Source organism: Paenibacillus sp. 2KB_22, assembly GCF_052115745.1.
In the GTDB taxonomy this organism is placed as follows: domain Bacteria; phylum Bacillota; class Bacilli; order Paenibacillales; family Paenibacillaceae; genus Paenibacillus.
The window spans coordinates 1-57,671 of the sequence record NZ_JBFRHG010000011.1; the positions used below are offsets into that span (position 1 = coordinate 1).

Genomic DNA, 57,671 nt, shown 5'->3' on the forward strand with positions numbered 1-57,671 from the left:
GTCCCAGTGTGGCCGATCACCCTCTCAGGTCGGCTACGCATCGTCGCCTTGGTGAGCCGTTACCCCACCAACTAGCTAATGCGCCGCAGGCCCATCCCCAAGTGACAGATTGCTCCGTCTTTCCAGTTTCCTTCAGGCGAAGRAAACAAYTATTCGGTATTAGCTACCGTTTCCGGTAGTTGTCCCAAACTTGAGGGCAGGTTGCCTACGTGTTACTCACCCGTCCGCCGCTAAGTMTCAAGGAAGCAAGCTTCCTATCAACTCCGCTCGACTTGCATGTATTAGGCATGCCGCCAGCGTTCGTCCTGAGCCAGGATCAAACTCTCCAATAAAGTATTGAAAAGAGCGATAAGCTCATTTTGAATCTGACGAGATTAAAMATCTCAATTGTGCTCCAGTCGATTCAAGCCAAGGCTTGTCTCAAACTTTCGCGTTCATTCTGCAAGCAGAATGTTTACTCACTCGTTGTTCAGTTTTCAAAGATCAAACTTGTTTCGCTACCGAATGTCGTTCTCCTCAGCAACTTTTATATCTTATCACATCCGAACCAGATTTGCAAGCTCTTTTTTTAAGTTTCTTTCGAAGCTTAGTTGATTTGCTTGCCGCACCGTGTAAACTGTGTTTTCTTGGCCGGAATTAGAATATACCATGTACAGATTTTGATTGCAAGTCTTTTTTTCAAATATTATCAACCATTAAAACGATACGTTCAGAACGTATATAGGGTATTCTCCCTTTTTAGCAAATTCGTATGCACGTCCATTTGAATTTTATTGTTTAACATTCCTAGCAGGAACTTTTCTTGGCCATAAACTATAGCTAAAGCTTATCAGAAAATCGATTCCGATTATGATTCCCCACATTTTAATCAAGTTATAGAAGACCGCTGTACGTTCGGCATCCCCAATCCACCATATCATGGCGAATAGAAATGCACTACCTATAGCCCAGGCCAAAAGATGTCTAAACCATCCACTACGCTCACGACGTGCATGCTCTCTGCCATATAACTTGTTGCTACGAGGATTCTCTCCGCCTTTTAACCAATATAGGAAGTATCGATCCGCCCAAGCGATCATCTGATGACCATAGGCGATACTTACTCCGATATACACCGCAGCAATACCATGAATCATACTCGCTGTAGCTCCACGCTGAAGATCTATCACAGTGGCCACCAGCAACAACAGATCCACTATTGGTGTTGCCATCAACAAACCGATGCCAAACCTTTTCATGCCAAGAAGATACCGGACACTTAGACCCGCAAACACAAACACCCAAAAGGCAATCTCACATCCTATAATGAAATAACCAATCATCTGTTAACCCTCCTTTTTATAATACAAACGTATTAAATACAATTTAGCACATTTGTATCATAATAATCAACAATGATATAATGTTCATATGCCTAAAATTGTTGATCATGATAAGCAGCGTGTGCTCGTGGCCGAGGCAGCTTGGCGTATTATACGAAGAGATGGCATGGAACAAGCCTCTGTTCGAAATATCGCTGAAGAAGCAGGAATTTCGGTCGGTTCAATGCGTCACTACTTTTCCACTCAGTCAGAACTACTACTATATGCCATGAATCTGGTATCCGAACGGGTATCCAACCGAATCCGACAAATGTCCCTCACCGGATCTCCCGTGGATAATATGAAATGCTTATTACTCGAGTCATTACCAAACACAGATGAAAAACTGGCCGAAATGGAGGTGTGGTACGCTTTTACAGCCAGATCCAAAACCGATTCTACGCTCAAAGAACTTGCCGATACAGTGTATGATGAACTCAGACAGGCTGTAGGCTATGTTATCACTCACCTGATCGAACATGATCTTACCAGACCAGATCTTGATATTAAACTTGAGATTGAAAGATTGTACGCACTCGTGGATGGCTTGGGTATCCATACTGTGCTTAGACCTGATCAGATGAATGCTAAGCTCATGGAGGATGTTCTCACTCTACATCTTGCTTCCTTGTGCCGTTAAACCAAAAAAAAACCGCAGTACATTCGATATGACTAAACCCTGTTACGATAACAGGAGAGTTAGTTCTGAATGTCTGACGGTTTTTCTTTTTATCCGATAATGATCCGGCCCTCCGGATGACGATACAGTTTTTTCTCTTTGCGCGGACGAAGGGCGTACGCGATGGTTAGTGGCCCGATCCGGCCTACAAACATGGTAAAGGTAATAATGATTTTTCCCCAATTGGTCAACTCATCCGTCACTCCCACGGAAAGCCCCACGGTACCGATTGCAGATGCAGCTTCAAACATCAGTGAGAGGAATGGCGCATCCTCGGTCGTAAGTAGAAGCATTACCACCATCATGAATATGATCAGCGAAACCATAATAATGGTCAATGCTCTCATCAGCAGCTCCTTCGGAACACGTTGGCGGAAAAACACGATATCCTTATTCCCCCGAATCATCGCATACACTGCACCAATCATGATCAGGAATGTAGTCGTCTTGATCCCGCCCCCGGTCGATCCCGGGGATGCCCCGATAAACATCAGCAGGATGAAGAAGAATTGGGTAGCCTGCCTCATCTCCGTAATATCAATGGTACTCGTCCCAGACGAACGTGTAGAGACCGACTGGAAGAAGGACGCATAAATCTTCTCGCTCCAGGTGAGCGAAGCCAATGTATGTCCATTGGTAAATTCGAAAACAAACAACACAATCGCTCCTATACCAATCAGCGCTCCCGACACAGACAGCACCAGTTTCGACTGTAGGGATAGACGACGGCGTTTGCGATACTCAAACAGATCATTTAACACAACAAAACCTAGTCCACCAGAGATAACGAGCACGGAAGCAGTCAAGTTGAATATCCAGTCTCCGGTATAGTACTGAAAGCTGTTGCCGAACAGATCAAATCCGCCATTATTAAACAATGAAACGGAATGAAATATCCCATAGTATACAGCCTGACCCAATGGCATCTCTGTTGCCCAACGTAGCGCCAGTATGAAAGCAGCCACCCCTTCAATGGTAAAGGAGAAAATCAGCACCTTGCGGATAATACGTACGATCCCTTCCATACTGTCTGCATTAATGGCCTCTTTGAGTAATAGCCTGTCCTTAAGTGAGATTCGCTTGCCCAAAACTAGCGCAAAGAGAGTAGCCATGGTCATGAAGCCGAGTCCACCGAGCTGCATTAATACCATAATGACAATCTGACCAAACAAATTAAAGGTGGTCCCTACATCCACAACGACAAGTCCTGTCACACATGCGGCAGAGGTTGATGTAAAGAGCGCGTCAATAAACGCCAGATGCTCACCACTTTGGTTGGAGATTGGCAACATGAGAAGCACTGTTCCAATGGCAATGATAAGCAGAAAACCACCGACCAGGATTAACGGGGGAGATAAGAATTTGGCAAAGTGAAGCCTGAACTTCATGAAGGGCACCTCTTTTAACAAAATACGAACAGGTTAGTCTAACTTAAATCAAAGACGCAGTTCCACCATAATGGCGTGCTGAGAACACGGCGTGCTGACAAACTTTATATTAGCGCCTATGTAAACCTAAAGAGGAACTTGCCTCAGCATCATACTGAACGGCAGGTTCCTCTTCTATTATGTGAACGTATGATACGTTCCTTATTTAATCTTGCGTACGAGGACGCATGTGCGGGAAGAGCAGTACGTCACGAATCGAAGGGGAGTTGGTAAGCAGCATGATCAGGCGATCAACCCCGATTCCCAATCCGCCTGTCGGTGGCATACCATATTCAAGCGCACGGATGAAGTCGTCATCCATCTCATGAGCTTCGTCGTTCCCATGTTCTTTCTCCAGCATCTGTGCTTCAAAGCGCTGGCGTTGATCGATTGGATCATTCAGCTCTGTGAACGCATTGGCATGCTCGCGTCCAACGATGAACAATTCGAAGCGATCCGTGAAGCGCGGGTCTACATCGTTTTTCTTCGCCAGTGGTGAGATTTCAAGAGGGTGTCCCGTGATGAATGTCGGTTGAATCAATGTCTCTTCCACAAATTCCTCAAAGAATGCGTTCAGAATATGACCGAATGTCATATGTTTTTCAACCGGAACCTTATGTTCCTTCGCCAAGCTATGTGCTTCCTCATCCGTCATATGTACGGAGAAGTCTACGCCCACAACTTCCTTAACTGCATCCACCATCGTAACACGACGCCACTGCGGCGTAAGATCTACTTCATGGTCTCCATACTGGATCACTTGCGTACCCAGCACTTCCTGTGCAATATGAGCTACCAGGTTCTCCGTCAATTGCATAATATCCTTGTAGTCTGCATATGCCTCATACAATTCAATCATTGTAAATTCTGGATTGTGACGTGTGGACATACCTTCGTTCCGATATACACGGCCGATCTCATATACCTTCTCCAGTCCGCCAACAATCAGACGTTTCAGGTGAAGCTCAATCGCAATCCGCATGTACAATTCCATATCCAGCGCATTGTGATGCGTGATGAACGGACGTGCTGCAGCTCCTCCTGCGATGGTATGCAACGTAGGTGTTTCCACTTCCAAATACCCAAGGGAATCCAGGTAACGACGCATCGATTGAATGATTTTGGAACGTGCGATAAAGGTCTGTTGTACGTCCGGGCTCATAATCAGGTCAACATAACGTTGGCGGTAACGCAGCTCTACGTCGGTGAGACCATGGAATTTGTCCGGAAGCGGATAGAGCGATTTGGACAGCACTTCAAGGTCTTTAACTTTGACAGAAGTTTCACCTGTTTTGGTCTTAAAGATCACGCCAGTTACCCCAACGATATCGCCAAGGTCCAGCAGGCTGAATGCCGCATACTTGTCCTCAGGCACGGTATCCTGACGAACATAGATCTGGATTCTGCCGCTCAGGTCCTGAATATGTGCGAAGCTTGCTTTACCCATTCCCCGCTTCGCCATAATCCGTCCGGCAATACTGACTTCGATGTGCTTCTCTTCCAGCTCTTCCTTGGTCAGTTCTTCATACTTCTTCAGAATGGAGCCGGCTTCTTCGGTACGTACGTATTTTTGGCCAAAAGGGTCGATTCCCAATTTGCGGAGCTCGTCCAATTTGTCACGGCGAATTTGTAAAAGCTCGCTAAGTTCGGTTTCCTGATTCAAGACTTCATCCGTCATGATCTATATTCATCTCCTTATTTACATTGCAGGCATCGCGTGAGGACAATCTTCCTCAAATGTTGAAAAAGCTTCCCTAAGGAAGCTTTTGTTTACCGTGCCCAACTGCTTCGTTACTATAGCTTTTTAATATCTACAATTTTATATTGAATTACGCCAGCAGGCACACTTACATCAACAACTGTACCATTTTTCTTGCCCAAGATCGCTTTACCGACAGGGCTTTCGTTGGAAATCTTGTTCTGAAGCGGGTTTGATTCAGCAGAACCTACAATTGTATATTCTGTGATGTCGCCGAATTCCAAATCTTCCACAGTAACTGTTGCACCTACACTCACGACATCGGTGTCAATCTCATCACTGTTAATAATGCGTGCGTTCCGAAGCATTTTCTCCAAAGTAATAATACGACCTTCAATGAAAGCCTGTTCGTTCTTGGCATCTTCGTATTCAGAGTTCTCACTGATATCTCCATACCCGATGGCTACCTTAATCCGTTCAGCCACTTCGCGGCGCTTCACTGATTTCAATGTTTCCAGTTCTTCTTCCAGCTTCTTAAGTCCCTCTGGTGTAAGGATAACTTCCTTGTCGCTCATCTCAACCGATTCTCCTGTCATGGGAATAATTTGATTGTACGGCAACGGAATCAGTGGTAATTACATAGCTCCGCCCGCATACATCTTCAAAACTATATGAAGTTCTCCAGAGAAATAGAATATTCCTCCTGATGACTAGCCTTTAATTAACGCACATGGCGAATTTATACTGTGAAAGTATAGGGGAACGATCTCGAAAAGTCAATGTTACGTCATCTGTAGCTGTAAACGTTTTAAGCCAGCCTTAATTACGATGCACTTCCGGCAACTACCGGTTCTGACTCCAGATTACCTTCGCTTTTCAGCTGACTCACAAAGTTCTCCAGAATCTGTACCATCTCATCCCGCTTGGTGCCTTCCATAATAACATCCTTGATACGGGCAGATCCTTTCAAGCCTTTCAGATACCAAGCCAGATGTTTACGCATCTCGCGTACGGCAACCGTCTCATTCTTCAATGCAATCAGGCGATCCATATGCAGGATGGCAACACGGATCTTCTCTTCGCCATTCGGGTCTGGAAGCAATTCACCCGTGCTTAAGTATTGAATGGTACGATACAGCATCCATGGGTTACCCAGAGCGGCACGACCAATCATAACTCCGTCACAACCCGTTTCATCCAGCATACGGCGTGCATCCTCTGGTGTATGGACATCACCGTTTCCGATCACTGGAATAGAGACAGCTTCTTTTACATCTTTGATGTGTGACCAATCAGCTGTGCCTGTATAGAGTTGCTCACGCGTACGGCCGTGCACACTTACCGCCTGTCCGCCCGCACGTTCAACCGCGAGCGCATTCTCAACCGCGAAGATATGCTCGTTATCCCAGCCAATACGCATCTTGACCGTCACAGGCTTCTCAACCGCATCGACTACAGCGGATACCATCTCATAGATCTTGTTCGGATCTAGCAACCAACGTGCACCTGCATCACATTTCGTTACCTTTGGCACAGGGCATCCCATGTTAATGTCGATGATGTCTGCATTGGTTTCTTTGTCTACAATTTTGGCTGCTTCTACGAGTGAGTCACGATCACCACCGAAGATCTGAAGGCTCAGCGGTTTCTCACGCTCATCTACAAACAACATCTCCCGTGTACGCTGGTTGCCATGGACAATGGCTTTGCCACTTACCATCTCCGCACATACGAGGCCTGTTCCGAATTCTTTTGCGATTAATCGAAAAGCCGGATTACATACGCCAGCCATCGGCGCAAGTACGACCTGATTTTTCATTTCAATGCCACCAATGTTAAGCACGGTAGTCGTTTCACTCCTTTTACAATTCTATATAAATCAACGATTATGGTTCGATCGATATCTCTATTGTTATAGCATGACAAAACCGAAACGGTCCTAGTTACCCTGCAACTCCTCGATACTGATTGCCAGCACACCAGCAATTCGATCCAGCTCTTGCTGTGATACCTTACGGTTCCCCCGCTCAATAGTTCCCAGAATGGCCAGCGAGATGCCGGTCTCGGCAGCAAGTTCATGTTGTGTTAAACCTTTCAGCTTCCGGAATGCCCGGATTCGATTGGCCAATTGCATGTTTTCCAAAGCTGTATTCCATCCTTTCCATCCAGTACAGACAACGATGAGTGTACAAAGGTATACAAACCTGAAACCTCGTCCTCCGGTACGATATCCGACAGTGGCACCAGTACAAAAGCCCGCTCTCCCATACGGGGATGAGGCAATTGAAGCAATTCGGTATCTCGCGTCTCACCCTGCATCCAGAGCAGATCCAGATCAACGGTGCGCGGTCCCCAGCGAATATCACGAACACGGCCAAGCCGGTTCTCGATATCCAATAATTCCGTAAGCAACTGCTCCGGTGTCAGCATCACCTGTACGGCGACTGCCATATTCAGAAACGCAGGCTGATCTACATACCCTACAGGTTCCGTCTCATATAGCGAAGAACAACGCAGAACGGATATATGAGGGTGTTCATCGAGCAAAGACAACGCCTCAAGCAACGTCTCTTCCCGGTCACCCAAATTGGCCCCTAAAGCAATATAAGCCTCTGAAGATTCAGAGGTCGAATGTGCAATCATGATCGGTTCTCACTTTCTTGTGCGGCGAAGCTCTACCGTTACGCCCTCAAAATGAATATCGAATGGCGGATGTGGCTTCGTCACCTTGACTGTCAATGCATTGATAATAGTATAAGTGTCTAGTAAAGAAGATGCAATATGTTCGCCCAAAGCTTCAATTAACTGGAATGATTTATTCTCTACAATCTGTTTGACCAGCTCATGGATCTCCGCATAATTGATCGTTTTGGTCAGATCATCGTTACGTCCAGCCTCACCGAGGTCCATGTCAATCTCCAGATCAATATAATAACGTGCCCCTAGCTTCCGCTCCTCGGCAAATACACCGTGATATCCGTAATACTCCATTCGATGCATGACCATTCTATCCATACGATCCGCCTGCCCTCTATATATATTGAAATCCTAATCTATTTGAAGTTATCCCTTAGCTTCGCCTTTTGAAAAACGCTGCGCTTCCACTGGACGGGTCACTCTGACCCGCCAGAATTATTTCCTCCGTATACCCGGAGAAGCATATAACATGGCATCACACATGTCTGCCGTCCGCCGAATCGACTTCACATCATGAACCCGAACCATCTGGCATCCTTGGGCGATGCCGAAGGCAACGGTCGCTGCCGTTCCTTCCAGCGCATCATCGGCACCAACATCCAGGGTGTTCTGGATGAATCTTTTGCGTGAAGTGGCTAGCAGAACCGGATAACCCATTTCATTGAGTAAACCGAGCGATGACATGAGAGTCAGATTTTCTGCGAGATCCTTCACAAATCCAATGCCTGGGTCCAGGATAATCTGATTTGCTTTCACACCGGCTCCCAGCGCAATCTGTATGCTCTCCAGCAAATCGCTCACCACATCACCAAGATAATCGGTATAGTTTCGCTCCTGCCGATTATGCATCAGAATAAGGGGACACCCCAGCTCTGCTGCCGTGCGTGCCATATCTGGATCTGCCTTGGCACCCCACACATCATTAATGATATGGGCACCGGCTAGAATAGCTTGACGCGCAACATCGGCCTTATACGTGTCTACCGATATCGGAATGTGCGGGGCTTGCTGATGCAATGCTTCGATAACCGGAATGATCCGGCTCAGCTCTTCATCGGCGCCCACTACCTTTGAACCTGGCCGTGTGGACTCCCCGCCGATATCAATCAGGTCCGCCCCGTCCTCCATCATCTGCATGGCATGAGCAACCGCCCGCTCCACATTCGTATACCGTCCACCATCCGAGAATGAGTCAGGCGTGACGTTGAGAATGCCCATGATCTGTGTTCTTGCACCCAGCTTCAACCCAGCTGGCCCCCATGCATAGTTCCGTTCATAGATGACAGGTGTAAGTGTCATGAAGTATACCCCGCTTTCTGCCGGTACATACCCAGAAGGACTGTTGTAACCGGGCCTATATGTCCGTTGCTGATTATCGTTTCGACTCCGTCCTGATCCCGCAGAGTCGTAACCGGAACCAGTTCGGCAACTGAGCCTGTTAGAAATATTTCATCTGCTTGCAGGAGGTCCTGCCAAGTAGCTAACGTTTCTATGCAAGGAATTCCTTGCTGCGTGGCGATCTCAAGTACCACGGCTCTCGTGATGCCCGGCAGAATGCCGGTTGAGAGTGCTGACGTGTAGAGCACATTTTCCCGTATCCAAAATACATTGCTGACAATACCTTCAGCGACATGCCCATCACGGGTTAATTGTAGACCTTCTGCACCCTGCACATCCTGCCCATACCCGTTCAGCTCCCGTTTCGCCAGAATGCTGTTCATGTAATGCAGTGACTTGAACCGGATTTCACCTTCGGGCGTGTTGCGTGGCGTAGACAACCGTTGAAGCTTTTTGCCACTTTCATATAAAGAGGGAGTGGGTTCAGGTAATGCTTTTGCCAGTAAAATATGATTTGGCTTCGAATAATCACCAGAAGGTAAACCTAGCGGCGCTTCACCTGCGGATACCGTATATCGCACGTACGCATCTTGAAGTCCGTTCGCCTGTATCAAACGTTGAATCCAATCTGTCACCTCTGCCGCGGTCGTTGTAAAAGGGATGCCAAGTTCCTTACACCCCGAGGCCATGCGCTCCAGATGCCGTTCCAAAAGAAATGGGACACCCTGATAGGTGCGAAACGTCTCGAACAATCCAAGTCCGTACAAAAAGCCGTGATCCGTTACAGGAACCACGGCTGCCGCCATATTGACCAACTCTCCATTTATCGCGGCATATTGCATATTATACCTTCACCTGTTGGGACAGGAAGTTGCGAAGCATCTGATGCCCGTGGTCTGTAATAATGGATTCCGGGTGGAATTGAACCCCTTCAATCGCATATTCTTTGTGGCGCAAACCCATAATTTCACCTTCTGCTGTCTCCGCTGTAATCTCCAGGCAGTCAGGCAGGCTGCTGCGCTCTACAATGAGGGAGTGATAACGGGTAGCTGTAAATGGGGATGGCAATCCGGCAAATACGGATGTTCCATTATGGTGCATCTCGGATGTTTTGCCGTGCATCATGCGCTCCGCACGAATGACATTGCCACCAAACGCTTGTCCAATAGACTGATGCCCCAGACAAACACCAAAGATCGGAATGCTTCCCTTGAAATGCTCGATGACTGCCAGGCTAATGCCCGCTTCATTTGGTGTACAAGGACCCGGAGAGATCAGAATATGATCAGGTGCCAGTGCCTCTATGCCTGCCAAATCAATCTCGTCGTTGCGGCGAACTTCCACCGTCTCGCCCAGTTCACCAAGATATTGAACCAGGTTGTACGTGAAGGAATCGTAATTATCGATAACCAGTATCATATGCCTGCTCCTCCTCATCTTCCGTCAATGCAAATGACGGTTGCTTCGTTTTATTTTTTAATCGCTTCTGTTCGCTCCACTTGTTCTTGTTCAATAGCTCTGCTTGCTTCCGCCTCTTCGCTGTAATTCACAGCTCTCATCATCGCTCTTGCCTTGTTGCGGCATTCCTTGTATTCCCGATATGGATCGGAATCAATGACAATCCCTGCACCGGCCTGTACATAACCAATACCATCCTTAATGGCAAGTGTACGAATGACGATGTTCAATTCCATATTTCCACTGTAATCCATCCACCCGATGGAACCCGTATAAGGTCCACGACGCACAGGCTCAAGCTCCTCGATAATCTCCATGGTGCGGACTTTGGGCGCTCCTGTAATCGTTCCACCCGGGAATGTCGCAGCAATCACATCAAATACGGATAACCCTTCTGCCAGTCTGCCTTCCACCTGGGAAACGAGGTGCATGACATGGGAATACTTCTCGATGGTCATCAATTCAGGCACATGAACCGAACCGTAGGCTGCAATCCGTCCGATATCATTACGTTCCAGATCGACGAGCATAATATGCTCCGCCCGTTCCTTCTCACTACCCAGCAGTTCATCCGCCATAGCCTTATCCTCTGCCTCATCACGGCCCCTTCTTCGGGTCCCCGCGATGGGACGTGCACTGACTTTACCGTTCTCCACTTTGACCAGAAGTTCGGGAGATCCGCTTACCAGTTGAAAGTCTGGACTACGAAGCATACCCATATACGGTGATGGATTCACGAGGCGCAACCATTCATAAATATGCTCAGCGCTCGAATGAAGCTGCTTTTCCTGTCTCAAGGACAGATTCACCTGGAACACATCGCCCTGTCTGATATATTCCTGTACTGTGCGTACAGCCTGTTCAAAGTCCTCCTGTGGGAAGGAGGTCGCCCACCCTTCAGATTCCCTTGCCGCATCTTCAGGCTGCGGTGTACGATTGACCTGCTTGTTGCGGCGTTCCAGTGCCTGCATTTGTTCCTCGGCCTGTGCAACCCCCATAATATGAAGCCATCGTTGCTGCATCGCTATCGCCCGCGCCTCGGCTACTGCATATAGACCACGGACATCGGTTTCTTTCAGATTAGGTTCTATATCCAGGTGAACTATGCAGAAAAGTGCCTCTTGCTGATGGTCATATGCCCATATTTCTTCAAAACGCATCCACCAATAATCCGGCAGAGCCGGGTTATCTTCAGCTAAGGCTGGAAGCTTCTCCAACGATCTCGCTACATCATAGCTGAGATAACCTGCGTATCCACCCCCAAAGTCTGGAGCTCCAGTAACTTTAGGCGCACGATAAGGGGCTGTCCATCTCTTCAATACATCAAGCGGCTTGCCGCTGTCCGTCGAGGTGGTTCCTTCCGGTACATCGCGAATAACCGCTTCCTGACCCTTCCCGGAAATAACGGATACGGGGTCTAGTCCCAAAAATGTATATCTTCCGCCTTTGCCATTCTCCAACACAATTGCGTATGGTGACGCCTGTTCCCAGGCTGCCTCCCAAGATAACGGTAAACCGCCATGATACGGCCCCTCATCCGACTTGGTGATATAGGGCAACATGGTCCAGCCTTGTTCAGCCCACTCCATCCAGTCGGCGTATGTTGTCATCAGGTGTGTCATTGCGGTTTGCCGCCCTCCATCTGTCGCTAGTTCTATTGTCTGATAGTATACTAAAGCGCCGCTCCTTTTAAAAGCATTACGCCAAAAATCCTCCATACCCGTCAGCGGGCAAGGAGGATTGATTTTGTCATTTGTAGGCTTAGCCTTCGAAGTTGTAAAGCGGTGTACTGAGGTAACGTTCACCGTTACTTGGCACGATTACAACAACGCGTTTGCCCGCGCCCAATTGTTTCGCAACCTGAAGACCCGCACGGATCGCTGCACCGGAAGAAATACCGGACAGGATGCCCTCTTCCTTCGCTACCTGACGAGCCGTCTCGAATGCATCATCATTCTCAATGTGGATGATCTCATCATAGATTTCTTGGTCGAGGATCTCAGGAATAAAGTTGGCACCAATTCCTTGAATCTTATGAGGTCCTGGTTTGCCGCCTGCGAGAATTGGCGAAGCAGCTGGCTCAACTGCAACAATTTTAATACCAGGGAAAGCTTCTTTCAGCACTTCGCCTGTACCTGTAATTGTTCCGCCTGTACCAATTCCGGCAATGAAAGCATCCAATGTACCGCCCACAGACTGGATTGCGTCAACAATCTCAGGGCCAGTCGTTTCACGGTGGATCTTCACGTTGGCTTTATTTTTAAATTGCTCAGCCATGAAATAGGATGGGTTTTCTTTCAGCAGTTCTTCGGCTTTTTTAACAGCACCGTTCATACCTTCAGCTCCAGGTGTAAGCACAAGCTCAGCACCATACGCACGAAGCAAGTTGCGACGCTCCAAGCTCATCGTCTCAGGCATTACAATAACGGACTTGTAGCCTTTGGCTGCAGCCACCATCGCGAGTCCGATTCCTGTGTTACCACTTGTTGCTTCGATAATGGTATCACCTGGTTTCAGCTTGCCTTCTTTTTCCGCTTCTTCCACAATGCTAATTGCGATACGGTCCTTCACGCTTGAACCTGGATTCTGATACTCCAGCTTCACGAATACTTCAGCACTGCCTTCAGGTACGATACGGTTTAGACGAACAAGCGGAGTACCTCCGATGAGTTCTGTTACGTTATTAACTACTTTAGCCATATGAATGCCCTCCTTAGTGGATGAATAAAACTTGAGTCCTGTTAACCTATACTGTGCGGCCGATAGCCTCTGGGATGTTATAGAAGAACTGCGGAAATCCTGTTGCTCCCATCCCTTACTGCTAAGATTTCTAGACAGGGTGAAGGTTTCCGAAAGTTTCTTTGTTCATAAGTAAAGCTTTTATATCCGAGTAAACGAGTAGGTATTTATTATTTTCATCTTATCAACGTTAACCCTTATTGTCAATATGAGTACTCAAAAAAATACTCTGCCTTCGGCCCTAAGACCGCAGACAGAGTATTTTTATCAAGATGCAGCAGCGTGAGACAATCTTTTCCATTGAAATTAGGAGGCAGGAATCTCGGACAGGATTACGGCTTCATACTTGTTACGCAGCATTTGCTCCACCTGTGGCAAGGGATCTGCCTGACTCAGAGCCAGCTGCATTCGAATCTCCTCACGGACCTCTTCAGCCGATTGCACCTGTTGTTCTTCTTTATCATTGAGTCTGATAATCGCATAGCCTTCTTCCACTCGAACCGGACCGGCAATATCGCCTACATCCAGCCCGGCAGCGAGTTGAAGGAGTTCTTTTGACTGGAATGGATCATTCCGCTCAATCCAGCCCAGCCTGCCACCAGCATCACGAGAGAAGCTGTCTGTCGATTGCTTGCGAGCAGCTTCTTCAAAGTCTTCCCCCTTCTCCAACGCATTGAGTAAGGAATCGGCTTCCTCTTCTTCCTTCACTACGATGATGGACAAGTCATATTTCTCGGGGGAAACGTAATCCTCACGGTGTTCAGTCCAGTAATGCTCAATATCTGCATCCTTGATCTGTATACCGATCGTTGCAATTTTCTCCAGCAGCAGCCTGTAGCCGGCTTCCAATTCAAGTTCCTGTTTTGACAGGCCCAATTGAGACTTCATTTCGTCATAATACGCTTTCTCTGAATCGTACCCATCCATCGCGGCCGCAAGTTCTCTTGCAATCTCTTGGGGAGTGACGATCAACTTGCGTTCAATTGCTTCGGCATATACCGCTTTACGGTTTAACATCTGAAGTAATAACTCACTGCCGTAACGTCGTTTTAGCGCATCAGTCCACTCTTTGTCCGTGATGACTTCTCCGTTGATCGTCGCTACGGTGCTTCCTTCTTCCGTATTGGCATCATGGGATGCATCTGCCTCGTCTTTGCCCTGTCTGAGACCATGCATAGCCATCACCGTACCCATGACCAGCATGCCCAGCGTCAAGACAATGACAGCCGTCCACAACCCTTTTTCTTGTCTTGTCATTCCGCATCCCGTCCCCGCATAGATCAGTTCTTGGCTTGCTCTAGGATGGTCTCAAGTTGTTCTTTGTTAAAGTCATAGGCTTCATTACAGAATTGGCAAACTACTTCAGCTCGGCCCTCTTCTTCAATTAATTGCTCCATCTCCGTTTGGCCCAGACTGATTAGCGTCTTCTCTACCCGCTCACGTGAACACTCACAGCTAAAATGAATATCCAATCCTTCCATCACTTGTACATCTGGCAACAATCGGCGAAGCAACTCTTCCAATTCAAGCCCCTGCTCCAGTAACGTCGTCACTGGCGGCAACGTACTAATGGCGTTTTCGATCGCCGTAATCTCTTGATCTGTCAATCCCGGCAACAGCTGCATAATGAATCCGCCTGCGACAATAACGGAATTATCCGTATCAACGAGCACACCAACACCTACAGCAGAAGGTGTTTGCTCCGATTGAGCAAAGTAGTACGTGAAGTCTTCACCCAGTTCTCCTGAAATAATAGGTACACTGCCACGATATGGCTCTTTCAATCCCAGGTCTTTCGTTATGTTAATGAAACCCTCCGTTCCAACCGCACCGGCAACGTCCAGTTTCCCCACACTGTTGCTTGGCAGATGTACATGCGGATTAGAAACATATCCTCGTACTTCGCCTTTGGCATTGGCATCGGCTACAATCTGTCCGATTGGCCCATCGCCGTTGACTTGTACCGTTAACTTCTCTTCACCTTTGAGCATTGCACCCATAATGGCTGCTGTTGTAACCGTACGCCCCATGGCAGCTGTAGCCGTGGGAAACGTATCATGTCTTCTGCGTAGTTCCTCAACCAGTTCTGTAGTCTGGACAGCAAAGGCTCTTACCTTTCCATTCATTGCTGTACCACGAATTAACCGGTCATGCTTGTTGTTGTTTTCCAAGTCATTCAGCCTCCTTTGGCGTATCGCCATAATAGTCGTAACACAGAAAAAACGGCACAACACTTAAGCTGTAATCTCAGCCCGCTGTATGCCGTCTCTATGCTCACCTTTCCCGGTTCCGCTCATATATAATACGCAGCCCTTCAAGCGTAAGCAGCGGATCAACTTCCTCTATACTACGGGTTTCTTCTGCGATAAGTGTAGCGAGACCACCCGTCGCGATAACTCTGGGCTTCGCACCCATCTCCTCGCGAATACGTTCTACAATACCGTCTACCTGCCCTGCATAGCCAAATATAATACCTGCTTGCATGGCATGAATAGTATTACGGCCAATGACCTTTTTAGGTTTCTCCAGCTCTATACGAGGCAGCTTGGATGCCCGCTCATAGAGGGCTTCAGTGGCGATCTGAATGCCAGGTACAATAGCTCCCCCCAGGTAGTGACCTTTCTCGTCAATACAGTCAAAAGTCGTTGCGGTACCGAAATCGACCACGACGAGAGGGCCGCCATATTTCTCAACGGCTGCCACTGCATTAACAATACGATCTGCACCCACTTCACGAGGGTTCTCGTATCGCAGGTTCAAGCCAGTTTTGATGCCAGGCCCGACGAGTAAAGCTTTTTTGCCTACATATTTCTCACACATCGCTTCGATGACATTCACCAGTGGCGGAACCACAGATGAGATGATGACACCTTCGATGTCACTTGCCCTGATGCCGGACATATGAAATAAATTATAAATCAATACGCCGTATTCATCCACTGTTGACTGACGGGATGTACTCAGACGAAAGTGGTGCAGCAATTCCCGGCCTTGATATACGCCGAGCACCATATTGCTGTTCCCCACGTCTACAACTAGAATCAAAGGGGTTCACCCCTCTTTCTTTTCATTTAAATCCAGGCTGATATCCAGGCTCTCAAAAGAATAGGTTAACCTGCCAACCGAAATTACATCCACACCACTCTCTGCAATACCACGAATGGTCTTAAGCGATACGTTACCGGATGCTTCAACCTTCACATGAGGGGCCTGTTCACGAATAAGCTCAACCGCTCCACGCATCCGCTCTGGATGCATGTTATCCAGCATAATGATATCTGCCCCGGCTTGCAAGGCTTCTCTCACCTGCTCCAGATTTTCAGTCTCCACTTCAATCGTCATCGTATGTGGAATAACTGTTCGCGCACGCTGTACCGCCTCGGTGATTCCGCCTGCACCCTTGATGTGGTTATCCTTGATCATAACAGCATCGTACAGTCCAAATCGATGATTCGCTCCGCCACCCACGCGCACTGCGTATTTCTCAAGTAATCGGTGACCCGGCGTTGTCTTACGTGTATCCACGAGCCTGGTCTCAAGACCATCCAGCACATCTACGTAGGCACGCGTACGCGTAGCAATTCCGGACATACGTTGCAGCAAATTGAGTGCCAAACGTTCCCCCGTAAGCAGTGAATGTGTACTTCCCTCTACCTCGGCCAAAATCGTGCCGTGGGTAACCTTGTCTCCGTCTGTTACCTTGGGTGTAAATACAAGATCTGGATCAACGACCTGAAATACAAGCTCAGCCACAGTCATGCCTGCAATAATACCATTGTCTTTGGCGTGTATAATGGCCTTGGATTGTTTGCCTGCTGGGATCGTCACACTCGTTGTAACGTCACCTGCACCAACATCTTCACGAAGCCAGTTTTTGATTGATTCGATAAGCCCTTCATTATATCCGTTCAGTATCATGACATCAATTCCTCCACAATCGCTTGTTCTCGCTGCTGCAGACTATGCTTCTGCCACACGATATCATCACGTGCCGGGAAATCCTCACGATAGTGAGCCCCCCGACTCTCCTCGCGGTGTAATGCTCCGCTGGTAACTAACCAGGCACAGGTCAGAAGATTGGCATACTCCAGCTCTTCCTTATGCGTGAGTGTCTGATCAAAAAACTGCAATTCCTGTTGCAACTTGTCCATGGCCTTCTGCAGGTCCTCACCTTTCCGGCGCAAGCCTACCTGACGAACCATCATTTTCTGTAATCGTAAGCGTCTTTCGGATACCGGCTTTTGCTCTTCCATAATCTTGTTGATCTTGCTATTCATGGTCGCAGATGAAGTCGCACCCGCTCTTACTTGTAATGAACCAAGCTGAGGAAGAGATTGAATACGATCAACAATTCTCCGCCCAAATACAATCGCTTCTGATAAAGAGTTGCTTGCCAGGCGGTTAGCTCCATGCACTCCTGTAGAAGACACCTCGCCACAAGCAAATAATCGGGAGATGCTGCTCTCTCCACTCAAATCCGTTTTCACGCCACCCATCATGTAATGGGCAGCAGGTGCAACGGGAATCCAGTCGGTTGTCATGTCCAATCCATAACGCATACAAGTCTCATATATGGTAGGGAACCTATGCTTGATCATCTCTGGCTGTTCATGCGTAATGTCCAAATACACAAACGTACTGTTGGTGGACTCCATCTCACTAACAATCGCTCGTGCCACGATATCGCGTGGGGCCAGTTCAAGCTGGGCATGATAACGATCCATGAAGCGTTCGCCCTTCACATTGCGCAGATATGCTCCTTCGCCGCGTACTGCTTCTGACACAAGGAAACGCGGGGCCCCCGGGTAACAAAGAGAGGTGGGATGAAACTGGATAAATTCCATGTCACGCACGATAGCACCAGCCCGGTAGGCCATCGCTACACCATCGGCAGTAGCTACGTCCGGGTTCGTTGTGTATCGGTATAGTTGTCCTGCCCCACCAGAACAAAGAACAGTTGCCTGTGCCTTCACGAATACTTGCGATCCGTCATCCTTCTGAACCAGTGCGCCAATGCATTCCCCTCGCTCTGTAATCAGGTCAACAACAAAATGCTCATCCCATACTTCAATCCCTGGATGCTCATTCACTTCGACAGCAAGTGCACGTACAATCTCATATCCCGTGGCATCCCCGTTGGCATGCAAAATACGGCGGTGGCTATGCGCACCTTCCTGCGTCAATGCCAACTCGCCGTTCTCCAGATCAAACAAAGTACCCAGGCGAATCAGTTCCTTCACTCCGTCTGGACCCTCATTCACCAATACCTCTACCGCCTCGGAGCGGCATAAGCCCGCTCCTGCAACAAGTGTGTCCTGCAAGTGGTATGCAGGTGAATCATCCTCAGCAATAACCGCAGCGATTCCTCCCTGCGCATATCTGGTGTTACTTTCAAGTAATGACTTCTTCGTGATCATTAATACACGTTGTTGCTCACTTGCCTTAATGGCAGTAAACAAACCAGCAATCCCTGAGCCTATAACCAGTACATCCGTCTCTACCATGGGTAGCGTAGACAGATCAAAATCAACTAAATATTGCGGTATCATGTTATTCACCTGTCTTGGAGCAAGAGTAGCGCATCCTATTTTACCAACAACATGCGCTCTAGTGATTCTCTGGCTTTGTCGGCAACAGCCGGTGGCACGTAGATTTGCGGCTTCATCGTTTCCAGGCATTTCACCAGTTTCTTCAAGTTGTTCACCTTCATGTTGGGACATACGAGGAACTTGGTAGCAAAGTGGAACTGTTTATCCGGACTATCTAGACGAAGCTGATATCCTGTACCGTCTTCGGTACCTACGATAAATTCCTTCGCTGATGAATTTTTGCAATACTCCAGAATAGCTGTTGTGCTGCCTACAAAATCACCCATCTCTACAACCTCAGGTCGACACTCTGGATGAACAACAAACTCTGCATTTGGATGCTTGGCTCTCATCTCCACCACATCTTTGACTGTGAGCATATCATGCGTGTTGCAGTAACCTTCCCAGATAATCATTTTCTTATCTGTATGCTGCTGCACATAATGTCCCAGGTTTTTATCAGGTACCCAGATAATTTCGTCGGAATCCACCGATTGAATAACCCGAACCGCATTCGCTGAAGTACAACAGATGTCAGTCTCAGCCTTAATCTCAGCCGAGGAATTGATATAAGTAACAACCTTGGCGTTAGGGTGTTGTGCTTTCAATCTGCGTAGTCCATCCACGTTCACCATATCTGCCATCGGGCAGCCCGCACGTTCATCCGGAATAATAACTGTTTTGTTCGGCGCCAGAATTTTAGCGCTTTCACCCATAAAATGAACACCACAGAAAACAATCACATCTGCATCTGTTTGTGCTGCCTTCTGGGCTAACAGAAACGAATCTCCGCGGAAGTCAGCAACCTCCTGTACTTCATCACGTTGATAATAATGGGCAAGAATAATGGCATTACGTTCCTTCTTCAATTCCATCAGCCGCTCACGCAGCTCGCGGTTCATCTCAGCCTTGCGCTCTAAAGCCAGAGCTTCCACCTGTGATCCTCTCCTTTATCGGGACAGCGTCATGCGCTGTTTCGTAGGGCTACTTAAGTCGTTAACTTCGCTTGAGAAACGAATCACAAGCGGTTTAACAACTAATTTACACAACGTTCACGACTCTGTCAATAAATGAAAAAGGCCCAGTACAGCGCCTTAACCACCTGTTTGCTAACTGGTTCGCCATCTAACTCCCGTTTATCTGTATCTATCCTCTTTTGAAATTATGGATAAAAAAAGAGAGCCCGAGGGCTCTCCTGATTTCACCTGCTATCCTAGCCAGATGTATTATGCATTAAGACGTTGGCTTCGTTCCGCCATCATCCGGGTTATTGTTATTACCCTTTTCCAGATTCGGAGCTTCGTTTGGGATATCTCCGGCTGGTGGCTCAGGCGTTTCATCTTTACCTTGAATACGGACACGCACATCACCGATGTTGTCGATGATTGGCTCTCCGCCTTCAGTTGGTGTGCCTTCACCATCATTGTCGTTCTCTGCTTTTGGAGTTAAGGAACCAGTTTCGATCAATTGCTTGATCTGATCCATTTCCAAAGTCTCTACCTCAAGCAAAGTTTGAGCAATCAAATGCATCTCTTTTGAATGTTTAACAAGCAAGTCCTTACATTTCTCATAACATTCATTGATAAAGCGTTGCATTTCCTGATCAATCTCATAAGCAATGGAATCAGAGTAATTCTGTTCATGACCGATATCCCGACCTAGGAATACCTGTCCTTGTGAACTTCCGAATTGCATAGGTCCCAATTTCTCACTCATACCGTATTCCATAACCATGCTGCGAACAATACCTGTCGCTTGCTGGAAGTCACTGTATGCACCAGTACCAATCTCTCCGATGAACAATTCTTCAGCTACACGACCTCCGAGAAGTCCGGTTACTTTATCCAACAGTTCCTGCTTGGTAACCAGCATACGGTCTTCTTTTGGCAACATGATTACATATCCACCCGCACGTCCACGCGGGATAATGGTCACTTTATGTACCATATCAGCATGTTCCAGGAAGTATCCTACAATGGTATGGCCTGCTTCGTGATAAGCAACGATTCGTTTCTCACGATCACTGATGACACGGCTTTTCTTCTCCGTACCAACGATGACACGGTCAATCGCTTCGTCAACTTCTTTCATGGAAATATCTTTACGATTACGACGTGCTGCTAGCAATGCCGCTTCGTTCAAGAGATTCTCCAAATCTGCACCAGAGAAGCCTGTTGTACGTTTCGCGATAATATCCATCTTCACGTCTTTAGTCAGTGGTTTATTACGGGAATGTACTTTCAGGACAGCTTCACGACCTCTTACATCAGGGCGGTCAACCGTAATTTGACGGTCAAAACGTCCTGGACGCAGCAAGGCAGGGTCCAAAATATCTGCACGGTTCGTTGCAGCTACGATGATAATACCTTCGTTAGCTCCGAAACCGTCCATTTCAACGAGCAACTGGTTGAGTGTTTGCTCACGCTCATCGTGACCACCACCAAGACCAGCACCACGCTGACGTCCTACAGCATCAATCTCATCGATAAAGATGATACATGGCGCATTTTTCTTCGCATTTTCAAACAAATCACGTACACGTGATGCACCGACACCGACAAACATTTCAACGAAGTCGGAACCTGAAATACTGAAGAATGGTACACCCGCTTCACCGGCTACGGCACGAGCGAGCAACGTTTTACCTGTACCTGGAGGACCTACGAGCAATACGCCCTTAGGAATCCGTGCACCTACTGCTGCGAATTTACGAGGGTCCTTGAGGAAGTCTACAACCTCAACAAGTTCCTGTTTCTCTTCGTCAGCACCCGCAACATCTTCAAATGTAACCCGCTTCTTCTCTTCGTTATAGAGACGAGCACGGCTTTTACCAAAGTTCATTACTTTACCGCCGCCGCCTTGAGCCTGATTAAACAGGAAGAAGAACAGCAGGAACATAATGATCAAAGGAATAAAGGAAGTCAGCAACGTCAACCAGATGCTGTCACCTTTCATTGGCTCCTGATGATATTGGAAATTGTTAGTTTCACTTGCAGCTACAAGCTCACTAATTGCCTCATCCGTAGGAGGAATATACGTTGAGAAATTTTCTGATTTGGCGCCATCAGGTGCCTTCTTGTATTGACCGGTCACGAGATACGTTTGACCGTTAAATTGAACCGTCAATTCAGAGACATTGTTGGCTTTGATCGCTGCACGCAACTGATCATATCTAGGATTATCGGTGGCTTCGCCGCCATTGCTGACGAACTGGACTATCCCCACCACAACTAAAAAAAGAATCAAATAAAAACCAGAATTCCGGATGAACCGATTCATCCCCTACCTCCTCTCGAGACACTTTAATTATTTTAACATAGCCCGACATGGCTTCTCAACAGAAGCCAAGAACAGCTCAAGGCTTGGGTCGGGCAGGATATTAGCTACTATAGACTTCTGGCTTCAAAATCCCGATGTAGGGCAGGTTCCGGTACTTCTCCGCAAAATCCAAACCGTAACCAACGATGAACGCGTCAGGAATGTCAAAGCCTGTGTAATGAGCTTCCAACTCAACTTTACGGCCTGAAGGCTTGTCGAACAGCGTAACCACACGCACCGATTCGGCACCGCGGTTTTCTAACAGTTCAATCAGATAGCTGAGTGTAAGTCCGCTGTCGATAATATCTTCGACAATCAGAACTTCCCGTCCTTCAACGGATACATCCAGATCCTTAATGATTTTGACAACACCTGATGACTTGGTGGAAGCGCCGTAACTGGATACCGCCATAAAATCCATTTCAACAGGTACCGTTATGTTTTTAACCAAATCAGCCATAAATATAAACGCACCCTTGAGCACACAAATGACCAAAGGATTGCGGTCTGCATATTCGGCACTTAGTGTTGCGCCTAATTCCTTGACTTTACTCTGAATTTCTTCTTCACTGATCAATACTTCCTGAATGTCGTTCTGCAACTGTGCGAACCTCCTAAGTTATACTATGAAAGCCTTACCTGAACCATAACCACTACCCCTGAATCGCTGAATCGCCTACAGTCATGTACAGGATTGCGGAAGTGCCCTCCCTGACAGGAGCCACATTGGACCGTCGAACACCCGGTAACCAGATGATATGACCTGCTCCATCACATACCACAGGAATACGTGGACGGACAGATGGGGGGATTTTCTCATCGATGAAAATATTTTTCACCTTTTTGCTTCCGTTTAATCCCATTACTTTCATGGTATCTCCAGGTAACCGTGAACGCACAACCAGCGGCATAAGCAGTTGATCCGCATCAAACGCGGCTTGATCCGCCGATTCCGGTACATGATAGTCCTCGGGACTCACCGTCATCAACCGAATATATCGATTAATTGGGGTGAGTGAAAGCTCATAAGTTCCACTCCATTGCGCAAGACGATACTCGTAAGATTGATCCTGTACGTCCGTCCGTATGCCAAAAGAAATCAGATTATACTCCCGAGTGCAGGCGAGTGTCTGTCCTATATCCAGGCTCCAGGTCGTCACATGGGTCTCCATGACCTTGCGTCGAATGGTTTCTATACGGGTAAAGTCGACAAAATCACTGTCCAAAGGCAGATAATTCAATATTAGTTTAATCAACCTTCGTTGTAAAGCGACATGTAACTTCAAGAAGGAAGGCACCTCAAAGGTTTGCCTTCCGCCGTTCACCTGCACTAGACACCTGTATGTGTCATATGCACTCTGCTCCATGAAATCGTCTTCATCACCCACAATTTCGGCAAGCCGATTCAATGACGGCGTGAGTTGTCCATTATACTGCCCCAAAAAAGGAAGCACATCCAAGCGAATGGCATTACGCCGATATTTACGCAAGGCGTTGCTTTCATCATTGAAATACATAAAACCCTGGGTATTACAAGCTTCTACAAGGTCTGTCTTGTTTATACGAAGGCATGGACGAATAAGTTCCACATTTTTTTCTCGCCTTTTAAACTTCATTCCTGAGAGTCCCGACAAGCCGGTTCCACGAAGCAAATGAAGCATGACTGTCTCCGCCTGATCATCCGCATGATGTGCCAAAGCGATGCTTGCCGCATTATATTTGGTAGCTACTTCATGTAGAAAAGCATACCGCTTGTTGCGGGCTGCCTCCTGTGGTCCTTGACCCGTCAGCTCCATATATGAAGGAATATCGGCCTTGGTCCATTCAAATGCAATGCCAAGCTGCTGTGCCAGTTCCATCATTTTCTCCGCTTCATCATCTGATTCGGGACGGAAACCATGATGCACATGCGCACAGATCAATTCAAGCGGGACATGCCGCTTGCTGATCTCGTGCATGATATGCAAAAAAGCCACCGAGTCCGGCCCGCCCGATACTGCGACGACAATCCGATCCCCGGGAACCCATAACTGATGCTCTTCCGCTGCATCCAGCACGTTCTTCACCAGCATGTTCCAGCGTAAAGCCTCCATACCTGTTCCTCATTCCTTGCGTTATGTATATGCACTCTCACAGATCAGAAACGTAGTGCATAGATGAGCACTCCAATAAGTAATATCACAGATACAGCGAATGCGTTCTTAAGCCAGCGCGGTGTTGTACTTTTGGAACGACGGCGAAGAGGCGTGGGGCGTGCCATCATTTCCTTCCACGCTTGTGCCGCATGACCTGCATCACGAAACTGACCTCGTAGTGCCTGAATCGTCCAATTGCGAAAAGGACCCAATCGTTCACTGCGCTCCACCAGCGCTACGAGCTGATTCACACTTCGCAGTTGCGGTAATCCTTCTGTTGCCAGTGCCTTGAGCGCGTCTGCTTCAAGTACATGAATCAACAATAATGCAAATGCAAACACATCATAGGTACCATCTGCTGTACGGCTGCCTGCATTCCAGAAGCCCCGATCATACCATTCGGTGAATTGCTTAACGCTTCGACCAATAGACGTAACTCCACCATAGTCGATTAGTTCCACCTGCCCATAATCGGATACCAGCACATTCTGAGGTTTAAGATCACCAAACACCCATCCTGCCTGATGCAATTGTGCCAGCTTCTGCAAGAGCCTAAGTCCAACCAGAAGTGTCCAGTCTGTCCCCTGACGCCGAATGAAGTGATGAAGAGCCTCACCTCTAACGTAACGCATCACATAAAAGGGAATATCCCGGCCACGAACGGCATAATCATCCACATCTTTAAGATAGGAAGGAATGCCGCTCTGCCGAAGGGCTTCATGATTACGCTGTAGTTGAAAAGATTTGAGCACATTGACTTCCGATTGCAGATCTACCGGATCAAATCCCATTTTTAGCGCATAGTGTTTGCCATTTTCGCCCCGTTGGACAAGAAAAACGATGCCATTGGCTCCTTTGCCCAGTAGCTTCCGAATCGTGTAACGACTGCGATTCCATTTCCCTGTAACCACGGTTCCTGGCGGGAAAGAGGCGTCAGACAACGTTGTCACCGAGCATCCCTTCTCTTTCAATGCGATAGTTCCCTTCTATTTCCTGCTGTTCCTCCAGTGTACCATAACGGTAAAAATCAATCACCTTCTGAATTGCAGGACCTGTCGGAGTTGCGCCCTTCATCTGCAACCTTCCAAACAGGGACCGAACACGGCCTGGATCCGTTGTCCAGTCAATATCCATTACCGCATCTTCTCCACTGTGTCGTCCCGGGAAATGAAATACGGAAAGCTTGCTCTGACCTACACGCGCCTGCAAACTCAACATTAAATCGCGAATGCCTTCTTCTACCGCAGCCAGTTTGGGCTTCATGCTGGCACTGACGTCTATTAGCAATATCACCTGTAAGGCTGTAGTTTCAGCCATGTCATCCATCACTTCCACGACCCGTGCGCGTTGTGCCGGCTCCAAATCGGTTACCGTTTTGGGCTCCTTCTCTCCCAAAATTTGTGTTAACTCTCTATTAACCGCCTGCTGAATAGTCTGAACCACCGTTTTCCTTGTCATCATCTGCATGGTATGGGCAAGCTGCCGTGTACCTACAATTTGGCTGATTCCACCTCCGGCTCTGGCAATATCCTCAATCTCACGGCTGCCCAACTCACCAATGGTTCCATAATCAATCACGCCAACTACATTAACCGTAATGCCCTCTTCCTGTGCTTCGGCCGCTGCCAGCACCGGACTTGGTCCAACATTGGAACAACCGTCGGTGATCAATAAGATTTGCTTCATCCGATATCCCTCCGTTATTCGTTACTCTCCAACTCTATGACTAGCATTACCAGAATGAAGAGACTTCAAACAGAAGAATATGCAATTAGCTGACGGTCCGTGGTCGCTCCATCCGGTTGATGCCAGGCACACGCAGTGTGGCCCATTCAGGACGGAAATGCTCTACTTTTCCAACAACAACGGTCATATCATCCAAAATTTCATGCTGCTGATATCTTATGACACTTTCAAGCAGGCAATCAGCCAAATCTTGTGGATCATCTGTATCAATCTCTTGAATGAGTCGTTTCATCCATAGCTCTTTGTTCACAGCATACCCCGGTGCATCATAGATGCCATCCGTCATCATAATGAGGATATCACCTGGTTGTAGCTGTACCGTCACCAAATCCACTTCAATATCTTTAATAATACCGATTGGCAAATTGCTGGCTGAAACTTGAATAACCTCCTGTCCACGTTTGATAAAGCTTGGCGTCGATCCGATTTTCATAAACGTTGTCTCTGCCGTATATTCATCAATCAGCGCCATATCGACTGTGGCATACATCTCTTCAGGGGAGCGCAGCATCAGAACGGAGTTCACGGATTTGATCGCCAGTTTCTCGTCCATGCCGGACTGTAGCAACTGCTCCAGTATGTTCAACGCTGCGCTACTCTCCATGCGTGCCCGTTCTCCATTGCCCATTCCATCACTGAGTGCGACTGCGAATGTACCGTTTCCTAACTCAACCGTGCTAAAGCTGTCGCCTGACATCACATCTCCCCCTTTGGCAGCAGCGGCAACACCGGTGGTTACCTCGAACGTTTTGGCTGAACCAAACGTAACAGTCGCCAGTCCCTGGCGAGGGTCGGTCATCGTCTCATGCAAGACGGCGATATGTTCGTCCAGTACATCCGAGATCAGCGGAGCGATCATTTTCCGGCACTCATCGAATCCCCGTGTATATGCATGTACTATCTCAATTTCCACATTGCCCGCTTCCAGATTGATGATCTCAATAGAGTGAATGGACAGGCCCAGTGACTCCAGTGCATCCCGAATCTGCTCCTCCTGTTGTACCATCTCCTCACTTTCCCGCTGAATTTCTTTGGCCAGGTCCTCCATGACCTGAGATACACCGGACAATTGCTCTGCAACCAGCTGTCGGCTATCGATAATCTGGCGTTTCCACTGCATGTTATGTTGATGCAACCCGTACTGGGCACGCATGACTTCAAGTACCTCTTCCGGCTTCGCACACACCCTGTTCCATTCCACTGGAATCTGCTTGCCTGAGATCTCCGGATTTGCTTCAATGGTACTCATTACGTCGGTCATGTATTTGTAGGTCTGAATAAACTTGGCATCCCAACATTGCGTACGCTTGAAGCAGCTTGCACATGTGCCTTCGGCAACCGCATTCATGAAATGATCCATTCCACCTTCTTTCTGTACTGGCTCTCCCGCACCGGACATCTGATCAAAGCTGCGTGACAATTGACGGAATACCTGCGAGAAGCGAGTTACCCGTTCTGCCGTGATATCCCTTATCCGTTTGGCATACTCATGCTGGGATTTTGTATGGTCCTGCGTACCTGGTACATATTTGGATATCGCTGTCATCAGGCTCTTAGGTGTCAACATAAACAGTACGATAGCCGCACATGTCTCCCATAATGAATTCATCACATCACCTGGACCACCCAAGTATATGGATAGAATGGACGAACCCAGCAGCATGCCCAGTGCCACCGCCGCACGTTTGCCCTCTCGAAGCATCCCTGCCAGCATCCCGGCAAAAGCAAGCAGGCTCATCTGATACACCGCTGACATGTCAGCCAGACTCAGAATCAAGCCGGTAATGACCCCAACTGAGGCTCCGAGGGGGGCTCCGCCCACCAGCGCAAAGATTAATATGAGATAACGGGAGAGCATATGCTCGACGGATAAGGACTGAATGGTCCACCCTACGGCTCCCGTCATAACGGAAGCTAGCAATATGATCAGGCAGAGGATCTCCTCGTTCTTTAGGCTGAATTTTTTTTTGCGGTAGGTGAAGATCGGTATAGCTTGTATGAAAACAAGGGTGAGCACAAAGCTTAATATGGAATCCATCGTGAGCATCAGCATAGCGTACCAGCTGAAGGATGGCCCGATCACGACCGCGAATAATTTGACCATAAATGTAGTGGTAAACACCATCGTCGGCGCATAAGATAATTCAGCACGATCATATGACTCCAGACCCCGGAAGAGCAGATAAAAGATGGCGATCTCCGATGCAACAATGAGTGGTACGGGAAACGGTGCAAACAGACTACCTGCGAGTAGAGCGGCGCCTACCGGAATGATGTAATCCCTGCGCATGAAAGCAATTACGGCGAAGTACGCAATGGCGAAAGGAGATAACTCATTCAGGATCATTGCCTTTCCGAGCAGAAATCCCATGAACGTAAGCAGCAGTACCCATTTACGGGAAGCTACCATTTGGACAGCCTTGCGGGAGCCAAGCCAATGTTTCAGACGTACAGACAGCTCCTCCCGAGCTTCCGTACCACCTTTACCTGCTTTCATTCCCGGAAATTGAATGACATTCCACTTTTCCATCATCCTCAAGGCACCCCATTCGATTAATTTGAATTTTCGTGTTTCGTTCTCGATGGTTCTGATTATAGATAGAATAGAAGACGTAGTTTGTCAGAATAGGTGGGCAGGGTCCAAAAAGTTTACGACAAAAGAAATGAGTCTGGCGCGGTGGAGCAAAACCCCCGGCCTTATTGTGGTTTCTGTCCTTCTCTTATCTGATTCCGACAAAGGCAATGTCTGATTTTGAACCGGCGATGCTTTGGTCTCGCCATCATTTGAGCAGGATAGCTGTGGAATGCCACGGAAACCTGTCGGTAAAAAATGGTAGACGACAAATGTTCTTATGGTTCCATTTTGTCGTGCAGAAAAACTGGGGATATGGAGATTCACTTTACAAAAAAAGCTATTCCACTACTTATCTGTGAAAAGTCATCTGTGAAAGAAATGCAAAAAAACCGTTAGCCCAGGGGCTAACGGTTTCTCTTATATGTTTAGATCAGGTTGTGACAGATTACACACGCTTGGCTCCGCGGCCTCCACGTTTGCCTTCTGTGTTCTTCTTAAGCGAAGAGATCCGCTCTTCACTATCTTTCAGGAAGCGTGACATTTTATCCTCAAATGAAGGTTTGCCTGCTGCGGGCTTGAAAGAACGGCCTCCGCGGTCACCACGGTTAAATCCACCGCCGCCGCCACCACGACCTTGGCCACCACTTGGGCCTCCGCCGCTGAATCGTTCGCGATCTCCTCCACTGCGTTCCGGTCTAGGAGCTCTCGGGGGTCTGGATTGTGTTTGTTGCTCAACCGGTTTGTCAACAGCTTGCTTAATGGAAAGTCCGATCTTGCCATCCTTGTCAACGTTGATAACCTTCACTGTAACGAGGTCATTCAGCTTCAGGTGGTCGTTGACATCTTTGACATAATTGTCGGCGATTTCCGAGATGTGAACGAGACCCGTGACACCTCCTGACAGATCCACAAATGCTCCAAAATGCGTGATTCCTGTCACCTTGCCCTCTAACTTGGTGCCCACTTCAATTGCCATAGAATAAAATGATCCTCCCTTAAAAATATACAACCCGATTTTTTGAATGCCAAAATCAATGCTGCGCTAATGTAATTATACCTTATGCCGTAAACCAAGGTCAACTGAACACTACCCCATCAGAGAGCCTATTTTTTCCGGTTTAACGGCTTCAGACACACGGATAACAAACCTAGCTCGGTAATGGACCGAATTCCATCAGTTCCCTGACTCTTCAACCTGGATCGGCGTTTCCTCAGGAAGATAATATCCTTTTTTCCGCGCCAGCTGTCCTATGTATTCAGGGTCATTCAACCGGCTGACTTCGTACTTCAACTGTTCCAGCTTCTTCAACGTATCTTCCTTTGAAGCTTGCTGAGTGGCCAGATGAGAACTCTTGTCCGAAATTTGTGCATTCTGCACAAGGAATGTATATCCTGCCCATATTACAAATACAATCATAAACGTCATCCAAAGCATGAGGCGCCTTTTTGCACCGGCAGATTTTCCTTGGTTAGTTGGAGCCTTTGATCTGCCCACAGGTGTTTTACCCATTACGGACCTCCTTAAAACCAGCGTTTCCATATCGCTGCAATTCTTGTACCCACACGGATCATGAAGCGTGGCGTTACCCAATATTTCAGGAGCGGCCTAAACATCCAGCGGAACAACTTGCCGAAAGGTACCAAAAATTGCAGTACCAGCCTGCCCAGGAATAATAGTATCGCAATTACAAAACCGAATAATACGCGAATGAACTTATAAATTCCTTTAACCGGCATAACGATCAGGATGTTAAGGATATGTCCACACCAATGAATCAGCGTTCTTGCGAGTTTAATTAACATTACCACAAAACGCTGGGTTGTAACACTTAAAAGCCAAAAATAGAAGCAAACCCCTATAATCAGCCCCAAAAAGACATAAAACCGCAACTGTCCGTGGTTTCCGGCGTATAGCATCCGAAAAACGAACAGCGCGGAGGCAACCCAGTACAACAGATCGAGCGTGTGAATACTCCATCTCGGAAACCGCAGCTGTCCGGACAGTACCCGGTAACTGTCGTAGGCCATTCCCATCACGACCCCCGAAGTAAGCATCCACATCAATGTGATCCATTGAGTATCCGGACTCATCGGAACATCTTGCCAAACAGGCCTTTACTATTTTTGTTCTGGGAACCGGGGTCCAGATATTGCAGAGAACTGACAGTGCCTTCAATGGATAAGAGGCCTTCCTCAAGGCTCAGGTTTTTGATATGTAAATTGTGCCCCCGGATGGTCAGATGCCCAAGTTCAGTCTGCAGCAAAAATTCCTCACTGTCGAAGCTCTCCACGTTGGTGACACCCGTCAGATCCAGCAGTTTCCGATTCTGCATGCTCAGATGATGCTGTTTGGCCTTACCGTGCTCAACCATGGCATGTACCCCTCCTTCTTACACCTAGCTTATGGATGTGGAGGTTGGAATAGAACCAGCGTTGTTGAACAAATAACCCGGCATCCGGTAAAAACAAAAACGCCCTTCCTTGTTTCAGGAGGACGTTTCGATTCAACTTGCATTGAATGAATATTCAATACCAGATGTACTGTTACCAGTTCATCCCGTTATCCTTGGCGATCGGCTCTTCCTTCACCAAGGTGTAGAGGCTGCTCGCCTCATCCTTCTTGGTACTCTCGGCAATTCGTTCCACCTTCACGGTGACCAGTTTCTGACCGAACTGAACCGTCAACTCATCGCCTACTTTGACATTGGCGCTGGGCTTCGCTTCACGTCCGTTCACCAGAACACGTCCCTGTTCAGAGACGTCCTTGGCCACAGTGCGGCGTTTGATTAGCCGGGAGACCTTCAGGAATTTATCAAGACGCATTATTTTACGGCTTCTTTAAGTTTGTTGCCTGCTTTGAATGCAGGAACAGTGGACTCAGGAATCACGATTTCATTCCCTGTTTGTGGGTTACGTCCGGTACGACCGGAACGTTTGCGGGTCTCAAAAGTGCCAAAGCCGATCAATTGTACTTTGTCTCCGCTGGCAAGTGCATCTGTAATTTCTCCCAAAAAGCCGTTCAATACGGACTCAACGTCTTTTTTAGTCAAACCACTTTTGGTTGAAATGTTGTTAATCAGATCTGTTTTGTTCATTTTTAAAAGCCTCCCAAATTGAAAAAAAAGTATCTGCGATTCCTGACAATACATTGATTGCCGCTGATTCGCGTTAGGTCACTACACATGTATTCTGGCTTGGCATCTGAAATCCTGCCTTGGTCCGCGACTTTTTTTAGCTTTTTGTCGATGGTCCGCAGGGAACAGTCTAAGACCAGTACCCGAAACCATCTGTCGCTAAACACCAACCCCAATTAATTCAGATGAACACATGTTCGTATATCATAACACACTGCATAGCATGATGGAATAAGGCTAATCGGTATTTTCCAGAAAATTGAACCGGTTATAATCCTGCCTTCTTCGCATCCTGCCAGAATTGCTCCATCTCTTCTACATTGCTATCTGCTGGTGTTCTTCCCTGTTCACGAAGACGGTCCTCAATGTACTGGAAACGCCCAATGAATTTGCGGTTCGTCGCAGCAAGTGCCTCTTCCGGGTCCGTATCGATGAATCTTGCAACGTTCGCGGCTGCGAATAATAAATCACCCAGTTCCAGCTTCCGTTCTTCCGCAGACTGGCCTTGTTGCACCGCTTCTTTTAACTCTGCCAGTTCTTCCTCTATCTTGGCAAATACACCTTCAACATCATCCCAATCAAAGCCAACTTTGGCTGCTTTCTTCTGTAACTTGTATCCCTTCATCAATGCAGGCAAGTCACGCGGTATACCATCCAGCACGGAAACCTTCGGCTGATCCTGGCCCTTACGCTTCTTCTCCTCTGCTTTCATCTGTTCCCAGTTCTGAAGAGCTTCATTCGCATCTGCTGCCTGATGTTCGCCAAAAACATGTGGATGGCGGAAGATCAGCTTATCATTCAACCCTTCGATGACATCATACACATTAAATGTGCCCACTTCTTCTTCCATCTGGGAATGCAATAAAATCTGCAGCAACAGATCACCCAGCTCTTCTTTCATATGGTCAGGGTCATCCTCATCGATTGTCTCAATGACTTCATACGTCTCTTCAATCAGGTTTTTGCGAATGGACTGATGCGTCTGCTCCTGATCCCATGGACAGCCACCCGGGCTGCGAAGAATATTAACGATCTCATGCAGACGTGCGAAGGATCGACGACGCAGGGCATCATCGGTGTTCTTCGGTACATAGATCAATGACAGATTGCCGTATCCTTCGATCCGGTCCAGTTCGTGTAGCGGAATTTTGTGAATGATCTCCTGGCCCTGTACACCCAACGCATGACCGACAAATACCGGATAATCATCCGGGTAAACTTCCATCAGGCAAAGTTTCACATCTGAAGCCGTGAACACATCGTAGACTTGTCCGATCAACGTATGTAACTGTGGTTGTACGAGTTCCGTATTCAGGCTGCTGGCATCCAGGAGTTGAAAGCCTTCAATTGGATCGAATCCAAGTCGAATAAAGGCTTCGTCCAGAAAGCTTTCTCCACCCATTACACGCAGTGAAATGCCCATTTGCGGGCAACGTTCTTTGAGCAGTCGCACACTTGCTTCTGCCACCATGGGATGACCGGGTACGGCATACACAATCTCGGTTCCAGCCTCACCCTTGCGAGCGGCCTCGATCAGTTGGTTCGCAATCTCATCATACACCTCTGGGAAAGAGGACTTTGCCTCATAGATGGCATCAAATGAGGTCATCTCCAGTCCCTCTTGCTTCAGATCATTCAATACAGGATGATCCAGGGTACGTACATACAGCGTAGCTGCATATTTCATTTTTTTGATAATACCTACGGTCAGTTGGTCTGCATCTCCTGATCCAAGACCCACTATGGTTAAAGCTGCACTCATTACGTAAACCTCCATCCGGACTATCCTGTCCAGGCTCACTCATTCAGCGTGCCTGAACAGGACTAATTACACGTATTATACCAGAATCATTCGATATCCTATAATTGCATATTGGGTGTGCTGGATGCAGAAGCACTATGAGCATGAAGCTAGCGCAGCACACGCAGTCTGCGCAGCAGCTTGGCGAGGCGAGGCCCCAACTTGGGCACAGCCGCCAGCTCTGCAGCGGTGAGCAGCCCTGTCCGGGCCGCCGCCAGCAGGAACACGGCCGAGCCTGCGGTAATGCCCAGCAGGCTCACGCCCATCGCGGCCAGCCTGCGGTCGGCCGCGATACCCATGCCGCCGAGTACCGCCTCGGCGGCCAAGGCCGTGCCTACCGCCGCCAGACTCATGGCGGCGATCACCAGCGCCGGCTTCGCCAGGACGGCGCCAGGGACAGGGCGCAGGGCGACAAGTCGCGCCAGCAGCGCCACATTCAGGCCAGCCACAAGCATGTAGGCGACTGCGCCTGCCAGGGCCGCGCCGCTGATGCCCAGCGCCGGCACAAGCATGACGTTCAGCAGCGCCTTGACGCCTGCGGCGGCCAGCATGCTGAACGCGGGTGCGCGCACGGCGCCGAGGCCTTGCAGCAGCGCCGCCGCAATAATGCTGACGGTGCTGCCCGCAGCCGTCAGCGCCATGTACCGCAGTGCTTCGGTGCCTGCGGCATCTCCGTACAGCATGCGGTTAATCGGCTCCGCCAGCACCGCGAGACCCGCGGATGCCGCCAGGCCGATCAACCAGAACCAGCGCAGCGCTAGGCCTGCTTGCTGCCGGACGGCTTCTGGCCCGCCCTTTAACCGGGCTTCCGCCATCGCCGGAATAAACAGCACAGACAGTGACGTAGCCAGCATCGTCACCAGTTGAACCAACGGCAAGCCGCGGTTGTAGATGCCGAAGGAAACCATCGACTGGAGTTCATCCTGTCCTTCTCCCCGCAGAAGCCGTGGCACGGTGAAGGTGTCCACCAGATTCATTAGTGGTACGGCAAGCGACCCGAGACAGACCGGAATGGCGTACATGAGCAGCGTCCTGATCCATTCGGCATTGGATCGAGACCGGTCTGCCAGAGCGGGGTTAATCGAACTCGCCGTTTTCATCTGTGGCGTAACCGATCTATTCTCCTGATGCTCTTGACGCTCATGACGATCTGATCCAACCTCTTTGCCGTTACTGCTCCATTCCAAAACAAATGGTCCGGTTCCCACTTCCCTACGTTTCCGCCGATGACGGACCATGTACCCTAACATCGTTAACAGCCCGACCATTCCGCCGGCAACGGAGCCCATCATGGCTCCAGCGGCAATCGTCTCAAGCGAAGCGTCCCGTCTCAGCAACCATAAAAGCAGAACAATCATGACGGTGACACGTATCGTCTGCTCCACCACTTGCGATACCGCTGTTGGGACCATCTGCTGTAACCCCTGAAAATAACCACGCAGCCCTGTCATCACCGGAACGAACAATAACGCCCATGAAGCTGCACGAATCGATGGAACCACATGTCGATTGCCAATCATGTCAGCGATCAGTGGCGCACCTGCATACATCAAGAGCGCCATAATAAGTCCAATTCCTCCAAGCAGCAATGAGGATAACCGAATAATCCTTCTGCTCTCGTCCGGTCTTCCAAGTGCATTCTGCTCTGCTACGAATTTGGATACGGCCAGAGGCAGCCCGGCAGCAGCAAGCGTAACAATGAGCATATATAACGGATACACCGTATTGTAAATGCCAAAAACACCGTCTCCCCCCAGATTCTGCAACGGAATCTTTTGAAAAGCACCAATGATTTTGGAGATAATGGCGGCAAGCCCAAGAACAAATGCACCCTGTAGCAGCCTTGAGCCTGTAGACGGCTGTTTCATAAGTCCCTCCTGCGTAATCCTTTTAAGCATACCTTGTTATTATACCTGCCTGAGGGCATACAGACTAACTCTCCACCATGACACCCGTCTGGATCAACTCCTTTCCCTTAAAACGCAAAAACTCCCGTATGCCCAAATCAGGGCACCAGGAGTCGATTTGCTATCTATTGTTCCATTTGCTTGCCAAGGAAACCAGCAGCTGTCTCGGACATCTTCACTTCCATCTGAGACATCTTCACCGATTCATCCTTATTGAACAGGATAACCGTTCCGATGGGGTCACCACCTGAAATAATCGGCGCAATAACAAATGATGATAACGTCTCGTCATGATCTTTGCTAAGCTCATAAGAACCGTTGTTTGTTTCCAAAATGGTCTTTCTGTTTTCCATACAGCCCTCTAACAGTTGACCTACCTGCTTGTCCAAATACTCTTTCTTGGAGCCTCCTGCCACCGTGATGATGGTATCCCGGTCGGAAATCATCGTTACATGACCCGTACTTTCATACAGGGATTCTGCATATTCTTTGGCAAAATCACCAAGTTCGCCAATTGGCGAATATTTTTTAAGGATAACTTCTCCATCACGATCCACGAAAATTTCCAGCGGATCACCTTCACGAATACGTAACGTACGGCGGATTTCTTTTGGAATGACCACACGACCAAGGTCATCTATACGGCGGACAATACCAGTAGCTTTCATTTCACATGTTGCCCCACTTTCTCGAGAAGATTTTTCAACTACTGTTCCTTAATGGGTAGAGGAAAGTCCCAGAACGTTTAGTGTGATATCTTGACCATAGTATTCATCTGTTCCCATTTCCTTATACATGCTTCGGAGAATATAGTTGTGTAACTTTTGAAGAAGGCGACCATGTACCCATACAGCTTGAATATATACAAGAAGAAGCAAGAAGGAGGTCCTAAGTCCTCCCCTTGCTTCTCTGTATGGTTGTCCATATTAACGTAGTACAAGGCATTCATTCGGGCGGATTTAACCCTGAACGTATGCTAACACAGCATGATTTACTAACTTACTTACTGCTTGTACCTTCATCTGTAGTTGCATCTTTGTCTGTTCCAGTCGTACCTTGGTCAGTCTTGGTATCCGTACCTTTGGAGTCATCCGTTTTTGGTTCGGTTGTTTTCTCTCCTTCAGTTCCTGTACCTGTTGTACCTTCAGTCGTGCCTTCTTCAGCTTTTTCTGTTTTTGGCAGTTTGACTTCTTTTACGATTTTGTCCAATTCATTTTGCATGAACGTATCAATCTCAGCAGCTGCCAATTGGCTCTTCAGACTTTCTTTTTGCTCAGCTGTCAATTTGGTGAAGTCCGCTTCAGTACGAGCTTCCACTTTCATGATGTGGTAACCATACTCCGTCTCAACCGGATCACTGATTTTGTTCAGTGGCAATGTTTTTGCAGCTTCCTTGAATGCCTCTACCCAGCTGCCTACAGGCGTTTCTTCGTACAATCCACCTTTTTCAGCAGAACCTGGATCTTCGGAATATTCTTTTGCAATTTTAGCAAAATCAGCTCCGCCATCCAATTTCGTTTTTACTTCTTTTGCGATTTTCAGTGCATCTTCTTTTTTACGCTCTTTTTGCGTTTTTGGATCTGTGAAGTTAATCAGCACGTGACGAACGGAAGCTGTAGTGAACTGATCTTTGTTTTTCTCAAACTCAGCCTTGACTGCATCTTCCGTAACGCCTGTTTCTTTGTCTTTAATAACTGTCATAATCCGAGTCATGTAGTTTTTAATGTTATCGTCTGTCAGGTTCTGAGCTTTGAGCATTTCTGTCCATTGATCCGCCTGAACAGAAGCTTTCATTTTATCGAATTGCTCGGTTGCCGCTTTGGAACCCGCTGTTTTGGCTTCTTCACTTGCTTTGCCACTCAGATATTCATAAGCAACTTCCTGTTTTACCAGATACTCTTTGAAATCATCCATATCCATCATTTGTGCATACTCCGGATAGAGGAATTTCATGACACGTTGCTCCATGTCGAATTCATTGGCTGTAATGGTACCACCATCATACGTAGCGACTACAGCACTCGTATCTGTCGATTCCGGTGTTTTCGCTTCTTCCTTCTTGCCACATGCAGCAAGCAGTGATAAGGATAGTACTGCGACCATGCTCACAGACAGTACTTTTCCTACTTTTTTATACTTTGGTAACATCTTTTAGTTCCCCCTTTGATTTAAAAGCCGTCTTCATGGACTCCAGAATTTTCTCTACCAGCTCCATTAGTTGCTTATCCCCAAGCCCCTTGCCTTTAGCGTGAATCAGCATATGGGGTCCTTGTTCAAATTGTACACGTCTTTCGAACTGATTTCCAATGTGCGAGATTTTCGAGAGTTCAAAGGCATGTTCACGCCCTTCATAAAACTTCACGGTAATGTCCTCACCACGTTGGGAAATGGACTCAATACCGTAAATTTTGCCGTATACTTTCATCCGCGCAACAGCCAGCAAGTTAATGACAGCTTCCGGAAGATCACCGAACCGGTCAACCAATTCGTCTTCCAACTCCATCGCATCGTCGAAGGATGCAATGACCGCCACTTTTTTGTAGATCTCAATCTTCTGAATACTGTCATAAATATAATCGGACGGCAAGTAGGCATCGATACTGAGATCCAGCGTTGTGTTCCACTGGTCGGAAGGTACCGGCTCTTCGCCAAGCATCGTAACTTTGCGTTTGTTGATCTCCTCCGCAAGCATCTGAGAATACAGATCGAACCCGACGGAAGCGATGAAGCCATGTTGCTCTGCTCCTAGCAGATTTCCTGCACCACGGATCGACAAGTCACGCATGGCAATTTTGAATCCTGAACCCAGTTCGGTAAATTCTTTGATGGATTGCAGACGCTTCTCCGCAACTTCCGTAAGCACTTTATCCCGTTGGTACGTAAAATAGGCATACGCAATACGGTTGGAACGACCCACACGTCCGCGCAGTTGATACAGCTGGGAGAGCCCCATTTTATCCGCATCATGTACGATTAGTGTATTTACGTTCGGAATATCTACCCCGGTCTCGATGATACTTGTGCTCACAAGCACGTCATATTCACCATCCAGGAAGTCCAGAATCGTCTTCTCCAGCTCTGTTTCCGACATCTGACCATGTCCCACACCAACCTTGGCTTCAGGCACAAGTTCAGAAATTTCGGCAGCCATCTCCTGAATTCCCTGAACACGGTTGTAGAGGTAATACACTTGCCCGCCACGAGCAAGCTCACGTTCAATGGCTTCACGAACAAGCGCCTGGCTGTGTTCAACCACATAGGTCTGTACCGGGAAACGATTCTCTGGCGGAGTCTCAATAACGGACAGATCACGCACACCCAGCATGGACATATGAAGCGTACGCGGAATCGGCGTTGCCGTTAGCGTCAGCACGTCCACATTGGTTTTCAGCTTCTTCAGTTTCTCCTTATGGGTTACTCCGAAGCGCTGTTCTTCATCAACAATGAGCAGTCCCAGGTCCTTGAACACCAGATCCTGCGACAGCAATCGATGCGTTCCGATGACAATATCTACTGTGCCTGCCTTAATGCCTTTGGCAGTTTCATTCTGCTCTTTACGGGAGCGGAACCGGCTAAGCACATGAATGTTGAACGGATAACCGGAGAACCGCTCACGGAACGTCTCAAAATGCTGCTGTGCCAAAATGGTTGTCGGAACGAGTACTGCCACCTGCTTGCCTTCAATAGCTGCTTTAAATGCAGCCCGAATAGCCACCTCGGTTTTGCCGTAACCTACATCCCCACACAATAAACGGTCCATTGGACGGTTTTGTTCCATGTCCTTCTTGATTTCTTCGATCGCACGTACCTGATCACGTGTCTCATCGTAAGGGAACATGTCCTCAAACTCCTGCTGCTCTGCAGAATCCTTGTCGAATCCAAAACCTTTGGAGGTCTGACGCTCTGCATACAGCTTGATCAGATCATCAGCAATATCCTGTACGGATGTGCGGACTTTATTTTTAACCCGTGTCCACTCATTGCCGCCCAGCTTGTATATTTTCGGTTCTTTTTCTTCGGAACCCACATATTTCTGAATCAGATCGATCTGCTCAATAGGTACAGACAGTTTGTCTCCACCGGCATAGAGAATATGCATGTAGTCCTTATGAATACCGCCAACCTCGAGGGTGCCGATCCCAAGGTACTTACCAATCCCGTGGTTCTGGTGAACGACATAATCGCCCACTTTTAGCTCGCTGTAGGATTTGATTCGTTCAGCATTGTCTACATTCCGAATCGGTTTGCGTACCTTACGCTGTTTTTGCGAGAACATCTCGCCCTCGGTCACAACAGCCAAATGAATGGACGGCATTTCAAATCCCGTTTGCAGGTTACCGATCATCATCTCTGGCTCTGGAATATCATAGTCCATCAGTACCCGGCGCATCCGCTCGAGTCGCTCCTCACCGTTCGCCAGCATGAGCACTTGAACTCCGGCCTTCTGCCAGCGCTCCATCTCTGCCTTCAGTACGTTCATCTGTCCATGGAAATCCTGCATGCCACGACTGATGAAGTTCAAAATGTTCTGTGGTTGGGTGTGTGGAACTTGGCGCAAGAAGATCGACATAAACAGCGTCTGGAATGGACGCTCATACAAGAGTTCATCACCGTCTGCGGATAATGGAAGATCCGGAAGTGTTTTTCCATTTTGCATCAAATGCAGGTTCCACTCCGATTCATCACGGTCCAGCTGTTTCGATGTCTCCGATAATCTCGCAGGCTCATCAAGGACCAGCAGGGTATCTTCTGGCATATAGTCGTAAATCGTTTTGTTCTCCGGATAGAGCGGAGAAATATATTTATACATTTCGGAGAAATACACGTGCTCCCGCAAAAGCTCGATCTCCCGGTGAATTTCTTCACGAAGGCGCAGCTTCGCCTGCCGGTCCGTCATTTTCTCCAGCTGTTGCTCCAGCAAAAGAGCAGCCGCATCGGCAGCCTTTTCCATTCGTTCACGATCTGCAATTAACTCCTTGCATGGCAAAACCGTAATTTCTTCAATTCGTTCAATTGAACGCTGATCGGCTGGGTCAAATGTCCGAATGGAATCGATTTCGTCATCAAATAACTCCACTCGATATGCGATCGATGAAGTAACCGGATAGAAGTCGATAATACCTCCGCGAACACTCATCTCACCACGAGATTCCACGCGCTCCACACGCTCATATCCGAGCTTTACCATCTCCAGCAGGAAAGAGTCCAGTTGAAGTGTGTTGCCCTGTTTAATCAAAATTCGAGCATTGGCCATCACTTCCGGAAGAGGAACATAACGTCTTACCCCGGAAAATGGAATAACAACAACGCCCCTGAATCCCTGGGCGCAGCGGACCAACACATCAATACGCTGACCCAATGTTTCCGGGCTGGAAACAGCAGCTTCAGCAGCGACAAGTTCGTTGGCAGGATAGATCAACACCTGATCTGGTGAAAGCGCTTCCTGTAAATCTTCTGCAATTTTTTGAGCTGAAAACATATTGTGCGTTACTACGAGCAATGGTCTGTTCATTTCCTGATGCAGAGCTGCCAGCATAATCTGACGCGCCGAGCCGGATAGACCCGAAACCAATTGTTCCTTCATGCCGGACTTGATTCCGGCTGTAATGGACCCGAAGTCCGGATCTTTGGAAAAAGCCTGTATAAGTGCTTGTAACAAAAGGGGCACCTCTCTTATAACTTACTTGATTATCTCACGCATACGCGTAGCATCACTATTAAAATGGATACAAATTCCTTTTTCTCCTGTTTCATCATAAAGGATTACTCGCAACATTGCCACATCTGTTGATGTGGCGGGGCCTGATTTGGATATAGCAGTGGCTTTCATGCCAACTGAAAAGAAGCCTCAGCAGGCTGCCAAGGCTATAAAAGGTGGAGCGTTATTACGCAACCGCCCTCAACTGTCATTCTATCCTGCTACAGCGATGTCTATTGAAGCGGGCTCGCGAGCAGGCTGAGCTCCGGATTGTGCTCCAGGGCTTCCTTACAATAATCACATGTAATCCGAACGGTAATGTCACCACCGGAATTATACGCTATTATATCCCTCCGCTCGTCGGGGGTCAAGAAATGAAAGCCGAGCTCTACTTCCGTTATCCGGGCAGAATCGATTCGTCCGATAAAGGTACGGCAATGCCTACATACGTAATTCACTGACATGTTTATGCCTCCTGAACATGGTTTATACGTCCAGTATGTCCAGTATGGCCGAATCGAACCCGTCTTTTTGATCATTTTACCAGGTTGTTTTACAACATTATCCGTTAAACTTCGCCATTGTTTGTTCAAACGTATGAGTCAAGCTATGCTCCAAAGCATCACATGTTTGCTCAATGGTCTGATCAAGGGCTTCCTTTTCTTTCTTCATGAATGTCGACAGTACATAATCGACAATGGCATGTCCTGGCTCAGGACGGGATATTCCCATGCGTACCCGGTTAAACTGCTGTGTACCGGTATGCTGAATGATGGACTTGATTCCATTGTGCCCGCCTGCACTACCTTGGTAACGCAATCTGACTTTGCCAATCTCAGTATCCATGTCGTCGTACACAACAATCAGATCTTCAAGACTAACTTTATAAAAATCCATATACGCTCGAACTGATTCACCAGATAAATTCATATAAGTCATAGGTTTAATCAGCACGGTTTTCACACCGCCAATATGGCCTTCTCCAATCAGCGCCTTACATTTACTCTGTGTAATGGAGATACTATGACGATCAGCCAACCGATCGAGTGCCATAAAACCGATATTATGACGAGTTTTGGCATAGTTCGAGCCTGGATTTCCAAGTCCGACAATCCACTTCATCTTGTTCCCTCCTTCGGATTAGCCTGAGGTGAGGCATAGACTTCGAATGTTATATTTCATATAATATCAGGAAAGTAAAGTTCCGATTTACTGTAGTGTTCACAGTTAATATTTTATCAACCCAGGAAGGTGAGCGGGTTTTGCGCGAAGACAACGGACAACTGACTCAACATAGCGATTTTATCTATCATCTCGAATATCACGTACCTGTACAGGTATACGACCGCGACACCCATATTGAGATTGGACTCATCACCCGTTTTGATAATCAATTTGTCGAAATTGCCGATACACTTTTTCATCGGCGGCGTTTCCGATTTATCTCCCGCCCCGGCTATTAACCATATAAGATGAACGAACCATTTTACACTGGATCACTGCGCGTGCAGAAACATCTTCTGGTGTAAATGAGTAGTTCAACTTATATGGACTGACCAGGGTCTGTTTCACTCTTAATAAAACGGCACGCCGACAGGGGTTACATTTTCCATTGAACCGGAAAACGTAACCCCTCTACTACTTTATGCAGACATCCTTATTCAATTTCAAACAGCTTGCTGATTGACAATTCCTCATGAACCCGGATAATCGCTTCTCCGAGCAAAGGCGCTACAGACAACACTTTGAGTTTGCTAGTCGGATTAGCATGCGTAATTGGAATGGTATCCGTTACGATGACTTCCTTCAATGGTGCATTCTCCAAACGTTCCATCGCTGGTCCAGACAATACCGGGTGAGTACAGCACGCGTATACTTCTTTTACGCCGCCTTCCATCAGAGCATTCGCTCCCAGTACAATCGTTCCCGCCGTGTCAATAATGTCATCGATCAGAATGGCTGTTTTGCCCTCGATGTTACCGATAATGTTCATCACTTCGCTCACATTTGGCTCAGGACGACGTTTATCGATAATCGCCAGAGGTGCATTCAGGAAATCAGCCAGTTTACGTGCACGCACTACGCCACCGTGGTCAGGCGACACGACAACCGGATTTTCGATCTGTTTCGACCGGAAATATTGAGCCAGAATCGGCACTCCGAGCAAATGGTCGACCGGAATGTCGAAGAATCCCTGAATCTGCATTGCATGCAGGTCCATCGCGATGACACGGGTTGCACCCGCTTTTTCAATCAGGTTAGCAACCAGTTTCGCTGTAATCGGGTCACGCGAACGTGCCTTGCGATCCTGTCTTGCATAGCCGTAGTAAGGTATAACAACGTTAATCGTCTTGGCAGATGCCCGTTTGAGTGCATCAATCATCACGAGCATTTCCATCAGGTTATCATTAACCGGCAAGCAAGTGGACTGCACGATGTAAACGTGACAGCCCCGAACACTCTCGGAGAGTTTCACTTGAATCTCGCCATCACTAAAGCTGGTTGTATGGGATTCACCCATAGGGATCCCGATATAATCAGCAATTTGATGGGCAAGCTTGGGGTTAGAATTGCAAGTAAATATTTTTAATTTCGAATCAAAATAAGTCATAAAATAAAAACCCTCCGTGCTGGTTCATTGGAATCTATAAGCGTCTGCGACATGTCGGCACCTCCCGGATCTTCGGGAGGCAATCTTGTTATCAAAACCCCTTATTGGGGTTTGGCATTTTGTTTCTTGGCTTTGGCACGTCCGCGAATCTTCTCCGCATAACCAGGTTTATTCTCCTGACGTGGACGAGCAATGGCCAGATCATTTTCGGGAACGGAATGGGTAACGGTAGATCCAGCAACCACATAAGCGCCTTTTCCTACCGTAATCGGTGCAATCAGATTGACGTTGCTACCTACAAAAGCATCATCTTCAATCGTCGTCACAGCCTTATTATAACCATCATAATTGACAGTTATTGCCCCGCATCCAACATTTACGTTTTTCCCTACTTTGGCATCCCCAATATAGCTGAGATGAGATACTTTGGAACCTTCGTCAATTGTAGCATTTTTCACTTCAACAAAGTCACCAATTTTTACGTTGCGACCCAATTTAGTCCCTGGACGCAAATTAGCAAATGGACCAACCGTTGCATCAGAACCCACTTCGGCATTGGACAACACCGAGTGTTTAATTGTAACTCCGTCCTGAATAACGCTGTCTTCCACATCTGCCTGAGGACCAATATGACATGCTTCACCGATCGAAGTTGTGCCTTTGAGAATTGTCCCCGGATACAATACTGTATCTGCTCCAATCGTAACATCCGCTCCGATATATGTCGATGACGGATCAATGATTGTTACACCGTTCAACATATGACGTACCGCGAGACGTTCACGCATGAAGGCTTCTGCTTGCGAAAGTGCCAATCGATCGTTAACCCCGATGGATTCCGCGATGTCATCCGACATGTAAGCCTCAACCACATCTCCATCATTACGCAAAATGCCGATTACGTCTGTGAGATAATATTCTCCCTGAGCGTTCTGGTTCGTTACTTTATCTAGCGCAGCGAACAATTTTGCATTATCGAAACAGTATGTGCCTGTGTTAATCTCATTCACAGCATCTTCCTGTTCGTTGCAATCCTTCTGTTCTACGATCCGCTGTACAGAACCATCTTCTCCACGTATTACTCGGCCGTAACCTTTGGGATTGTCCAACTGAGCCGTAAGTACTGTCGCTGCTGCCCCGCGACTCTCATTGTAATTCATCAGACCTTCCAATGTCTCACGAGTCACGAGCGGTGTATCTCCACAGACCACAATTGTGGATCCTGCTTCGCCGCCAAGCAAGGATTTAACCTGCTGTACTGCATGACCTGTGCCCAGCTGTTCCGCCTGGAGTGCATACTCCGCCTTGGAACCTAAAAATGACTGCACCGCTTCGGCACCATGGCCGACGACAACCACACTGCGTTCAACGCCTGCGCTGAGTGCTGCATCCAGCACATGTCCAACCATAGGTTTACCGCATACGGGATGCAGTACTTTGTACAATTTTGATTTCATTCGTTTGCCTTGCCCTGCAGCAAGAACGATTGCCATTCGTTTCAAAATTAACGACCTCCTGTTCTGAAAAACCCATTGAAATGCATTGCTTATCTATATCCAATGAGTATCGTTCAGCCGGCTTCAAGCCGGTCTTGTTCATCGCCTGCTGTCTCTGTAATCACACGTAACAACGCGGACACCAACGAATCGTGACCTATATGTATACGCCGTGTACCTGCGAGCTTAACCGAATCCCAATGATTCCTAAGATGCCGCCCTGCCACCAAGCGCACGATGCGCTTTTTGTTCTCTGCTAATAAACTCAATACTGAATATATCTTATTCCGATCAAAAAGAAAAGAGAGCCATAAGACATGGCTCTCTTTTCCTTCGAACCCCAATAATGTTCTCAGGCACCTTCTTCAATGACTTCTTCCTCAGTTGCTGCACGATCATATTCAGTCAAAACTGCTGCCTGAATCTTCTCACGCGTACCGGAAGAGATCGGGTGGGCGATATCACGGAACTCTCCATCAGGAGTACGCTTGCTCGGCATAGCAACAAACATTCCGTTGTTACCATCAATGACACGAATGTCATGAACGACGAATTCGTTATCGATGGTAATGGATGCGATAGCCTTCATTCTCCCCTCCGAGTTAACACGGCGGAGTCTGACATCCGTAATTTGCATGTGTGTGTTCACCACCTTTTTCCATCAGAACTTGGTGTATAATTYCACACTGCATATACGAACTCCTTCTTTTTATAACCATAAAAATTTCCTAATTTCAGGAATTTTTTTATTTAATACACAATTCGACAACGTTAGTGCCAGGTCGATGGAAAAGACCCTTTAACGACATAACATTCGTCATCTTTCTACAGGTCAAAATAGTTGCCAGGCTTGACGGAAATCTGTCTGCTCTTGGCATCAACTGCTGTCAGCTTCGCCAGAGATACGTAATCGGTTAGCAGCCGTTCTTCTGAATCTACAGAACCAGATTCCACCAGTACCCCTACCCCGGCAACTGTAGCATTAAACTCGGCCAAAAGATCGATCATTCCCTGCACCGTACCCCCAGCCTTCATGAAGTCATCCACAATAAGTACTCTGGAATGCTCACGCATTGCCCTACGAGACAGGGACATGGTATGCAGACTTTTATGGGACCCGGATACATAATTGATACTTACGGCCGATCCTTCTGTAGCCTGATGGTCCCTGCGTACGAGCACGACAGGCAGGTTGAGCTGGGCTCCGGTCGCATAAGCCAGTGGAATTCCTTTGGTTTCTACCGTCATAACCACATCAATATTCATATTGCCAAAGGCCGTTGCAAAGATCTTGCCGGCTTCATTCATCAATGCGGGCTGACCAAGCAAGTCGGACATGTACAGGTATTCTCCAGGCAAGATCCGATCAGGTTGCGCGAGCTGGGTCGAGAGCCGTTCCGCAAATGCCAGTGCCAGTTCTCGGGATACCTTCGGAATCCATCTTACTCCCCCGGCTGCTCCAGCCAGTGTATGCAGTTCTCCTGACCCACCTTCTTCGAACACTTCCTTGATAATCGCCAAATCTTCACTAATTGAAGACTTTGCGGCACCATAGCGTTCGGCAAATGTGGTCAACGGAATAACCGTATGCGGTCTGGACAATAAATATTGCGTCATTTCAACCAGCCTTGCGCTTCGTTTTAACTTCTTCACAGAGATCCATCCTCACGATCACGGAAACATCTAAATCCGAATAATTATTTAAAAATATAACACCTTTATACGTGTTTGTACATTATAAAAGCGAATTTTACGTCAACATGCGTACAGCGTACACTTCTTTACAGAAACCACGCAGGCCATTGTATATCCGGGCAACCTTGGATTCTTTGGAGACAAGTCCAAATACTGTTGGACCACTACCGGACATCAACACACCGTCTGCGCCCAACCGAATCATGGCATCCTTCAGATGCTGAACTTCCGGATACAGCTTCAACGTTACATCTTCAAGCACATTGCCCATCTGGTCACAGACTTCCGTGAATGATTGGTTTCGAATAGCCTGTTCCATTTTAGCCGCACTCGGATGACGAACAATCTTGTCACTGCGGAACCTTCCGTATACATCGGCTGTAGACACATTGATTGGAGGCTTGGCCAGAATTACCCAACATTGCGGCGGATTAGGAATAGGAGTCAACTTCTCACCACGGCCTGTAGCGAGTGCAGTCCCGCCTGTGATACAGAATGGAACATCCGAACCGAGTTCAGCTCCAAGCTCCTGCAGTTCGTGATCCGGTATATTCAATCGCCACAGACGGTTCAATCCACGCAGAGCTGCTGCTGCATCACTGCTGCCTCCGGCAAGTCCGGCTGCAACTGGAATCTTTTTATCCAGATGAATATGGACGCCCGTACGCACGTTATAGCGCTCCTTAATCAGTCTGGCTGCCTGGAAAGCCAGGTTCTTCTCGTCGAGCGGGATATAACCCGCCTGACTGGAGATGAAAATGGTGTCTCGCGGCAGCTCCGACATTTCCAGCCGATCAGCCAGATCGACCATGGTCATGATCATTTCAACTTCATGAAATCCATCGCTTCTTTTATGTAAAACGTCCAGCATCAAATTAATTTTAGCAGGCGCTTTTTCGTAAATTTTCAAGGCGTTCACCCGTCCTCACCTTTTCCCTAAGACAACTTAACATATTATATCAAAATGGGGCTGTCAAGTCATTTCTATTCCGCATCTAAGGGGAAAAAGCGGGGTTGTCCCTGACGGATTTCCCCGCTTTTCAGTCTGCTTGAACCGGATTAAGATTTGCGGGCAGCCTGCTCAGCAAGTTGAATGGCTCTTTTCACCATGTTTCCTGCATCCTTGGCTTTGATTCCACCCCAACCTTCCTGTTGGACCGTATCATAGAAGCCCAAGTCTTTTGCGAGCTCATTCTTCAGATCCTCGGACATGACACTTCTTCTTCTGCGACTCATGAACCATCCTCCTCCAAAGTATCCTTCATAATGTGATGAGTTCGTTCACGTTTTGGACATCTTGTCATAAGGCCAATTGAAGTTCCTGCATTGCATTAGAAACTGTCCCTTCGCCTGTCCATATAGTATGCCGCGACCGTTCCTCACTCATTCCTGTGTATGTATGGTTACCTTAGGAGATAAATTGGTGATTTTATAGAACATAAAAAAGCGATCCACCCGTGGGGCGAATCGCCTGTACAACGATACTTACGTCTCCATATAGGAGCTATGCGTCTGGCTGCCCGGGTCAAAAACCATGACTTCCACCGATTCCGTAAGTATATCCGCATAACTATAAGATACTCGCTTGAAGGTTTCTTGCTCCTCATCAAGCTTAACAATAAAAACAGAAGGGTACGTTTCTTCCAATACACCCGTACGCTCAATGGTCTTACGGCGGCCACCATTAGCCCGCAACATAATTTTCTGACCAATATGTGCATCGAGATTGCGTTTGATATCCAACAGCGTGTTTTTAGCCATTGTCGACGACCACCTCTTTTCTTGTCCATTATACCGGATTTTACAGTCATTGTCAAATCAAAACTAATTATTATATCAGCATCAAAAAGTTGTTGTCAATGAATTTTTTTGCAAAGAAAAAAAGCCCCAAATTGGGACTTTAAATGGCCTACATCAGACTGCCGACGGGTTCACTTTTAGCGTGGATAAATCATTCAGCCCCGGCAGACCTACCCGGTAGCTCCCCCGTGTCTCGACACCACCCACACCTTGGCTACCACTGATTGTGTTATGCAGAACATCACTCATGTTGACCGTATCCCGTACAGATGTGAAGGAGGCCTTAGCTGCCACATAGACCGGATCAAGTGCATGAATGAGTATTCTGCCTGGAGAACTGGCAAAGTTCGCTCCAGCGCGCAGGAGTGCCTCAAAATGGGACTGGCAGGCCCCTGCCACAATAGTGAGTGCATCCAGATGGCGTTCATATTGTCTGGCCACCTGAATGGCGGCCACAAAATTTTGCGAATTCTTATAGCTACCAAGACTATATAAGTCATAGGGCTGACGTGTCTTTAACACCCCATCATGACCCGTAATGACCACGATATCCGGACGTACTTTGGGTAATAGACGGTATAAGGTATCTGCCATTGCCGATTCATGAACATATTGTCCCTCTGCGGGAACACGAAGTTGCTCATAAAGATCCATACTTTTTTTCAAATAGTTCGGATCTCCATCCAAATGAAGCACCTTTCCAGGCATCTCAAAATAAGCCGGTTCCTGCTGAGCAGACCAATCCTGTACCAGACCTTCGCGATTCCGCTCCGCCTGTTCCATACGATTCTGCTGCAGGCGGGACAGGGTCTGATGTGCTTTAACATGCGCCTGTCTGGTCTTGGCGCTTTGCGGTTCATAGGGAACCTGTATCAAATCGTCCACTGGGGAATCGGCAAGCAGCCGGAACTCAGTCCCTTTAATGACCGCAGCATCCAACTGGAGGCCTTCCACCCGAAAAGTCACATCGCCGCCGTATGACTTCCGAACGACCAAGTCTCCGATATTCATCAACGTAATCACCTCTACCCCATCGTATGGGCAGAGACCCGGTTTGGTTCATTCGAATTTTATAACGCTGCGCGTACCCCTGCTTCCCACATTACGGTGCTGAGTGTAGCATACTCCTGCAGACTTAACGTCTCTCCGCGTCGGGATGGTTGAATACCTGCCTGCTCCAGCAGAATGTCTGCCTGTTCCCGGTTCTCCTTTGTGAAGAAACGTGCCTTCAAGTTGTTTGAGATTGTTTTTCTCCGCTGGGCAAAAGAAGCCTGTACCACTTCGAAGTAGTGTGCTTCATCCGGAATCTCAACTGGTGGTTGCTCACGCACTTTCAGCTTAATGACAGCTGATTCCACATTAGGTTGGGGAATGAAGACCGTGGGTGGCACAATACACACAAGCTCCGGCATACTGTAGTACTGAACTGCGATGCTCAGACTGCCGTAGTCTTTCGATCCCGGTGCAGCAGCCATGCGTTCAGCCACTTCTTTTTGGATCATGACAACAATGCTATCTACCGGCAGCTTCTCTTCCAACAGTTTCATCATAATTGGAGTCGTTACATAATAAGGCAGGTTAGCCACAACACTGACTTTGTCCACCGATGCAAAATCCGTTTGGAACAGTTCAGCCAGATCAAGCTTCAGCACATCGCCATGATGCACTCGTACATTGGAATAAGGCTGCATCACTTCTCCCAGGATGGGAATCAAGCGCTGATCAATCTCTACAGCTGTGACAGGACCGGCTACCCGGGCCAGTCGTTCCGTAAGAGCCCCGATACCCGGGCCGATCTCTAAAGCGCCCTTGGACTCGTCCAAATCGGCTGCATTAACAATTTTGTTCAGTATATTTTGATCGATCAGAAAGTTCTGACCTAGACTTTTCTTAAATGAGAATCCGTGTCTTTGAATAATTTCTTTGGTTCGTTTGGGCGTTGCAATTTCTATCGTCTCTTCCATATCCTTCATATGCTCACAATCCTTCACGTTCAATTTGCGCTAATGCTGTAGAGAACTCTTCCCGTGTAATCTGAAATACACTGAGACGTTTGTGGAACTGTTTACCGTTACAATATCCGATACCCAGCAGATTGCCCATCTCCATGCGACGTGCAGCAGCCTGCGGATGCACAATAAGTCCTGCCGCGATCAGGTCCTCCCAATCGATCAGGCTAGGAGCACCTTCGTATGAAGTATGTACACGTGCCAGAGCATGACGGATCGCCTCCGGTGAGGCATTCTCCACCCCAATGTCCCCTTTGCGCGTTGCATCGGCTTCCGGAATGAAAGCATGCTTGCATCCAGGCACCTTATTCGCAATAATTTTACGAATGCGTTCGCCGGCATGATCCGGATCTGTCAGTACAATGACTCCCCGTCTCTCCTGAGCAAGCGCAATCCGCTTCAGAATGCGTTGGTTGATGGCTGATCCGCCTGTTTCTATTGTATCGGCTTCCACGGCCCGACGGATGGCTACCGTATCATCACGGCCTTCCACCACAATGACTTCTTTTATCATGTTCCATTTCTTCCTTTCTAACGCAAAAAGAAGAGGAATATCCTCTTCTCTGCCAAACGGCGGGGGAGACTGAATTCAGACCCCTCCGCCGCATATTCCGCATGAATCATTCATGCAACTATTTTATAGCATTCCCATTTCAAAGTAAAACGATTTTAGTTCGCTTCCGGCTTCACCGGACCGATCACGTAGACCGTCTTGCCTTTCTTGCGTCCAAAATTCAGGGCATGCTTCACACTGTCATAATATACATCAATTTTGTTCCCTTTAATGGCACCGCCTGTATCTTCCGCACGTCGGAAGCCCAGACCTTCGATATATACCCACCAGCCAATTGGAATGACTTTGGGATCAACCGCAATGGTGCGTCCTTCCGTTACACGAGTACCAGAAGCTGTTTTAGTTCCAATGCCAGGCTCTTCGGAAGAGTAGGCCGTCATGGATACGTTTTTAAGTACTTTGGAGTATTTAAAAGAAGTCCCGGATACGGTAATCACTTTGCTGCCCGAGGCAGATGTTTTCTTCGAGTTCGTTGTTGTAGCCTTCTTGGTTGTTGAAGTCTGAGCCGATACGGTCTGAATCTCTGGTTTTTTCACGACCGGTTTTGCTTTGGTGCCGACAGCAATTACTTTATCTACACGATTATTCGCGACAGATTTGCCGACCATTTTTTTGGAGACCAATTCTCCATCCTGAAATACCTTTTCGATGTGCTGTACAAGTTTGCCTTCTTTGCCGTTCACAACGACACGGTTATCCCCTTTGTACAAGCTAGGGTCAGCCGTTTTAATTACTTTGTAAGCGATCGGATGTTCTACATCCACTGTACGCTTTGTTACGCGCACTACACGAATCTTCATATCCGCTTTGATCGAAGTTCCAAGCGCCGGATACACTTTATCATTACTTTCAACTTGAATACCTGATTTTTGAATTGCATCTTCTACCGATGAATCCGTTGTATACAGAGTCTTGGTGTCTCCGTCTGCCGTAATGTTAACTGGAACGGCCCGCTCAATAACAATTCGGTCTCCATCTGTAATCGCCCCGTTCATGGACATGGATACCTTATCGTGAGGGCTGACTGTGATCGACTGCTCCTCCAGCATTTCCTGAAGCATTCCTGTACGAGTCTCTACCACCTGAGCTTTGCCATCAATAACCAGTGAAATTTGTTTCCCGGCCTGACCGTAAACGACTAACAAGATCATGATTGTAAGCGCAATTGAGAAAATCGCGATCAATGCCATTTGACGCATGTTCTCATGCTTCCACCGCAACGCGAAAGACTTACTGGATGATCGTGACTCATGGGTCTCTTCTGGTTGGAATGTGCCCACTTCTCCGTCCTCCTTCATAGCCTCGCCGTCTAAAGTAACGCATGATGTCTTTGACGTGACTATACCAAATTTTCTACAGAACACAGATCGACCAACTGATCGGTTCTGCACCATGAATCAATCTTCGCAACATGATGTCATCCTCCTGAATACCTACCGTATGATGACAACATTTCTTTTATTCAAAAACAAAAAAGCCAAAGAAAGAGTGTAAGAGGAACTCTTTCGTGGCTTCCGAATGATTTTGAATATCGGAAATTCATGCACGAGGTTGCCTCTCTTTTTCCGCTTGCGAGGTTAGCTGTCGGGTTCGGGCGAAAGAGAGCCGCCCTATCTTGGGTCACCCGCTCATGGCGGACGCCCTTGAATTCACCCCGAGACCCAAAGAAGAAATCAAATACGGCTTCGCAGTTCCCTTCGCTGCTTTTGGGTCAGCGAACGTTGCGCATCGGCCAAATACACCGATGTTTAAGCCCTATTGGTTCCCCCGCTCTCCGTTAACGGAGACTCAGCGAGACTGATTCATGAAAGTAATGTTGTTTCATCGGAAAGTGTCCCTTTGTTCATCCCCCGAACATCTGTCCAATTTTCCGCACAACAATTCACTGAAAAGATGATATCCTGTTTTGATGCATGTTGTAAAGCGTTGATCAAGTACGTTTTTCTGAATATTTGGTTAAAATATTGTAATATTCTTGATTTATTTGGATCAAAGAGCAAATTAACTCCGCTTACCTGCCTTTTTCACCTCATTTGCTCGTTTTTTTAACGAATTCCAAATCGTTCCATGGCATTTTTGGTTGTTATTGCAGCAATTTCCTCCACCAAAATGCCTTTAATTTCCGCAGCTGCCTCTGCAACCAGACGTACATGCGCTGTCTCATTTCGTTTCCCACGATAAGGGTGAGGTGTCAAATATGGAGCATCAGTTTCGATGAAAAACCGGTCCATAGGAACCTTCTCCAGCACCTCTTTGGGTTGCTTTGCATTTTTGAATGTGATCGGTCCTCCGAAGGAGAGATGGAAACCCATATCGAGACAACTTTTCGCTGTTTCCCAGCTTCCCGAGAACGAGTGCATCACACCACCAACTTCGCCCGCTTTCTCTTCACGCAAAATTCGTATGATATCCTCATGTGCATCCCGATTATGGATGACAATCGGCATGTTCACTTCACGCGCCAAAGCAATTTGTTGTCGTAATACGCGATGTTGTACTTCCTTCGGAGAAGTATCCCAATGATAATCCAATCCAATCTCACCGATGGCTACCACTTTTTCATGCTTGCATAAAGATGCAATCCACTCCAGATCACTCTCCTGCATCGTGATCGCATCTACGGGATGCCACCCTACAGCTGCATATATAAAGTCATACGTTTCAGCAAGTTTCATTGTGGTTGGAATCGTCTCCCGGTTAAAGCCAATGTTGATCATGCGACCAACTCCTGCATCCACAGCACGCTGAATCATGTCCTCGCGGTCCTCGTCGAATTGTGGTGCATCCAGATGTGTGTGTGTGTCGAACAGCATCATGTTTATTTCTCCCTTCATGTCGAATAACGACTTTCTTCTTTTGAAAATCCAATTTGTGAATCTCAATATTTCATTGACTCATACATAAAACATTTTGAGTCATCTGTGTATTACATCATTACGTTTGTTTCATCACAACTACAATATATAGAAGATATACGGATAATCTGATCTACATATTGCTGAATGTGCCATTTTTACCTACTTGCATTTACAAAATTATGTCGATCTACATATACTCCCCATTAAAGCAGATTACTGTATCATGAAAAATATCTCTTTTAGAAAGTCTTTTGATATCGAAATTCTTCATTGGATTATACCCACACGATTACAAGAAATAGGGGCGTATATGTGACGGTAATTCGTGAATAATCGCATCCACCTTGTTTTGCGGGTAATACAAATGATGTTTCCCTCGGTGAAGCCCGCTGATGGAACGGACAATGTCAGAGACTTCTGACAACTCACGTAAATTGTCCTGTCGATCGAGAAGAAGAATCTGCTTATCCGTGGATTCATCTGGACGAAAAACATCATACGGATTATCCGAAGGAAAATCAATTTCAAGATCATATTCGGGATCGAGGCCTGCCTGTACAAAAGCTTCCCGAATCTCTGCCATCATTGTCAAGTCGACCTGTTCAAGCTCTACATACTTATATAACTTGCGATCCATAAAACGTTCGCATAACTCACTCAGAACAGTATCGTCCTCCTTGCGCCACTGCGTAAATGCCGTCTGAATTAAGGCTTCATCCAACTGCAAATATTCATCTACGGATAATTCTCCTGCAAATAATTGAGGGAGTGGATCAATCATGAAGCGAAATTGAAAACCATGCTGTATGAGTGTTTTTGCTCGCTTGAATATTTGCCGCAATATAATTTCAGAACTACGAGTTACCGGATGGAAGTAAATCTGCCAGTACATCTGGTACCGAGACATTAAGTAATCCTCCACAGCATGCATGCCTGACTCCTTGACTACAATCCGTCCATGATAGGGACGCAGCATTCGAAGGATGCGATCAAGGTCAATCGTGCCGTAATTTACACCTGTAAAATAAGCATCCCTGAGCAAATAGTCCATTCGGTCTGCATCAAGCGGGCTGGTCACCAAGTTCACCACAATCGGCTTTTCGTACGTCTTTTGAATGACAGATGCGACCTTCTCAGGAAAATCAGGAGCATACCGTCTTAAGATCGCCCCTACTTCGGTATCACCTGTAATGATGCGACAAGTCCAATCTTCGTGATTCATGTCAAAAGCTTCCTCGATGGAGTGAGAGAATGGCCCATGCCCGAGATCATGAAGTAGAGCTGCACACAGAGCTACAATCTTTTCTTCCTTCGGCCAATCCGAATAATGACTTCTTTCAAATTGAGAGATGATCTTGCGTGTAATCTCATAAACACCTAGTGAATGTGAGAACCGACTATGCTCTGCTCCGTGAAAGGTAAGGTAAGAAGTACCGAGTTGACGAATCCGGCGTAAACGCTGAAATTCCGGGGTGTTAATTAACTGCCATATAACCGGATCTTGCACGTGGATATAATTATGTACCGGATCTTTGAATACTTTCTCTTCCGTTAAACGTTGTTCCATGTCGACTCACTCCTTTAATTTCTTTTATATTAACGCTTTGAGCTCTACGGTTCATCTAAGATTCGACACGTCATGACGAACTTTGTCGAATAACGTAGTTTTGTCGTTTTCCAAATCGACAAACTTAACATTGTTGTCTAAATGCGAAAAACGGCTGCCAATCCCTTACCACCAGTAACCTTGTGAAAAACAGCCTTAATTTTAAGCTAATTTTAAGGTTGACTGTTTTGGGAATCGTTGGTATGATGAGTATCATAAAACATAAAATAATGTCGAATAATGACAATGATAGTTAGCTGAGAGGAGCACTGATTATAATGATGAAATCAACAGGTATTGTAAGAAAAGTGGACGAACTGGGACGGGTAGTTATTCCAATCGAATTGCGCCGTACGCTCGGTATTGGTGAAAAAGATGCTCTGGAAATCTATGTTGACGGCGAGCGCATCATGTTGAAAAAATATGAGCCTGCTTGTATCTTCTGTGGTAATGCAGAGAACGTTACTTACTTCAAAGGTAAAATTGTTTGTAACGAATGTATTTCCGAAATCCCTGCACCTGTGACAAAATAAGAAAAACCAGGTATACTGGACTTATCTAAATTGTTATTTCTAACCTTTTTAATATTCCTTAATGGCCTTCCCGGTGTGAACCCCACCGCGGAAGGTATTTTTTTGCCCTGTTATGGGTTCCATTATCCAAAAACCACATTAATGTTGAGTATAAGGCTCCTTTCAGGTTTTGTTCCCCATAACAGAAGTTATTGGGTTAGATTAGCTACTCGATTAACGCATTATATACATCCCGCTTCGTCAGACCACGATCCGTTGCCGTTTTTTTCATCGCATCTTTGCGGTTATATCCTTCACCCTCATAATGGCTGACATGATCCGCAAGTGACATCAGCTGCCACCATGCTTCGCGCTCAGCCTTACGCTCCTCTTCCTTAATACCTTCGACTAGCAAACAGTACTCGCCAAGAGGTGGATGCTCTTCAAGCCAGTCTATACATTCCTTCACAGTGCCCCTTGCGAATTCCTCATGACGCTTGGTTAGTTCACGAGCCAGCACAATCGAGCGATCACCCAGAATTTCTTCGAGGTGGACCAATGTTTTTCGAATACGGTGAGGTGATTCATAAAATAACAAAGTCCCGTTGGATTCGTCAAAAGCCTCCAGCACTTTTCGCATGTCCTTTTTCTCCCGCGGCAAAAAACCGCCGAATGTAAAACGCTCCGTCGGTAATCCGGACACGATCAGAGCAGACAATGCAGCATTGGGTCCAGGAATGGGAATGACCGTTATTCCGGCTTCCAGTGCAAGCTGTACAAGGTCGGAACCCGGGTCCGAAATGGCTGGCAGACCGGCATCACTGACGAGTGCCAAATTTTTTCCTTCTATTATATAGCGTATCAGTTCAGGTCCACTCGCCCCCTTGTTATGCTCATGATAACTAAACAGCATCGAAGGTGTAATTTCAAAATGGGTAAGCAGCTTCCGTGTCTGTCGTGTGTCCTCTGCTGCAATGATGTCACAACTCTGCAATGTCTTGATGGCTCGGAAGGTCATATCCTCCAGATTACCAATGGGTGTTCCAACCAGATATAGCTTGCCTGATCCTTCAAGCTGCTCCGCATAGCTTTTCTGAATATGCAAAGTCATCTATAGTCCTCCTTTCGTAGTACGCTCAGCATGTTGCTGGCCATAGTAAATATCCATAATCTCTTCGCAGTATTTCCCCTCTTCATTGTAGACAATGAG

The 57,671-nt window shown here is 47.3% G+C and carries 57 protein-coding genes, 1 rRNA gene and 1 riboswitch (1 of these 59 running past the window's edge); of the genes, 3 read left to right on the forward strand and 55 right to left on the reverse strand.

From position 1 onward, the window contains the following. Positions 1–332 (reverse strand): 16S ribosomal RNA (locus AB4111_RS29580); the annotation flags it as partial. 438 nt (positions 333–770) lie between these two features. Beyond that, positions 771–1,322 (reverse strand): hypothetical protein, encoded by a 552-nt coding sequence (locus tag AB4111_RS29585; RefSeq protein WP_442034860.1) that lies wholly within the window; start codon positions 1,320–1,322, stop codon positions 771–773. Between the two features lie 88 nt (positions 1,323–1,410). Between AB4111_RS29585 and AB4111_RS29590 the strand changes: the two genes are divergently transcribed. Continuing rightward, the gene (locus AB4111_RS29590; protein WP_442034862.1) at positions 1,411–2,001 is read left to right on the forward strand and encodes a TetR/AcrR family transcriptional regulator; all 591 of its coding nucleotides are present in this window, start codon (positions 1,411–1,413) and stop codon (positions 1,999–2,001) included. Between the two features lie 89 nt (positions 2,002–2,090). Here the strand turns inward: AB4111_RS29590 and AB4111_RS29595 are convergent, their stop codons facing one another. From AB4111_RS29595 to pth, 37 genes are all read right to left on the reverse strand, one after another. Then, positions 2,091–3,428: a TrkH family potassium uptake protein gene (locus tag AB4111_RS29595; protein ID WP_442034864.1), complete on the reverse strand. Its 1,338-nt coding sequence runs from the start codon at positions 3,426–3,428 to the stop codon at positions 2,091–2,093. 205 nt (positions 3,429–3,633) lie between these two features. Further along, positions 3,634–5,145, reverse strand: coding sequence for a lysine--tRNA ligase (gene lysS, locus AB4111_RS29600; RefSeq protein ID WP_442034866.1), 1,512 nt, complete (start codon positions 5,143–5,145; stop codon positions 3,634–3,636). Positions 5,146–5,261: 116 nt separating this feature from the next. Continuing rightward, complete coding sequence (gene greA / locus AB4111_RS29605; RefSeq protein ID WP_076216743.1) at positions 5,262–5,741, reverse strand: transcription elongation factor GreA; 480 nt, start codon at positions 5,739–5,741, stop codon at positions 5,262–5,264. A 248-nt stretch (positions 5,742–5,989) separates the two neighbouring features. Further along, complete coding sequence (gene dusB, locus AB4111_RS29610) at positions 5,990–7,009, reverse strand: tRNA dihydrouridine synthase DusB (protein WP_253428931.1); 1,020 nt, start codon at positions 7,007–7,009, stop codon at positions 5,990–5,992. Positions 7,010–7,105: 96 nt separating this feature from the next. Continuing rightward, on the reverse strand, positions 7,106–7,300 hold the full coding sequence (locus AB4111_RS29615; protein WP_339242857.1) for a helix-turn-helix domain-containing protein: 195 nt from the start codon (positions 7,298–7,300) through the stop codon (positions 7,106–7,108). Then, on the reverse strand, positions 7,261–7,809 hold the full coding sequence (gene folK / locus AB4111_RS29620) for a 2-amino-4-hydroxy-6-hydroxymethyldihydropteridine diphosphokinase (RefSeq protein WP_442034868.1): 549 nt from the start codon (positions 7,807–7,809) through the stop codon (positions 7,261–7,263). Before folK ends, AB4111_RS29615 begins: the two co-directional genes overlap by 40 nt. 9 nt (positions 7,810–7,818) lie before the next feature. Then, positions 7,819–8,181, reverse strand: coding sequence for a dihydroneopterin aldolase (gene folB / locus AB4111_RS29625; protein WP_150364151.1), 363 nt, complete (start codon positions 8,179–8,181; stop codon positions 7,819–7,821). Positions 8,182–8,298: 117 nt separating this feature from the next. Beyond that, entirely contained in the window at positions 8,299–9,162 is an 864-nt protein-coding gene (gene folP / locus AB4111_RS29630) for a dihydropteroate synthase (RefSeq protein WP_442034870.1), read from the reverse strand. Beyond that, complete coding sequence (locus tag AB4111_RS29635) at positions 9,159–10,043, reverse strand: aminotransferase class IV (protein WP_442034872.1); 885 nt, start codon at positions 10,041–10,043, stop codon at positions 9,159–9,161. Before AB4111_RS29635 ends, folP begins: the two co-directional genes overlap by 4 nt. 1 nt (position 10,044) lies before the next feature. After that, a complete protein-coding gene (gene pabA / locus AB4111_RS29640; RefSeq protein ID WP_124118817.1) occupies positions 10,045–10,620 on the reverse strand; it encodes an aminodeoxychorismate/anthranilate synthase component II in 576 nt (191 codons plus the stop codon). A 50-nt stretch (positions 10,621–10,670) separates the two neighbouring features. Then, entirely contained in the window at positions 10,671–12,281 is a 1,611-nt protein-coding gene (locus tag AB4111_RS29645) for an anthranilate synthase component I family protein (protein ID WP_442034875.1), read from the reverse strand. Between the two features lie 139 nt (positions 12,282–12,420). Beyond that, entirely contained in the window at positions 12,421–13,359 is a 939-nt protein-coding gene (gene cysK / locus AB4111_RS29650; RefSeq protein ID WP_339238945.1) for a cysteine synthase A, read from the reverse strand. 345 nt (positions 13,360–13,704) lie between these two features. Beyond that, entirely contained in the window at positions 13,705–14,655 is a 951-nt protein-coding gene (locus AB4111_RS29655) for a peptidyl-prolyl cis-trans isomerase (RefSeq protein WP_442034877.1), read from the reverse strand. A gap of 23 nt (positions 14,656–14,678) precedes the next feature. Further along, positions 14,679–15,569: an Hsp33 family molecular chaperone HslO gene (gene hslO, locus AB4111_RS29660; protein WP_442034879.1), complete on the reverse strand. Its 891-nt coding sequence runs from the start codon at positions 15,567–15,569 to the stop codon at positions 14,679–14,681. Between the two features lie 103 nt (positions 15,570–15,672). Beyond that, positions 15,673–16,443: a type III pantothenate kinase gene (locus AB4111_RS29665; protein ID WP_026081372.1), complete on the reverse strand. Its 771-nt coding sequence runs from the start codon at positions 16,441–16,443 to the stop codon at positions 15,673–15,675. 6 nt (positions 16,444–16,449) lie between these two features. Next, the gene (gene nadC, locus AB4111_RS29670) at positions 16,450–17,316 is read right to left on the reverse strand and encodes a carboxylating nicotinate-nucleotide diphosphorylase (RefSeq protein WP_442034882.1); all 867 of its coding nucleotides are present in this window, start codon (positions 17,314–17,316) and stop codon (positions 16,450–16,452) included. After that, positions 17,313–18,947 (reverse strand): L-aspartate oxidase, encoded by a 1,635-nt coding sequence (nadB, locus tag AB4111_RS29675; RefSeq protein ID WP_442034884.1) that lies wholly within the window; start codon positions 18,945–18,947, stop codon positions 17,313–17,315. Before nadB ends, nadC begins: the two co-directional genes overlap by 4 nt. Before the next feature lie 35 nt (positions 18,948–18,982). Beyond that, positions 18,983–19,921, reverse strand: coding sequence for a quinolinate synthase NadA (nadA, locus tag AB4111_RS29680; RefSeq protein WP_253428910.1), 939 nt, complete (start codon positions 19,919–19,921; stop codon positions 18,983–18,985). Between the two features lie 298 nt (positions 19,922–20,219). Then, on the reverse strand, positions 20,220–22,265 hold the full coding sequence (ftsH, locus tag AB4111_RS29685) for an ATP-dependent zinc metalloprotease FtsH (protein WP_253428908.1): 2,046 nt from the start codon (positions 22,263–22,265) through the stop codon (positions 20,220–20,222). Positions 22,266–22,365: 100 nt separating this feature from the next. After that, positions 22,366–22,905: a hypoxanthine phosphoribosyltransferase gene (gene hpt, locus AB4111_RS29690; RefSeq protein ID WP_278297458.1), complete on the reverse strand. Its 540-nt coding sequence runs from the start codon at positions 22,903–22,905 to the stop codon at positions 22,366–22,368. 52 nt (positions 22,906–22,957) lie between these two features. Beyond that, a complete protein-coding gene (gene tilS / locus AB4111_RS29695; protein WP_442034887.1) occupies positions 22,958–24,397 on the reverse strand; it encodes a tRNA lysidine(34) synthetase TilS in 1,440 nt (479 codons plus the stop codon). A gap of 44 nt (positions 24,398–24,441) precedes the next feature. Further along, positions 24,442–25,389 (reverse strand): serine/threonine protein kinase, encoded by a 948-nt coding sequence (locus AB4111_RS29700; protein ID WP_442034889.1) that lies wholly within the window; start codon positions 25,387–25,389, stop codon positions 24,442–24,444. Next, the gene (locus AB4111_RS29705; RefSeq protein ID WP_339238937.1) at positions 25,373–26,125 is read right to left on the reverse strand and encodes a VWA domain-containing protein; all 753 of its coding nucleotides are present in this window, start codon (positions 26,123–26,125) and stop codon (positions 25,373–25,375) included. The genes AB4111_RS29700 and AB4111_RS29705 overlap by 17 nt, the downstream gene beginning before the upstream one ends. An 85-nt stretch (positions 26,126–26,210) precedes the next feature. Continuing rightward, on the reverse strand, positions 26,211–28,718 hold the full coding sequence (gene spoIIE, locus AB4111_RS29710) for a stage II sporulation protein E (RefSeq protein WP_442034892.1): 2,508 nt from the start codon (positions 28,716–28,718) through the stop codon (positions 26,211–26,213). A 487-nt stretch (positions 28,719–29,205) separates the two neighbouring features. Continuing rightward, complete coding sequence (locus tag AB4111_RS29715) at positions 29,206–29,736, reverse strand: S1 domain-containing RNA-binding protein (RefSeq protein ID WP_017691357.1); 531 nt, start codon at positions 29,734–29,736, stop codon at positions 29,206–29,208. A 198-nt stretch (positions 29,737–29,934) separates the two neighbouring features. After that, entirely contained in the window at positions 29,935–30,270 is a 336-nt protein-coding gene (locus tag AB4111_RS29720) for an FtsB family cell division protein (RefSeq protein WP_076254642.1), read from the reverse strand. Between the two features lie 11 nt (positions 30,271–30,281). After that, entirely contained in the window at positions 30,282–30,851 is a 570-nt protein-coding gene (yabQ, locus tag AB4111_RS29725; protein WP_253428896.1) for a spore cortex biosynthesis protein YabQ, read from the reverse strand. Further along, positions 30,848–31,132: a sporulation protein YabP gene (yabP, locus tag AB4111_RS29730; protein ID WP_253428894.1), complete on the reverse strand. Its 285-nt coding sequence runs from the start codon at positions 31,130–31,132 to the stop codon at positions 30,848–30,850. The genes yabQ and yabP overlap by 4 nt, the downstream gene beginning before the upstream one ends. 172 nt (positions 31,133–31,304) lie before the next feature. Further along, positions 31,305–31,583, reverse strand: coding sequence for an RNA-binding S4 domain-containing protein (locus AB4111_RS29735; RefSeq protein WP_124118808.1), 279 nt, complete (start codon positions 31,581–31,583; stop codon positions 31,305–31,307). Then, positions 31,583–31,855 (reverse strand): HU family DNA-binding protein, encoded by a 273-nt coding sequence (locus AB4111_RS29740; RefSeq protein WP_017691362.1) that lies wholly within the window; start codon positions 31,853–31,855, stop codon positions 31,583–31,585. Before AB4111_RS29740 ends, AB4111_RS29735 begins: the two co-directional genes overlap by 1 nt. A gap of 307 nt (positions 31,856–32,162) precedes the next feature. Then, positions 32,163–33,656, reverse strand: a complete 1,494-nt coding sequence (mazG, locus tag AB4111_RS29745) for a nucleoside triphosphate pyrophosphohydrolase (RefSeq protein ID WP_442034896.1) — start codon at positions 33,654–33,656, stop codon at positions 32,163–32,165. A gap of 149 nt (positions 33,657–33,805) precedes the next feature. Beyond that, positions 33,806–35,563 (reverse strand): putative polysaccharide biosynthesis protein, encoded by a 1,758-nt coding sequence (locus tag AB4111_RS29750; RefSeq protein ID WP_442034898.1) that lies wholly within the window; start codon positions 35,561–35,563, stop codon positions 33,806–33,808. Positions 35,564–35,727: 164 nt separating this feature from the next. After that, positions 35,728–36,270, reverse strand: coding sequence for a stage V sporulation protein T (spoVT, locus tag AB4111_RS29755; RefSeq protein WP_036606123.1), 543 nt, complete (start codon positions 36,268–36,270; stop codon positions 35,728–35,730). A gap of 331 nt (positions 36,271–36,601) precedes the next feature. Next, positions 36,602–37,750, reverse strand: coding sequence for a peptidylprolyl isomerase (locus tag AB4111_RS29760; protein ID WP_442034901.1), 1,149 nt, complete (start codon positions 37,748–37,750; stop codon positions 36,602–36,604). Continuing rightward, complete coding sequence (gene mfd / locus AB4111_RS29765) at positions 37,734–41,261, reverse strand: transcription-repair coupling factor (protein ID WP_442034903.1); 3,528 nt, start codon at positions 41,259–41,261, stop codon at positions 37,734–37,736. The genes AB4111_RS29760 and mfd overlap by 17 nt, the downstream gene beginning before the upstream one ends. 272 nt (positions 41,262–41,533) lie before the next feature. Continuing rightward, positions 41,534–41,764 carry an anti-sigma-F factor Fin family protein gene (locus AB4111_RS29770; RefSeq protein WP_017691368.1) on the reverse strand — a complete coding sequence of 77 codons (231 nt, stop codon included), beginning with the start codon at positions 41,762–41,764 and terminating at the stop codon, positions 41,534–41,536. Positions 41,765–41,861: 97 nt separating this feature from the next. After that, complete coding sequence (pth, locus tag AB4111_RS29775) at positions 41,862–42,422, reverse strand: aminoacyl-tRNA hydrolase (RefSeq protein ID WP_253428882.1); 561 nt, start codon at positions 42,420–42,422, stop codon at positions 41,862–41,864. A 140-nt stretch (positions 42,423–42,562) separates the two neighbouring features. On the opposite strand from pth, the gene AB4111_RS29780 reads away from it, so the two are divergent. Then, positions 42,563–42,763, forward strand: coding sequence for a hypothetical protein (locus tag AB4111_RS29780; protein ID WP_024633712.1), 201 nt, complete (start codon positions 42,563–42,565; stop codon positions 42,761–42,763). A 194-nt stretch (positions 42,764–42,957) separates the two neighbouring features. On the opposite strand, the gene AB4111_RS29785 is transcribed toward AB4111_RS29780, so the two are convergent. From AB4111_RS29785 to AB4111_RS29850, 14 genes are all read right to left on the reverse strand, one after another. Further along, positions 42,958–43,911: a ribose-phosphate diphosphokinase gene (locus tag AB4111_RS29785; RefSeq protein ID WP_017691370.1), complete on the reverse strand. Its 954-nt coding sequence runs from the start codon at positions 43,909–43,911 to the stop codon at positions 42,958–42,960. A gap of 101 nt (positions 43,912–44,012) precedes the next feature. Beyond that, a complete protein-coding gene (gene glmU, locus AB4111_RS29790; RefSeq protein ID WP_442034928.1) occupies positions 44,013–45,404 on the reverse strand; it encodes a bifunctional UDP-N-acetylglucosamine diphosphorylase/glucosamine-1-phosphate N-acetyltransferase GlmU in 1,392 nt (463 codons plus the stop codon). A gap of 77 nt (positions 45,405–45,481) precedes the next feature. Continuing rightward, positions 45,482–45,676, reverse strand: coding sequence for a hypothetical protein (locus tag AB4111_RS29795; RefSeq protein ID WP_124118801.1), 195 nt, complete (start codon positions 45,674–45,676; stop codon positions 45,482–45,484). Between the two features lie 83 nt (positions 45,677–45,759). Then, positions 45,760–46,044, reverse strand: coding sequence for a septation regulator SpoVG (spoVG, locus tag AB4111_RS29800; protein WP_017691372.1), 285 nt, complete (start codon positions 46,042–46,044; stop codon positions 45,760–45,762). A 188-nt stretch (positions 46,045–46,232) separates the two neighbouring features. Further along, on the reverse strand, positions 46,233–47,060 hold the full coding sequence (gene purR / locus AB4111_RS29805) for a pur operon repressor (RefSeq protein ID WP_017691373.1): 828 nt from the start codon (positions 47,058–47,060) through the stop codon (positions 46,233–46,235). A 97-nt stretch (positions 47,061–47,157) separates the two neighbouring features. Further along, positions 47,158–48,012, reverse strand: coding sequence for a 4-(cytidine 5'-diphospho)-2-C-methyl-D-erythritol kinase (gene ispE / locus AB4111_RS29810; RefSeq protein WP_026081373.1), 855 nt, complete (start codon positions 48,010–48,012; stop codon positions 47,158–47,160). Positions 48,013–48,161: 149 nt separating this feature from the next. Beyond that, entirely contained in the window at positions 48,162–48,338 is a 177-nt protein-coding gene (locus AB4111_RS29815) for a small, acid-soluble spore protein, alpha/beta type (protein ID WP_017691375.1), read from the reverse strand. A 249-nt stretch (positions 48,339–48,587) separates the two neighbouring features. Next, on the reverse strand, positions 48,588–48,863 hold the full coding sequence (gene veg, locus AB4111_RS29820; RefSeq protein ID WP_053778931.1) for a biofilm formation stimulator Veg: 276 nt from the start codon (positions 48,861–48,863) through the stop codon (positions 48,588–48,590). Between the two features lie 153 nt (positions 48,864–49,016). Beyond that, positions 49,017–49,913, reverse strand: a complete 897-nt coding sequence (gene yabG / locus AB4111_RS29825) for a sporulation peptidase YabG (protein ID WP_253428880.1) — start codon at positions 49,911–49,913, stop codon at positions 49,017–49,019. Positions 49,914–49,972: 59 nt separating this feature from the next. Beyond that, complete coding sequence (gene rsmA / locus AB4111_RS29830; protein ID WP_442034909.1) at positions 49,973–50,875, reverse strand: 16S rRNA (adenine(1518)-N(6)/adenine(1519)-N(6))-dimethyltransferase RsmA; 903 nt, start codon at positions 50,873–50,875, stop codon at positions 49,973–49,975. 4 nt (positions 50,876–50,879) lie between these two features. Beyond that, positions 50,880–51,425 (reverse strand): ribonuclease M5, encoded by a 546-nt coding sequence (gene rnmV, locus AB4111_RS29835; protein ID WP_017691379.1) that lies wholly within the window; start codon positions 51,423–51,425, stop codon positions 50,880–50,882. A gap of 155 nt (positions 51,426–51,580) precedes the next feature. Further along, positions 51,581–52,765 carry a ubiquitin-like domain-containing protein gene (locus AB4111_RS29840; RefSeq protein ID WP_253428878.1) on the reverse strand — a complete coding sequence of 395 codons (1,185 nt, stop codon included), beginning with the start codon at positions 52,763–52,765 and terminating at the stop codon, positions 51,581–51,583. 270 nt (positions 52,766–53,035) lie between these two features. Beyond that, a riboswitch (cyclic di-AMP (ydaO/yuaA leader) is annotated at positions 53,036–53,289 on the reverse strand. A 241-nt stretch (positions 53,290–53,530) separates the two neighbouring features. Continuing rightward, complete coding sequence (locus AB4111_RS29845; protein WP_442034912.1) at positions 53,531–54,301, reverse strand: TatD family hydrolase; 771 nt, start codon at positions 54,299–54,301, stop codon at positions 53,531–53,533. Between the two features lie 331 nt (positions 54,302–54,632). Next, positions 54,633–55,910 carry an HD domain-containing protein gene (locus AB4111_RS29850; protein WP_442034914.1) on the reverse strand — a complete coding sequence of 426 codons (1,278 nt, stop codon included), beginning with the start codon at positions 55,908–55,910 and terminating at the stop codon, positions 54,633–54,635. A gap of 317 nt (positions 55,911–56,227) precedes the next feature. On the opposite strand from AB4111_RS29850, the gene AB4111_RS29855 reads away from it, so the two are divergent. Beyond that, positions 56,228–56,482: an AbrB/MazE/SpoVT family DNA-binding domain-containing protein gene (locus tag AB4111_RS29855; protein WP_024633700.1), complete on the forward strand. Its 255-nt coding sequence runs from the start codon at positions 56,228–56,230 to the stop codon at positions 56,480–56,482. A gap of 205 nt (positions 56,483–56,687) precedes the next feature. Here AB4111_RS29855 and rsmI read toward each other — a convergent pair whose 3' ends face one another. After that, on the reverse strand, positions 56,688–57,572 hold the full coding sequence (gene rsmI, locus AB4111_RS29860) for a 16S rRNA (cytidine(1402)-2'-O)-methyltransferase (RefSeq protein ID WP_253428872.1): 885 nt from the start codon (positions 57,570–57,572) through the stop codon (positions 56,688–56,690). After that, a protein-coding gene (locus tag AB4111_RS29865; RefSeq protein ID WP_074092913.1) for a tRNA1(Val) (adenine(37)-N6)-methyltransferase crosses the window boundary here: on the reverse strand, positions 57,573–57,671 show its end. It continues 681 nt past the right edge of the window; only the last 99 of its 780 coding nucleotides appear in the window; its start codon lies beyond the right edge, outside the window; the stop codon is at positions 57,573–57,575.

What these genes read in the sequence shown, in the direction of transcription:
- AB4111_RS29585 (WP_442034860.1), bottom strand. Translation starts at nt 1,322, where the DNA reads ATGATTGGTTATTTCATTATAGGATGTGAGATTGCCTTTTGGGTGTTT.
- AB4111_RS29590 (WP_442034862.1), top strand. Translation starts at nt 1,411, where the DNA reads ATGCCTAAAATTGTTGATCATGATAAGCAGCGTGTGCTCGTGGCCGAG.
- AB4111_RS29595 (WP_442034864.1), bottom strand. Translation starts at nt 3,428, where the DNA reads ATGAAGTTCAGGCTTCACTTTGCCAAATTCTTATCTCCCCCGTTAATC.
- lysS (WP_442034866.1), bottom strand. Translation starts at nt 5,145, where the DNA reads ATGACGGATGAAGTCTTGAATCAGGAAACCGAACTTAGCGAGCTTTTA.
- greA (WP_076216743.1), bottom strand. Translation starts at nt 5,741, where the DNA reads ATGAGCGACAAGGAAGTTATCCTTACACCAGAGGGACTTAAGAAGCTG.
- AB4111_RS29615 (WP_339242857.1), bottom strand. Translation starts at nt 7,300, where the DNA reads ATGCAATTGGCCAATCGAATCCGGGCATTCCGGAAGCTGAAAGGTTTA.
- folK (WP_442034868.1), bottom strand. Translation starts at nt 7,809, where the DNA reads ATGATTGCACATTCGACCTCTGAATCTTCAGAGGCTTATATTGCTTTA.
- folB (WP_150364151.1), bottom strand. Translation starts at nt 8,181, where the DNA reads ATGGATAGAATGGTCATGCATCGAATGGAGTATTACGGATATCACGGT.
- folP (WP_442034870.1), bottom strand. Translation starts at nt 9,162, where the DNA reads ATGACACTTACACCTGTCATCTATGAACGGAACTATGCATGGGGGCCA.
- AB4111_RS29635 (WP_442034872.1), bottom strand. Translation starts at nt 10,043, where the DNA reads ATGCAATATGCCGCGATAAATGGAGAGTTGGTCAATATGGCGGCAGCC.
- pabA (WP_124118817.1), bottom strand. Translation starts at nt 10,620, where the DNA reads ATGATACTGGTTATCGATAATTACGATTCCTTCACGTACAACCTGGTT.
- AB4111_RS29645 (WP_442034875.1), bottom strand. Translation starts at nt 12,281, where the DNA reads ATGACACACCTGATGACAACATACGCCGACTGGATGGAGTGGGCTGAA.
- cysK (WP_339238945.1), bottom strand. Translation starts at nt 13,359, where the DNA reads ATGGCTAAAGTAGTTAATAACGTAACAGAACTCATCGGAGGTACTCCG.
- AB4111_RS29655 (WP_442034877.1), bottom strand. Translation starts at nt 14,655, where the DNA reads ATGACAAGACAAGAAAAAGGGTTGTGGACGGCTGTCATTGTCTTGACG.
- nadC (WP_442034882.1), bottom strand. Translation starts at nt 17,316, where the DNA reads ATGATACTGAACGGATATAATGAAGGGCTTATCGAATCAATCAAAAAC.
- nadB (WP_442034884.1), bottom strand. Translation starts at nt 18,947, where the DNA reads ATGATACCGCAATATTTAGTTGATTTTGATCTGTCTACGCTACCCATG.
- ftsH (WP_253428908.1), bottom strand. Translation starts at nt 22,265, where the DNA reads ATGAATCGGTTCATCCGGAATTCTGGTTTTTATTTGATTCTTTTTTTA.
- tilS (WP_442034887.1), bottom strand. Translation starts at nt 24,397, where the DNA reads ATGGAGGCTTTACGCTGGAACATGCTGGTGAAGAACGTGCTGGATGCA.
- AB4111_RS29705 (WP_339238937.1), bottom strand. Translation starts at nt 26,125, where the DNA reads ATGAAGCAAATCTTATTGATCACCGACGGTTGTTCCAATGTTGGACCA.
- spoIIE (WP_442034892.1), bottom strand. Translation starts at nt 28,718, where the DNA reads ATGATGGAAAAGTGGAATGTCATTCAATTTCCGGGAATGAAAGCAGGT.
- AB4111_RS29715 (WP_017691357.1), bottom strand. Translation starts at nt 29,736, where the DNA reads ATGGCAATTGAAGTGGGCACCAAGTTAGAGGGCAAGGTGACAGGAATC.
- AB4111_RS29720 (WP_076254642.1), bottom strand. Translation starts at nt 30,270, where the DNA reads ATGGGTAAAACACCTGTGGGCAGATCAAAGGCTCCAACTAACCAAGGA.
- yabQ (WP_253428896.1), bottom strand. Translation starts at nt 30,851, where the DNA reads ATGAGTCCGGATACTCAATGGATCACATTGATGTGGATGCTTACTTCG.
- yabP (WP_253428894.1), bottom strand. Translation starts at nt 31,132, where the DNA reads ATGGTTGAGCACGGTAAGGCCAAACAGCATCATCTGAGCATGCAGAAT.
- AB4111_RS29735 (WP_124118808.1), bottom strand. Translation starts at nt 31,583, where the DNA reads ATGCGTCTTGATAAATTCCTGAAGGTCTCCCGGCTAATCAAACGCCGC.
- AB4111_RS29740 (WP_017691362.1), bottom strand. Translation starts at nt 31,855, where the DNA reads ATGAACAAAACAGATCTGATTAACAACATTTCAACCAAAAGTGGTTTG.
- mazG (WP_442034896.1), bottom strand. Translation starts at nt 33,656, where the DNA reads ATGAGTGCAGCTTTAACCATAGTGGGTCTTGGATCAGGAGATGCAGAC.
- AB4111_RS29750 (WP_442034898.1), bottom strand. Translation starts at nt 35,563, where the DNA reads ATGAAACAGCCGTCTACAGGCTCAAGGCTGCTACAGGGTGCATTTGTT.
- spoVT (WP_036606123.1), bottom strand. Translation starts at nt 36,270, where the DNA reads ATGAAAGCTACTGGTATTGTCCGCCGTATAGATGACCTTGGTCGTGTG.
- AB4111_RS29760 (WP_442034901.1), bottom strand. Translation starts at nt 37,750, where the DNA reads ATGTTACCAAAGTATAAAAAAGTAGGAAAAGTACTGTCTGTGAGCATG.
- AB4111_RS29770 (WP_017691368.1), bottom strand. Translation starts at nt 41,764, where the DNA reads ATGTCAGTGAATTACGTATGTAGGCATTGCCGTACCTTTATCGGACGA.
- pth (WP_253428882.1), bottom strand. Translation starts at nt 42,422, where the DNA reads ATGAAGTGGATTGTCGGACTTGGAAATCCAGGCTCGAACTATGCCAAA.
- AB4111_RS29785 (WP_017691370.1), bottom strand. Translation starts at nt 43,911, where the DNA reads ATGACTTATTTTGATTCGAAATTAAAAATATTTACTTGCAATTCTAAC.
- glmU (WP_442034928.1), bottom strand. Translation starts at nt 45,404, where the DNA reads ATGGCAATCGTTCTTGCTGCAGGGCAAGGCAAACGAATGAAATCAAAA.
- spoVG (WP_017691372.1), bottom strand. Translation starts at nt 46,044, where the DNA reads ATGCAAATTACGGATGTCAGACTCCGCCGTGTTAACTCGGAGGGGAGA.
- AB4111_RS29815 (WP_017691375.1), bottom strand. Translation starts at nt 48,338, where the DNA reads ATGAGTCGCAGAAGAAGAAGTGTCATGTCCGAGGATCTGAAGAATGAG.
- veg (WP_053778931.1), bottom strand. Translation starts at nt 48,863, where the DNA reads ATGGCTAAAAACACGCTGTTGGATATCAAACGCAATCTCGATGCACAT.
- yabG (WP_253428880.1), bottom strand. Translation starts at nt 49,913, where the DNA reads ATGAATATCGGAGACTTGGTCGTTCGGAAGTCATACGGCGGCGATGTG.
- rsmA (WP_442034909.1), bottom strand. Translation starts at nt 50,875, where the DNA reads ATGAAGGATATGGAAGAGACGATAGAAATTGCAACGCCCAAACGAACC.
- rnmV (WP_017691379.1), bottom strand. Translation starts at nt 51,425, where the DNA reads ATGATAAAAGAAGTCATTGTGGTGGAAGGCCGTGATGATACGGTAGCC.
- AB4111_RS29845 (WP_442034912.1), bottom strand. Translation starts at nt 54,301, where the DNA reads ATGATGCTGTTCGACACACACACACATCTGGATGCACCACAATTCGAC.
- AB4111_RS29850 (WP_442034914.1), bottom strand. Translation starts at nt 55,910, where the DNA reads ATGGAACAACGTTTAACGGAAGAGAAAGTATTCAAAGATCCGGTACAT.
- AB4111_RS29855 (WP_024633700.1), top strand. Translation starts at nt 56,228, where the DNA reads ATGATGAAATCAACAGGTATTGTAAGAAAAGTGGACGAACTGGGACGG.
- rsmI (WP_253428872.1), bottom strand. Translation starts at nt 57,572, where the DNA reads ATGACTTTGCATATTCAGAAAAGCTATGCGGAGCAGCTTGAAGGATCA.